We start from the raw sequence: 57,671 nt of genomic DNA, 5'->3' as shown, positions 1-57,671 counted from the left end.
GCGTACTTGACGTCCTTCGAGGTGATCGGCGTGCCGTCCTCGTACTTCAGGCCCGACCGCAGCTTGTACGTCCAGGTCTTGCCGCCGTCGCTCGGGACGCCCTTGCTCGCCGCGAGGTCCGGGACGAGGGTGTTGCCCTCCTCGCCGGGACCGGGCTTGAAGGTCATCAGCGGGCGGGCCCACAGCCGGCTGAGGTTGTACATGTACGCGTAGTACGTGTTGCCCGGGTCGAACGAGTCCGGGACGTCGGACAGCTCGTAGGTGAGCGTGCCGCCCTTCTTGTCGGACGCGTTGACGACGCCCTTGGTCGCGGCGTTGGCCCCGGCCGACTTGGTGCCGTTCTCGTTCTTGTTGTCATCGGCCTTGCTGCAACCCGAAAGAAACAGGCTGGCGGAGCCGATGGCCGCGATCGCGGCCAGCGCTGACCTTCGCATGATGGGCGCTTTCCCCTCCATAGATTGGAAACTTGTCGGGCTCTCTGCGGCAGGCGTCAGCGGCTGCGCGGGTCGAGAGCGTCGCGGAGACCGTCACCCAGCAGGTTGAACGCCAGGACGGTGACGAAGATGGCGAGACCAGGGACGATCATGAACATCGGGTCGACCTGGTAGAAGTTGACCGCCTCGCGGAGCATGCCGCCCCAGGACGCCTGCGGGGGCTGGATGCCGACGCCGAGGAAGCTCAGGGACGCCTCGAAGAGGATGTTGGTCGGGATGAGCAGCGTCGAGTAGACGATGATCGGGCCGACCAGGTTGGGCATCAGCTCCCGGAACAGGATGTACGGAGCCTTGGCGCCCATGCCCCGGGAGGCGTCCACGAACTCGCGCTCGCGCAGGGCGAGGGTCTGGCCCCGGACGATCCGGCCCAGGTAGGGCCAGTTGAAGAAGCCGATGACGAAGATCAGCACGCTCAGGTGGAGCGGCAGTCCGTCCAGGCCGAACGCGCCGCCCTGGAGGGTGGCGGAGATGGAGATGGCGAACAGCAGGAGGGGGAAGGCGAGGAACGTGTCCATCAGCCGGCTGATGATCGAGTCCACCCGTCCGCCGTAGTAGCCCGCGATGACGCCCATGACGGCGCCGATCACGTTGGACAGGATCGTGGCGCCGAAGGCGACCACCAGCGACACCCAGGAGCCCTCCAGGATGCGGGTGGCGATGTCCCGGCCGAACTTCGGGTCCACACCGAGCGGGTGATCCGCGCTCATGCCGCCGAGGCTGCCCTTCGGCAGCGAGGTGTCCGGGCTGATCAGGTCCTGGTTGAAGGCGTTGGGGTCGAGCCCGAACACGGACTGGATGGGGCGCGAGAGGATCGCGACGAGGATCAGCAGGACGACGATGATGCCGCCCGCGACGGCGACCTTGTCCTTCTTGAACCGGGTCCAGGCGATCTGGCCCAGGGAACGACCCTCGATCTGCCCCTTTCCGGCACCCTCCAGCACAGCCTCCGGCTGTGCCTCGGCTGCCGCCCCGGTGGTCTCGATCGGTGCGGTCACGGTGAGCGACCCCTCTCGCCGGTGGTGACCGGCCTGCGCCTGCCGCGGATTGCGGCTTTGTCGACTTGCCATCGAGCATGAGGTCTCGACCTCACGTCTGAGTCGGGAGTCTTCAGCGTCGTCGCGATCACCCGCCAGAGCTGGCGGCGAAAGTATGCGCAACCGTGATGCAGTCCGGGGGATTCCGTTATCCGATCAGCGGGTAACGAGCATCGGACGCGGTCCAGTTGGGGCAGAACGGCGAATCTACGCGGTTCGGGACGATCGGGCGATGTCTACGCGCGCAGAAGTGTTTCGGGCCTGTAAATTCTGCGGCCCGGGCCGAAAAGGCCCGTCACTCCGCCCGGTTGTCAGTAACCGCCGTGCACCGGTGGGTAGCCGTATCCGCCGGCCGGGGCCTGCGGCGGGACGGGGGCCTGGAGCTGCGGCTGGGGCTGCGGCTGCGGCGCGGGGACGTGGGCCTCGCGGTCGTAGAAGGGGCGCGCGTTGGCCCGCATCCACATCACCACCGGGTCGTAGTCGTCGGTCATCGCGACCGTCGACACCGGCAGCCCGTCCGGGACCGCGCCGATGGACTGCTGCATCATCGCGCGCACCGAGTCGACCGCGGCCGGCGAGGTGTCGTACACATCCAGGCCGATGGCGAGATACGGCGCCCCGAGCGCCGGCTGCACCCAGGCGCGGCGCAGCGAGCGCAGCGCGGGGGTGCGGTGCGCGTTCTGCGCGAGCAGGGCGTAGAACTGGGGGATCTCGATGCCGGGCTCCGACAGCCGCAGGGGTCCCGCGGGCTGGCGGTCCAGGCCGGTGGCGATGCGGCGCAGATCCAGCCAGGGGATGCCCACGCCGCCGCCCTGGGCGTGCGGGTTGAGCCAGAGGCCGTAGTGGTCGGGGTAGAGGGTGCGGGCCACGTCCAGGCCGTCGACCACTTCGTACGAGCGGTTCCAGCCGCTGGCCGACAGCTCCTGGGCGGAGGTGACACAGGGGGCGTAGTGGAAGCCGTCCACCTCCATGTCCCCGTACTGGGCGTCCGGGGAGCCGGCCTGGCCGTGCCACAGGAGCATCCAGATCTGGCCGGAGGAGGGGGTGGCGAGGGCGCGGAGCAGGGCCTCGTAGGCGTCGTAGCGTCCGGGCGTGACCTGGCGCAGCGTGTGCTCGACGCTTCCGCTGTGGCTCGCGCTCACCTGTCGTGCCCTTCTCTTTTCAGTGCCCCTGCGTTGGGAGACAGCTTATGCGCCCAGTGGCTCGGGGCCTCATGTCCGTGTGCGGGCGCGGGTGCGTTGTGGCTTGTCGCGCAGTTCCCCGCGCCCCTGGGCGGGTTCAGTGGCCGTGCTGGTAGAAGGGGCGGACGTTCGTCTTCAGCCATGTGGACACCGGGTCCGCCGTCACGTCCATGAGGACCAGGCTGACCGGCCACCGGACCGGGAACTTGCCCAGGGCACGGCCCAGGGCGTCCAGGGGGCGGGTGCGGAGGTCGCCCTCCCACTGGGAGAGTTCCACGCCCACGAACATCACCGGGTCGGCCGTCTCGATGGCGGCCAGACAGCGGCGGGCGGTGAGGACCACGCCGGTCTCGGCGAACTCGGCGGAGGCGGCGGAGAGGAAGTCGACCGGGTCGTCCTGCCAGTCGGGCTCGAAGAGGCGGACGCGGGCGCCGGCGTTGGGGCCGTCGAGCGGGGTGCGGCCGGCCCGGCACAGCTCGGCCACGGCGTCGGGCGGCAGCGGGATGCCGACCACGCCGCCCGGGTTGACCGCGATGCCCGCCTGCGGGGGCAGGCCGCGGGCGAACTCCACGGCGGGCGCGATGGTGTACGACATGTGGGCACCGGCCACCTGGCGCAGCTGTTCCTCGGAGCTGAACACCGGGACGTACGTCTGGCCGTCGATGTCCGTCGTCGGCAGGTCCAGCGGGCCGCTGTGCGGGCCCCCGCCGTTCGGCAGCGGTATCCACAGGAAGCTGCGGCCGAGGACCTCGATGATCCGGCCGCCCGCCGAGGGGACGCCGAGGGAGGCCGAGAGCACCTCCTCCAGCTCGTTGCCGGGCCACCCGCCGTGCGGGTGGGGGTGCGCCTGTGCCGGGAAGTCCGCGGGAAGGTCCGCCGGGAAGTCCATCTGCCTACCGCCTGCTGGGGATCACTGCTGTGCGCGAAAAGGCTAGCGGGTGGCTGTGACAGCCCCTCACCGAGTGAAGCCCGTACCCCTCACCGGGTGAAGCCGACGCGGCCGAGGACGTCAGCCGCGTCCCGGTCCAGCAGCACGGCCGCGCCGACGCCGGCGGGCAGCTCGCCCTTCTCCACCGCGCGCAGCAGGCGGGCGGTGGTACGGCGGTGACGGCGGAAGGCGTAGCGGGAGACGCCCCGGCCGCGCTCGCGCTGGCCGTCCCGGGCCGTCTCGGGGCTGACGTCGAGGAGGAGCAGGTGCAGGGTGGCGCCCCGGCGCCGGGCCTCGCGGGCCAGCCAGGCGCGCACCCAGGGCTGGGTGCCGCAGTCGTGCACGACGACTCCCTCGCCGGTGCGCAGGGCGCGGCGCAGTCCGGCGTAGTGGGCGAGGCGGACCAGGGGGCGGTACAGGGCGTAGGGGAGGAAGCCGGGGACGCGGGCCTGCCAGCGGTCGCGGGTGTCCTGGGAGTCGATGCGCCGGCCGGTGACCGCGCGGTGCATCAGGGTGGACTTGCCGCTGCCGGGCAGACCGGTGATCACCACCAGGTCGCGGGGGCCGAAGAGCAGGGCGTGCGGGCTGCGGCCGGCACGGTCGCGCAGGTCCCGCACGACCGGTGCGGGGCGGTCCGCGGACCGCTCGCGGGACAGGGCGGGGGGCTGCTCGGGCACCGCGATGCCGGCGTTGGTGGCGTAGGCCGAGGTCCTGTTCACCGTGATCGTCCTCCCCAGTGGGCTCGGTCATCCCCATGCCCGTTGTATGTAAAGAGAAGGTAATGCGCAACGGTCGGCGGTTCGTGTACGTACTGCCACAGGTTGGTTACAAGGAGCGTGCTCTGGCTGGCCGGGGTGCGGCGTGCAATGATGAGCCCGCCAACTGCATACCGGCCGTTTGAATCCGCGCGGGAGAGTCCCTGGCAGCACTGATGCCGGGGCGCCGAAGGAGCAAGTCCCTCCCTTGAATCTCTCAGGCCCCGTTACCGCGCGGGCGAGGCACATCTGAAAAGCGGGCCGCTGCGACAGTGGCCCCACCCAAGGTGCAAGCCGTGATCGTCCCCGTGGCGGTCGTGGCGAACCTCTCAGGTTCCGATGACAGATGGGGAGGAACGTTCCTCGCCCCATCCCTGTGCCCTGGGAGACGACCGTCCGATGAGCAGTACCGAACTCCGTCACACCGCGCTCGACGCGCTGCATCGCTCGCTCGGTGCGACGATGACCGACTTCGCCGGCTGGGACATGCCCCTGCGCTACGGCTCCGAGCGCGACGAGCACCTTGCCGTGCGCACCAAGGCCGGTCTCTTCGACCTCTCCCACATGGGCGAGATCACCGTCACCGGCGCCGAGGCCGCCGCTCTCCTGAACTTCGCCCTGGTCGGCAACATCGCCTCCGTCGGTGTGGGCCGCGCCCGCTACACCATGATCTGCCAGGCCGACGGCGGCATCCTGGACGACCTGATCGTCTACCGGCTGGCCGAGACCGAGTACATGGTCGTGGCCAACGCCTCCAACGCCCAGGTCGTCCTGGACGCGCTCACCGAGCGCGCCGCGGGCTTCGACGCCGAGGTCCGTGACGACCGAGACGCGTACGCGCTGATCGCCGTGCAGGGCCCGGAGTCCCCCGGCATCCTGAAGTCGCTCACCGACGCCGACCTGGACGGTCTGAAGTACTACGCCGGTCTGCCCGGCACGGTCGCCGGCGTCCCGGCGCTGATCGCCCGCACCGGCTACACCGGCGAGGACGGCTTCGAACTGTTCGTGAAGCCGGAGCACGCCGTCGAACTGTGGCAGGCCCTGACCAAGGCCGGCGAGGGTGTCGGCCTGGTGCCCTGCGGGCTGTCCTGCCGGGACACGCTGCGCCTGGAGGCGGGCATGCCGCTGTACGGGCACGAGCTGACCACCTCCCTCACGCCGTTCGACGCCGGGCTCGGCCGAGTGGTGAAGTTCGAGAAGGAGGGCGACTTCGTCGGCCGGGAGGCGCTCGCGCAGGCCGCCGCCAGGGCGCAGGAGAACCCGCCGCGGGTGCTCGTCGGCCTGGTCGCCGAGGGCCGCCGGGTGCCGCGTGCCGGGTACGCCGTCGTCGCCGGCGGCGAGGTGATCGGCGAGGTCACCTCCGGCGCCCCCTCCCCCACCCTGGGCAAGCCGATCGCCATGGCTTACGTCGACGCCGCGCACGCGGCGCCGGGCACCGAGGGCGTCGGCGTGGACATCCGGGGCACCCACGAGCCGTACCAGGTCGTGGCGCTGCCGTTCTACAAGCGTCAGAAGTAGAGACTGAGCGCGGTCGCCCGTCCCCGGGACCCCGGTCCCGTGGCCGGCACGTGACCCTGCGCACATTCGCCCGCTCACCAGCGGTTTCCGCAGTCCCCCCGTCATCAGCACTCCCGCGTGTACAGGAGAATTCAGGCCATGAGCAACCCCCAGCAGCTGCGCTACAGCAAGGAGCACGAGTGGCTGTCGGCCGCCGAGGACGGCGTCGCGACGGTCGGCATCACGGAGCACGCGGCCAACGCGCTCGGTGACGTCGTCTTCGTCCAGCTCCCCGAGGTCGGCTCCACGGTGTCCGCGGGCGAGACCTGCGGCGAGCTGGAGTCGACGAAGTCGGTCTCCGACCTGTACTCGCCGGTCACCGGTGAGGTCACCGAGGTGAACGAGGACGTCGTCAGCGACCCGTCGCTGGTGAACTCCGCTCCCTTCGAGGGCGGCTGGCTGTTCAAGGTACGCGTCGCGGAGGAGCCGGCCGATCTGCTCTCCGCCGACGAGTACACCGCCTTTTCCGCCGGCTGAGGAGTCGTAGCCGTATGACTGTTCTGAACACGCCCCTGCACGAGCTGGACCCGGAGATCGCCGCCGCGGTCGACGCCGAGCTGAACCGTCAGCAGTCGACCCTGGAGATGATCGCCTCCGAGAACTTCGCGCCGCTCGCGGTGATGGAGGCGCAGGGCTCGGTCCTCACCAACAAGTACGCCGAGGGTTACCCGGGCCGCCGCTACTACGGCGGCTGCGAGCACGTCGACGTCGCCGAGCAGATCGCCATCGACCGGGTCAAGGAGCTGTTCGGCGCCGAGTACGCCAACGTGCAGCCCCACTCCGGCGCCTCCGCGAACCAGGCGGCCCTGTTCGCGCTGGCCCAGCCCGGGGACACCATCCTCGGCCTGGACCTGGCGCACGGCGGCCACCTGACCCACGGGATGCGGCTGAACTTCTCCGGCAAGCAGTTCGACGTGGTCGCCTACCACGTGGACGCCGAGACCGGCCTGGTCGACATGGCCGAGGTCGAGAAGCTCGCCAAGGAGCACCGCCCGAAGGTGATCATCGCGGGCTGGTCGGCGTACCCGCGGCAGCTGGACTTCGCCGAGTTCCGCCGGATCGCCGACGAGGCCGGGGCGTACCTGTGGGTCGACATGGCGCACTTCGCGGGCCTGGTCGCCGCCGGTCTCCACGCGAACCCGGTGGAGTACGCGGACGTCGTCACCTCGACCACCCACAAGACGCTGGGCGGCCCGCGCGGCGGCATCATCCTCGCCAAGAAGGACTTCGCGAAGAAGCTGAACTCCTCCGTCTTCCCGGGCTTCCAGGGCGGTCCCCTGGAGCACGTGATCGCGGCGAAGGCGGTCTCCTTCAAGGTCGCCGCCTCGGAGGACTTCAAGGAGCGCCAGCGTCGTACGGTGGAGGGTGCGCGCATCCTCGCCGAGCGGCTGACGGCTCCGGACGCGCGCGAGGCCGGCGTGAACGTGCTGTCCGGCGGCACCGACGTGCACCTGATCCTCGTGGACCTGCGTGCGTCGGAGCTGGACGGGCAGCAGGCCGAGGACCGCCTCCACGAGGTCGGCATCACGGTCAACCGCAACGCCGTCCCGAACGACCCGCGGCCGCCGATGGTCACCTCGGGTCTGCGCATCGGTACGCCGGCCCTGGCGACCCGCGGCTTCACGGCCGAGGACTTCGCCGAGGTCGCGGACGTGATCGCGGAGGCGCTGAAGCCGTCCTACGACGCGGAGGCCCTGAAGGCGCGCGTGAAGGCGCTCGCCGACAAGCACCCGCTGTACGCGGGTCTGAACAAGTAAGTCCCCGGTGGGGCACCCGCACGAGGGTGCCCCGCCACCCCCTGTTGTCTTGAGGAGTGACCGTGGCCATCTCGGTCTTCGACCTGTTCTCGATCGGCATCGGCCCGTCCAGCTCCCACACGGTCGGCCCGATGCGGGCGGCGCGGATGTTCGCCCGCCGCCTGCGCAACGAAAGCCTGCTGGAGCAGGCCGCCTCCGTCCGCACGGAGCTGTACGGCTCCCTGGGCGCGACCGGGCACGGCCACGGCACCCCCAAGGCCGTCCTGCTCGGCCTGGCCGGCGACTCCCCGCGCACGGTGGACGTGGAGACGGCGGACGCGCGCGTGGAGGCGATCAGGGCCGAGGGCCGGATCAAGCTCCTCGGCGAGCACGAGATCGCCTTCGACTTCGACCAGGATCTCGTGCTGCACCGCCGCAAGGCCCTGCCGTACCACGCCAACGGCATGACGCTGTGGGCGTACGACGCCGACGGCAAGGAACTGCTCTCCAAGACGTACTACTCGGTCGGCGGCGGCTTCGTCGTGGACGAGGACGCGGTGGGCGCGGACCGGATCAAGTTGGACGACACGGTCCTGAAGTACCCGTTCCGCACAGGCGACGAGCTGCTGCGCCTGACGAAGGAGACGGGCCTGTCGATCTCCTCCCTGATGCTGGAGAACGAGCGGGCCTGGCGCTCCGAGGAGGAGATCCGCGCGGGCCTGCTGGAGATCTGGCGGGTGATGCGCGAGTGCGTGCAGCGGGGCATGTCCCGTGAGGGCATCCTGCCCGGCGGTCTGAAGGTCCGCCGCCGCGCGGCCGTCTCGGCCCGCCAGCTGCGCGCCGAGGGCGACCCGCTGGCGCACGCCATGGAGTGGATCACGCTCTACGCGATGGCGGTGAACGAGGAGAACGCGGCCGGCGGCCGTGTGGTGACGGCCCCCACCAACGGCGCGGCCGGCATCATCCCGGCGGTCCTGCACTACTACATCAACTTCGTGCCGGGCGCCGACGAGGACGGCGTGGTCCGCTTCCTGCTGGCCGCGGGCGCCATCGGCATGCTCTTCAAGGAGAACGCGTCCATCTCCGGGGCCGAGGTCGGCTGCCAGGGCGAGGTGGGCTCCGCCTGTTCCATGGCGGCGGGCGCGCTCGCCGAGGTGCTCGGCGGCTCCCCCGAACAGGTGGAGAACGCGGCCGAGATCGGCATGGAGCACAACCTCGGCCTGACCTGCGACCCGGTCGGCGGCCTGGTCCAGATCCCGTGCATCGAGCGCAACGGCATGGCCGCGGTGAAGGCGGTCACCGCGGCGAAGATGGCGATGCGCGGCGACGGCTCCCACAAGGTGTCCCTGGACAAGGTCATCAAGACGATGAAGGACACCGGCGCGGACATGAGCGTGAAGTACAAGGAGACGGCTCGGGGCGGGCTCGCGGTGAACATCATCGAGTGCTAGTCCGCCGGACCGGCGGGACGGCGAAGGGGAGGCGGATCGCGGGGGATCCGCCTCCCTTCGCCGTCCCTGGGCGGATCAGCCGGCCGAGACCGCCTGCTTCCACAGCGTGTAGGCGACACCGTCGGCGCTCCGGTTCAGGCCGGTGGCGTTGATGTTGGCGGTGGTGTCGCAGGAGGAGTGGTAGCAGCGGTCGTACGCGGCGCCCGCCGTACCGCCCCACTTGGCCGCCTGCGCCGAGGTCTTGCGGGCGCTCGCGCCCATGGCGTAGCCGGAGGTCGGGATGGAGTACGCCTCGAAGGAGTAGTCGTCGGAGCGGCCCGCGCCCTCGGTGTTCTCCTCGGGCCTGAGGTTCAGCGAGTCCCAGTACGCCTTCATCGGCGCGGCGGCGGTGGAGTTGATGTGGTTGATGAAGTAACCGCCGTTGGGCGAGGCGACCATGTCGAAGTTGTAGTACGCCTTGATCGCCGAGCGCTGGGCGGAGGTGAGGGAACGGACGTAGAAGTCCGAGCCGTTGAGGCCCGCCTCCTCGTCCGTCCACCAGCCGAAGCGGACGCGGGCCGCCATCGAGGGACGGCTCTCGGCGAGTTTCAGCGCGACCTCCAGGAGGGTCGCGCTACCGGAGCCGTTGTCGTTGATGCCGGGGCCGGCGGAGACGCCGTCGAGGTGTGAGCCGAACATGTACACCTTCGACGCGTCGCCGTAGGGCCACTCGGCGATCAGGTTGGGTCCGGCACCGCGGGTGCAGCCGGAGGTGCAGGCCTGCTCGGTGACGGTGTAGCCGGCCGCCTGGAGCTTGCCCTTCACATAGGCGACCGAGTCGCGGTAGCCCTGGCCGGTCGATCTGCGGTTGCCGCCGTTGCGGCCGGCTATGGCGTTGAACTCGGTGAGGTGCGCCTGGACCCTGGTGACGTCGATGTCGGGCGCGGCCGCGGTCAGGGTGGGGGCCGAGGGGCGTGGGGAGGCCGCTTCGGCGTTGAGGGGCAGCGCGGCGAGGCCGGCGGCGGCCGTGACGAGCGCGAGGCCTGTCAGGGGGAGTCTTCTCGGTCGTAACACCGTGTCTCCTTGTGGGGTGGAGGAAACGTGAGGTGAGCGTCGGGCCGGGGTGGGCCGAGCCGCGTCACCATGATGAGCATGCGCATGCCAAGCGCTCGCCAAGCATAATTCCGGGAAGGATGTTCCGCCTGGGGCTACCACACGGTAACCGCACGGCCCTACGCTGCCGCCAATTCCGTTCCGACCAAGGGAAGTTGGCGCATGCGTGGATTGAGACGGCTGGCGGCGCTCGTGGGCGCCGCCGCTCTGTTGGCGGTGGCACCGGGCAACGCCCACGCGGTGTCGCCGAAGTTCTCCGAGACGACGGCCATCGGGACGCACAACGCGTACGAGAAGACCAAGTACACATACTTCGCCCAGGCGCTGGACTCCGGGGCCTCACTGCTGGAGCTGGACGTCTACGTCGACAGCCTCAGCCACCGCTGGCGGGTCAGCCACAGCAACCCGCTGGGCAACGACAACAACTGCGAGGCGGCGAAGACCCCGGGCGAGCTGTACAGCAAGAGCCGCAACCAGGACCTCGGCAGCTGCCTGGACAACATGGCCGCCTGGAACCAGCTCCACCCCGACCACCCGCCGATCCTCGTCAAGGTCGAGCTGAAGGTCGGCTTCAACGACAAGGCGGGCCTGGGGCCGGACGAGTTCGACACACTGGTCGCGCAGAAGCTGGGCGGCAGCGTCTTCAAGCCGGCCGACCTGCTCGGCGGGACGTACAGCACGCTGGACGCGGCGGCGAAGGCGAACGCGTGGCCCGGCCGGGACTCCCTGAAGGGCAAGTTCCTCTTCGACCTGATCCCGGGCACGGTGGAACAGTCCAACCCGTTCGACAGCTACTGGACGGACGAGGAGTACGGCGACCATCTGCGGGACCTGTACGCGGCCGGCCGCATCTCCTCCGCCCAGGCCTTCCCGGCCGTGCTCGGCGCCGCGAACGGCGACCCGCGCACCAGCCGCTACGACGCCTCGATCCGCCCCTGGTTCGTGTTCTTCGACGGTGACGCGGCCAGTTACGTGAGCAACGGCTACGACACCTCGTTCTACTCCGCGAACCACTACATCCTGATCGCCACCGACGCCCACAACGTCTCCCCGGCGATCTCCTCCACCAACCCGACGGACGCCGAAGTCGCCGCGCGGCTGGCGCTGTTGGCCGAGAGGCACGCGAGTCTGATCACTTCGGACTGGTCGGCGAAGTCCGCGTCGGTGCTGAGTTCGGTGACCAGCCGGAGCTGAGGTTCCGGACCGGGGCTCACGGGGGACAACCTTCACATGCTGCATGGCATCGACGTGAGCGCCTTCCAGTCCTCCTCCTACGGGACGGACGGCCTCTCCTTCGTCTTCATCAAGGCGACGGAGGGCCGTTCGTACGTCAACCCGAAACTCGCGGCCCAGACCAAGCGCGCCCGCGACGCGGGCCTGGTCGTCGGCTTCTACCACTTCCTGTGGCCGGGCAACCTCACCGCCCAGGCCGAGTACTTCCTCAGCCATGCCCCCGACCGCCGCGGCGACCTCCTCGCCGTCGACTGGGAAAGCACGGGCGAGGGTACCCACGCGAGCAACGCGGAGAAGGACCGCTTCATCCGCAAGCTCAAGGAGCTACGACCGCACAACCGGGTCGTGCTCTACTGCAACCGCCACTTCTGGTTGAACATCGACACCACCTCCTACGCCGGGGACGGGCTGTGGATCGCCGACTACGTCACCGCGGGCAAGCCGCGCATCAAGGCGAAGTGGCGGTTCCACCAGTACACCAGCGAGCCCCACGACAAGGACGTGGCGCGTTTCACCGACAAGGACGACCTGCGCGACTGGGCCACGCCGTAGGGCCCGGACGGGAGCCTCAGGCCCGGAAGTCCGCAGGGCGCTCCGGGGTGGCTTCCGCCAGGGCCTTCCGCACGGCGGGCGTGCCGGCGCGGAGGCCGTAGACCGGGGTGCCGGGCTGCTGGCGCCAGGAGTCGGCGACGGTGCCGGCGTCGACCGTGTCGAAGCCCAGTTCGTCGATCAGGGCGCGGACGGTGCGCTTGGCGGTCTCGTCGTCGCCGGCGACGGGGAGGGCCATGCGGTCGGGGTCGCCCGCGGGGCGGGGGCGGTCCAGGATGTCCTGGGCGTAGGTGCCGTTGAAGGCCTTGATCACGGGGTGGCCGAGGTGCTGCTCGGTCCAGCGGCTCTCGGTGAGGCCCTCGTCCTCGATGGCGGCGATCCGGCCGTCGCGCTGCGGGTAGTAGTTGCCGGTGTCGATCACCGCGACGCCCTCGGCCGCGCCGTCCAGCAGGCCGGAGGGAAGGTCGGGGACGGCCTTCAGGGGGACGGTGACGATCACGACCTCGGCGTCCTTGGCCGCGTCCTCGGCCCGGACCGGGGTGGCGCCGGTCTCCTCGGCCAGTTCCCGGAGCGTCTCGGGGCCGCGGGAGTTGGCGACGGAGACGTCATGACCGAGGGCGGTGAGCCGCCGGGTCAGGTTGCCGCCGATGTTGCCCGCGCCGATGATGCCGATCTTCATGGCTGACCTTCCCACAATTCATGCGTGTGCATGCTTCTGTCCTCCGGGTCAACCTCGCTCCCGCCCGGGGTATTCCGCGGCGGCGGCATGACGAAGGGGGTGCCCGGGCCGTTCGGGCGGGCACCCCCTGTCGTCATCGGGTCACTTGCTCAGGTAGGCCCAGAACTCGTCGAACGACAGCACCTTGTCGCCGTCGAGGTCGCGGGACTTGATGATGGCCTCCGCGACCGCCTCGGTGACGTTCCAGTCACCTTCCTGCGCCAGGGCGGACTTGAACTCCGCTGCGGTGATGAATCCGTCACCGTCCGCGTCGATCCGCTGGAACTGCTTGCGTGCTTCCTCGATGTCCGCCACCGATCCGCCCCTTTTGTTCGTGTTTCTCATGCCGTGCTGGCGTACTGACGCTGGTCAGATTAACGGCCCGCACCAAACCGGAGTGCGGCGACCACCCAGGGACCTCTGGGAGGCTGGGCCTTCCAGAGGGCGGAGACTCAAGGAGCGGGCTTGGAGACCTTGCGGGACATTCTCGACGCGGCGGCGGCCGGGGTCTTCCCGCCGCCGGACGGCGGTACGACGGTCGTACCGCAGCCCTCGCCGAGGGACGTCGGGGTGATGTCGTTCACCGCGCACACCGTGATCTTCACCGACGAGGACCCGGCGTGGATCCGCGCGACCCTGGCCGGCCTGGAGTGCGATCCCCTGGCGGCCACGCTGAACCCGTGGTTCCTGACCGCTCTCCTGGAGCGGACCGGACGCCGTACGGAGACCGTCGACGCGGTCCTGGTGGGCTCGCCGCTGCCGGGCGAGCCCCCGCTCGCGCTGACGGAGATACGGGACGCCGGGCACCCCCGAGCGCGTTACGCCCGGCGCCGGCGCGACGACGTCCGGGTCTGGACGGCGGACGGCGGGGTGCTGGTCATGGGACGCGGGGTCGCCGGGCGGCTGGAGGTGTCGGTCGAGGTGGACGGCGACGCCCGGCACCGGGGGCTCGGGCGGCTGCTGGTGACCGCCGCCCGGCAGCTCGCCACCGAGCCGCTGTGGGCGCAGGTCGCCCCAGGGAACGCCCGCAGCCTGCGGGCGTTCCAGGCGGCCGGGTACCGTCCGGTGGGAGCGGAGCTGCTGCTTCAGCGGAAGATGCCGGTGTGCCCCAGTGAGTAGCGGCCGGGCTGGGGGTAGACGGCGAGGCCGTGGGGGCCGCTGCCGACCTTGATGCGGGCCAGTTCGGCGCCGGTGCGGGTGTCGATGGCGTACACCTCGGCGTTGTAGCGGCCGGACAGCCACAGGACCTTGCCGTCGGCGGAGACACCGCCCATGTCGGGGCTGCCGCCGCCGGGCAGGCGCCACTTCCTGGTGAGCCGGTCCTGGGTGAAGTCGAAGACGGAGACGGTCCCCTCGCCACGGTTGGAGATGTACATCTCGCGGGAGTCGCGGCTGACGTAGAGGCCGTGGGCGCCCTTGCCGGTGGCCAGGAACCGGGGCCGGGTGAACTTGTCGCCGTCCAGGATCCACACACCGTGGGCCATCATGTCGGCGATGTAAAACAGTTTGCCGTCCGGGGAGATCTTGACGTCCTGCGGCATCGCGCCGCGCAGCGGCAGCTTCTCCTGGGCGACGACCTTCATCCTGGCCGTGTCGACCTTCAGGATCTCGCCGCTGAACTCGCAGGAGACGATGAAGTAACGGCCGTCGACGGAGAAGTCGGCGTGGTTGACGCCGTAGCAGCTGACCGGGACGGCCTTGACGACCTTCATGGTGTGCGCGTCCCGGAAGACCAGCTGGCGGTCCATGGAGGCCATGACGACGGCGTACTTGCCGTCGGGCGTGAAGTACAGGTTGTACGGGTCGTGCACGTCGACCGGCTCGCCGGCCTTGCCGGTCCGCGGGTCGATCGGGGTGAGGCTGTTGCCGAGGTCGTTGTTGACCCAGAGGGTCTTCAGGTCCCAGGACGGCACGACGTGCTGGGGCTGGCGGCCGACCTTGATGGTCTCGACGACCCGGTAGGTGGCGGGGTCGATGACGGTGACGGTGTCGGAGTTGGTGTTGGGGACGTACACCCGGGCGGGGAAGTCCTTGACCACGGGCGAGAGCCGGTTCGGCCGGTCGGCGGCGTACAGGTCGGCCGGGTTCTCGACCGGTGGCATCCCGGGCAACACGTTCACCTGCGGCTTCTTCACCTGCGGCCGGATCGGCGCCTTGCTGGCGAGGGCCTCGCTCTCGTGGTGCCCGCTGCCGCCGCACGCGGAGAGCAGGGTCAGGGCGGTGACGGCGGCACCGGCGGCCAGCAGGCGGGCGGCTTTCGTGGTTCGCATCAGCTCAGCAGCTCCGTGGTGGTGACCGCGCGCAGTCCGCGGCGGCCGAGTTCGGTCAGGACGTCGGGGAGGGCGGCGACCGTGTCGGGGTACCCGAAGTGCAGGCTCACCACCGATCCGTTGCGCACGCCGGCGAGGACCTCGCGGGTGACGGCGGCGGCGCCGGGGCGGGTGTAGTCGAGCGAGTCGACGTCGTACGACAGCACGTGCGGGTAGCCGGCGGCGCGGGCCAGCCGGGCGACGAGGGGGGAGGCGGACGGGGCGCGGGAGGGCCGGAACCAGGTGCCGATGGAGCCGGTGAGCCGCTTCAGCCGTTCGGCGCAGTCGGTGATCTCCCGGCGGGCCTCCGCCTCGGCCAGGGTGTTGATGCCGATGTGCCGCTGGGTGTGGTTGCCGAGGTCGTGGCCGCCGTCGAGGATGCGGCGGGCGAGGCCCGGGTGTTCGTCCAGCCAGGTGCCGACGGCGAGCACGGTGAGCCGGGCGCCGTACCGCTCGGCCGTCGTGAGCAGCGCGCGGGCGAGGGCGGGGTCGCCCTGGCCGTGGAAGGTGAGGGCCACCTGGGGGCGGGTGCGCGGGCCGTGGGTGATCTGGGCGGGGTGGCCGGGGTAGGCCCGGGGGGCGGGGGCCGCCGTAGGGGAGGCGGAGCGGGAGGGGGAGGCCGGGGCGGGGGGCGGAGCGGCTGCCTGGCCGGTGCCGCACCCGGTGGCGAGGGCACCGCCGGCCACGATTCCGGCGCCGGCGCGCAGCATGTCACGGCGGTGGGTGGAGGTCACACGCACCATTTAAGGGCGATGTGGTGAGAAAACCGGCGATTAGCCCGATATGCCATGGCGTCGGGTCGTGCGGCAGCACCCCGGACACGGTTACCGGTCCGCGACCCTCATCTCGAACCACGTCGTCTTGCCCCGCGGCAGCAGGTCGACGCCCCAGCGGTCGGAGAGCTTGTCCACCAGGAACAGTCCGCGTCCGCTGACGTCGAGTTCCTGGACCGGCATCAGACAGGGGAGCCCGCGCGAGGGGTCGCGGACCTCGACCCGGATCCAGCCGGGGCGGCGGCGCATCCGCAGGCCGAAGACCCGGGCGCCGGTGTGCCGTACGGCGTTGCCGACGAGTTCCGAGACGAGTAAGACGGCGTCCTCGGCCAGTTTGGGGGTGAGCCGCCAGGTGCGCAGGACGACGACCTGGGCGAGCCGGCGGGCGGTGGCCGCGGACTCGGGGCGGGACGGCAGCGGCACCTCCGCCTCCGTGGGGTTCCCGAACAGTTCGAGCGCCTTGAGCGCCTGTTCGTCCTCGACCGCGGGCGACCAGCGTGCCGCGGCTGCACGGCTGTGTCCCCGCGGCTGTTCGATGCCCTCCAGCCCCGCCATGCCCCCATGATGGCCGTCCGGAGCCGTCTTGGGGGCCGTTCCGGGGGAATACGCCCCCCGCACGCCCCCCTTCCGCACCTGTCGAGCGGCATATGCCGTCGGCATGTCGATGTCCGGTACGTCCCTGCTGACCTGCGGCGACGGCTCGCTTTCCGGCAATCGACGGACTCCCTCGACGCAGCAGGCTTAAGGCTGCCTTAAGGCTCCCATAAACCGCCCCATCGAGGGACCCGAATGAGACGACGCGTCAACGGCAAGGGACCCCGCCGGAGTAGGCGGAGTGATCACACGGTTGACGGTCAGACGAACTTGGCCTTGCCCGGCCCCTCCTCCACGAAGCTGCGCATGCCCCGCTCGCGGTCCTCGGTGGCGAACAGGCCCGCGAACCAGTTGCGTTCGACGGCGAGCCCGGTGTCGATGTCGGCCTCCAGACCGGTGTCGACGGACTCCTTCGCCGCGCGCAGCGCGATCGCCGGGCCCTGGGCGAGCCTGGCGGCCCAGGCGTGCGCCTGCGCGTACACCTCGGCGGCCGGGACGACCCGGTCCACCAGGCCGATGGCGAGGGCCTCGTCGGCCTTGACCTGACGGCCCGTGAAGATGAGGTCCTTGGCCTTGGAGGGGCCGATCAGCCGGGGCAGCCGCTGGGTGCCGCCGGCGCCCGGGATGAGGCCGAGCAGGATCTCGGGCTGGCCGAGCTTGGCGTTGTCGGCGGCGATGCGGTAGTCGGCGCACAGGGCCAGCTCGCAGCCGCCGCCGAGCGCGTAGCCGGTGATGGCGGCGACGACGGGCTTGGGGATGCGGGCCACGGCGGTGAAGGAGTCCTGCAGGGCGCGGGAGCGGCGGACCATCGCGGCGTGGTCCATGTTCTGCATCTCCTTGATGTCCGCGCCCGCCGCGAACACCCGCTCGCCTCCGTAGATGACCACGGCGCGCACGTCGTCGCGGTCCGTGGCCTCCTCGGCCAGCTCCTTCAGCCGGTCCTGGGTGGCGATGTCCAGCGCGTTCATCGGCGGCCGGTCCAGCCGCAGGGTGCCGACGCCTTCGGCGACTTCGAGAGAGACGGTCATGGAGGTCAGGTTAACGGCCACTAACGACAGTGGGCCCGGTGCCGTTCCTCACAGCACCGGGCCCGTACGTCAGCGGAGGCTCACTTCTTCCACTCGGACCAGGACATGTTCCAGCCGTTGAGGCCGTTGTCCGGGGCCACCGTGGCGTCGTGGGAGTTCTTGACGACCACCACGTCACCGATCATCGAGTGGTTGAAGAACCAGGCGGCCGGGACGGAGCTGTCGTAGCCGCCGCGCACGTCGCGCAGGCCCACGCAGCCGTGGCTGGCGTTGTAGTTGCCGAAGGCGCCGCCGCCCCAGTAGTTGCCGTGGATGAAGGTGCCGGAGGTGGTGAGGCGGATGGCGTGCGGGACGTCCTTGATGTCGTACTCGCCGCCGTAGCCGACGGTCTCGCCGTTCATGCGGGTGACGGTGAGCTTCTCGCTCATGACCATCTGACCGTTCCAGGTCTCGTAGCCCGGCTTGCCGGTGGTGACCGGGAGCGTCTTGACGACCTTGCCGTCCTGCGTGACCTTCATCGTGCGCTTCTCGGCGTCCACGACGGAGACCTGGTTGCGGCCGATGGTGAACTTCACGGTCTTGCGCTGCTTGCCGTAGACGCCGTCGCGGCCCTCGACGCCGTCCAGGTCGAGGTCGACGGTGACCTTGGTGCCGGCCTTCCAGTATTTCTCGGGACGGAAGTCCAGGCGGTCGTTGCCGAACCAGTGGCCCTCGACGTCGACGGCCGGCTCGGTCTTGATGCGTATGGCCTTCTCGACCGCGTCCGGGCTGGTGATGCCCCGGGTGAAGCGTATGGAGAACGGCATGCCGACGCCGACCGTGGAGCCGTCCTCGGGGGTGAAGGTACCGACGAAGGTGTTCTTCGGGGTGAGCGTGGTGAAGGTGGCGTCCTCGGCGGCCTCACGCCCCTCGGAGTCCTTGGCGACCGCGTGCACCGTGTACTTGGTGGCCGCGGCCAGATGGGTCGCCGGCGTCCAGGAGGAGCCGCCGCCGGTGATGGCGCCCTCGACCTTCGTGCCCTTGGCGTCCTTGACGGTGACCTCGGTCAGCTTGCCCTGGGCCACGCTGACCTTGAGCGCGCCGCTGGTGTCGACGCCGGTGGCCCCGGACTTGGGCGCGATGCTGACGGCGGCCGTGGACTGCCCGCCCTTCCCACCGCCGCCCTTGCCCTTGCCGTCCCCGGAACCGGACCCGGAGTCATCGCCTCCGCCGCACGCGGTGATCGTCAGCACCAGGGCGCCGGCTATGACCGCCAGTCCCCTACGGCCCCGCCGCCCCCGAGCCGACGCCCCCGCTACAGGCCGCATGTTCAAGTTGTTCTCCCCTCGCCGGGCCCCTGCTCAGGCCCGTTCCCCACCACTTCGGTGCGCGCATATTAACTGCCAGGTTTTGAGCAAGGTGTCAGGCATAGGTCACCGTTCCGTCGCAACTTCCGCCCGACACCTTCGCCGCGCCCCCCGCCTCTCACCTGGTTACTTCACCGCGCTGCCCGCTTTCCACTCCTTCCAGCCCATGTTCCACCCGCCGAGGCCGTTGTCCGGAGCGACCGTCTTGTCCTTGCTGTTCACCACTTCGATGACGTCCCCGACGAGGCTGCGGTCGAAGAACCAGCCGGCCGGGGTGTCCGAGCCGCCGCCCTTGACGTCCCTCAACCCCACGCAGCCGTGGCTGATGTTGACCTGGCCGGGGGCGTCCGGGGCCCAGTAGTTGCCGTGCAGGAAGGTCCCGGAGTCGGTGAGCTTCATGGCGTGCGGAACGTCGGGGATGTCGTACTCGGCGCCGAGGCCGACCGTCTGGCTGTTCATGCGGGTGACCTCCAGCATGTCCATCACCACCATCTTCCCGTTGTACGTCGGGTGCTTGGGGGCGCCCGCGGTGATGGGGACGGTGGCCAGGAGCTGTCCGTCGCGCCGCACCTCCATGGTGTGCTCGGCCGCGTCGACCAGGGAGACCTGGCTGCGGCCGACGGTGAAGGAGAACGTCTTGTCCTGCAGGCCGTAGATGCCGCGGGCGCCCTCGACGTCCCGCAGGTCCAGGTCGACGGTGACCTCGGTGCCGGGCTTCCAGTAGCGCTCCGGGCGGAAGTCCAGACGGCCCTTGCCGAACCAGTGCGGGCGGATCTCGACCGGGGGCCGCGCGCTGACGCGGACGGCGCGTTCCACGGCGGCGCGGTCGGTGATCTCCTGGCTGAAGGAGAGCGAGACGATCATGCCGGTACCGACGGTGGCCCGGTTCTCCGGGCTGACGTAGGCGATGAACCGCTGGTCGGGGACGTAGGTGGTGAAGGTGGTGTGCCGGGCCGAGCGGCGGCCGTGGGAGTCCAGCGCGACCACGTCGACCGTGTACTTCGCGGCCAGCGCCAGCCGGTCCTCGTCCGGCCGCCAGGTCAGCCCGTCCTCGCTGATCCGCCCGGGGACCGGAGAGTCCTGCGCGTCCTGCGACTTCACCACGGTGACCTTCTCCAGCCGCCCGCCGGGCACCCGCACCAGCAGCCGGTCGCCGGGGCGTACGGCCTTGCTGCCGTCGTCGGGGGTCACCCGGATGACGTCCTCGGGGGCCGGGGGCTCGCCCAGTGCCCCGCCCATGCCCAGCGGGCCCGGGCCGTCCGCGGAGCAGCCCGCGAGCAGCCCCGCCCATGTCAGTACGGCGGCCAGCGCGGCCCCCGCGCGCCGTGCGCGTCCAGTTGCGTGCCTCACGCGAGACTCAACGACGGCGCCCGCTCCGGGGAAACGTGAGTGCGAGCCACGCGGTGGGCAGAACAGAGGGAAGGACGACAGGTTGGGGGGCCTCCCTCGGAGGGGCACCCCCAGCCCGACACGAGCCGTCGGGGCGCAGCCGTACCGGGCGGCCGGGGCGCCCGCGCGCGTGCGCTCCCGGTTTCCCGGTGGGGCCGACCGCTGGCGCGCCACTGAGAAGAGGGGCCGACAGTGACGAGCGCAGCCGAGCAGCGGGCGCCGGCCGGGGAGCCGGCCGCCGGGAGCGGGCAACCGGCGGCGGTGAACGGCGCCCGGCGGGCCGTACCTCCCGTCCCGGCCGTGTGGCCGGGCGCGCCGACCCCGCTGGGGGCCCGGTTCCGGGTCGGTCCGGACGGGGTCGCCGGCACCAACTTCGCGCTGTGGGCGGCCGGCGCGGAGGCGGTCCGGGTGTGCCTCTTCGACGCGCAGGGCCGGGAGACGCGGATCCCGCTGACCGAACTGACGCACGAGATCTGGCACGGCTTCGTGCCGGGCGTGATGCCCGGGCAGCGGTACGGCTACCGGGTGGACGGCCGCTGGGACCCGTGGACCGGCGCCCGCTGGAACCCGGCGAAGCTGCTGCTGGACCCGTACGCGCGCGCGGTGGACGGGGAGTTCCGGCTGCCGCCGGAGGTGTACGGGCACGTGCGGGACTGGCCGGACCAGTCGGTCGCCGACACCGTGCGCGACGAGCGGGACTCGGCGCCGTACGTCCCGAAGGGCGTCGTCGTCCACGATGACGACGACTGGTCCGACGACCGCCGGCCCAAGACGCCCTGGGCCGACTCGGTCATCTACGAGCTGCACGTGCGGGGCTTCACCCGGCTCCACCCCGGCATCCCCGAGGAGCTCCGCGGCACGTACGCGGGCCTCGCGCACCCGGCCGCGATCGAGCACCTGGTGAAGCTGGGCGTCACGGCCGTGGAGCTGCTGCCCGTGCACCAGTTCGCGCACGAGGACCACCTGCTGCGCCGGGGCCTGAGGAACTACTGGGGCTACAACTCCATCGGCTACTTCGCCCCGCACGCGGCCTACGCGGCCTCCGGTACGACCGGGCAGCAGGTCGGCGAGTTCAAGCGGATGGTGCGCGCGCTGCACGCGGCCGGCATCGAGGTCATCCTGGACGTGGTCTACAACCACACCGCGGAGGCGGGCGAGCTGGGGCCGACGCTGTCCCTGAAGGGCATCGACAACCGCGGCTACTACCGGCTCCAGGGCGACGCCCGCCGGTACGCCGACTACACCGGCTGCGGCAACACCCTGCACGTCGTCCAGCCGCAGGTGCTGCGCCTGATCACCGACTCGCTGCGCTACTGGGTGACCGAGATGGGCGTGGACGGCTTCCGCTTCGACCTCGCGGCGGCGCTGGCCCGCTCCATGCACGACGTCGACATGCTCTCCCCGTTCCTGGCGGTCATCGCCCAGGACCCGGTGCTGCGCCGGGTGAAACTGATCGCCGAGCCGTGGGACATCGGCTCCGGCGGCTACCAGGTGGGCGCCTTCCCGCCGCTGTGGACCGAGTGGAACGACCGCTACCGCAACGCGGTGCGGGACTTCTGGCGGCACGCCCTGCCCGACGTGCGCGAGATGGGCTACCGCCTCTCCGGCTCCAGCGACCTCTACGCCTGGGGCGGCCGGCGCCCCTACGCCTCCGTCAACTTCGTCACCGCGCACGACGGTTTCACCCTGCGCGACCTGGTGTCGTACGAGACCAAGCACAACGAGGCCAACGGCGAGAACAACCGGGACGGCACCAACGACAACCGCTCCTGGAACTGCGGGGCGGAGGGCGAGACCGACGACGAGGGCGTACGGGCGCTGCGCCGCAGGCAGCTGCGGAACCTGCTGACGACCCTGCTGCTGTCCACCGGGGTGCCCATGCTGGTCGCGGGCGACGAACTGGGCCGCACCCAGCGCGGCAACAACAACGCCTACTGCCAGGACAACGAGATCAGCTGGCTGGACTGGTCGCTGCTGGAAGAGCCCGGGTGGCGTGCGCTGTCCGAGCTGACCTCGCGTCTGATCGCGCTGCGCCACCGGCATCCGGTGCTGCGCCGGCGGGCCTTCTTCTCCGGGCGCGCGCAGACCGCGGACGGGCTGCGGGACCTGGCCTGGTTCACCGCGCGGGGTGCGGAGATGACCGAGGGCGACTGGTACGCGCCCGCCGCCACGCTTGGCATGTATCTGTCGGGACGGGACATCCCGGGCCGCGACGAGCGGGGCGCGCCGGTGGTGGACGACAGCTTCCTCGCCGTGCTGCACGCCGGCGACCGGCCGACCGGCTTCGTACTGCCCGGACCGCCGTGGGCGGAGCGGTACGAGGTGGTCGTGGACACCTCGGTGGAGGAGCAGGCCGAGCCGCCCGGTACGGTCCACCGGGCGGGAGCGGAGATCACGGTTCCGGCGCGGGCGGTGCTGCTGCTGCGGGTGGCCTGAGCCTGTGTGACACCTGTGCGTGACGCGGATCACGCTCCCCGAGTGCAGCGCCGGCGGGGGTCAAGTGCCTTTCTCCTGGTGAAGACAGCCGGCGAGAACGGGGACCGTAGGGATGGAGCAGACCAGGGCCGGTGAGTACGACGCGTTCGTGGCGGCCCGCTGGTCGGTGTTGTTCCATCTCGCCCGTCTGCTCACCGGAGGGGACCGGCACCGCGCCGAGGACCTGTTGCAGGAGTCCTTGGTCAAGCTGTGGTTCGTCTGGCCGAAGGTCGCCGACGAGGCGCCGGAGGCCTACGTGCGCAAGGTGCTGGCGCGGGCCGCGGCGCGTTCGGCCCGGCGGCGCTGGTGGGGCGAGCGGCCCGTGGAGCAGCTGCCGGAGGTGGCAGCGGCCGGTGACATGTCGGCGACCGTGGCCGAGCGGTCCCGGCTGGAGGCGGCGCTCGCCCAGCTGACGCCGCAGCAGCGGGCCGCCGTCGTCCTGCGCTACTACCAGGACCTGCCCGACCGGCAGGTCGCGGAGACCCTGGGCTGCCCGGTGGGCACGGCCCGGTCCCATGCCGCGCGCGGGGTGGCCCGGCTGCGCCGGCTCCTGGCCGACGTCATCGAGCCGGTGGGGTGAGGGAAGAGTCATGGATCACTTCGAGCGGCAGCTGACGCAGCTCATGCACCAGGACCGGCAGCCGGCGTCCTTCGAGGCACGGCACCGGGAGGCGCTGCGCGCGGGGGTGCGGGCCCGGCGCCGGGTGCGCACCGCGCGCCGGACGGCCGGCACCGTGCTGGCGGTGGCCGGGCTCGGCCTGGGCCTGTTCCTGTGGCCGCACGGCCACACCGCCGACCGGCCCAGCGCACCGCGGCCCCGGCCCATGACCAGCCCGGGGCCGACCCCGAGCAGTACGCCGCCCCGGTCGCCGACCCTGTCGCCGAGCGCGCCGCCGACTTCGCCGTCCTCGCCACCGACGGACTTCCCGACGCCGGGCGACACGTCGGCCACCTCCGACCCGCCCGCGACCACCGAGAGTCCGGCGACCACCACGCACGCGCCGCCATCGGCCACGGCCACCTCCCCGGTCGAGGGCGGCAGGACCGTGCCGCCGGTCACGGTGACGATGACCGCGTCCGGCGAGGCGTCGGACGAGCCCTCGTCGCCGGTCAGCCCGAGCGGCTAGCCGCCGCCCTTCCCGACTCCCATCCACGCCTGCCCTCGGCACGCCCGACACCTCAGAACAAACGGGGACCTACGTGACATACATCCGACCGAGCCGATCGAGCAGGCCACCGGCCGTGGCGCCGGCACCCGGGCGCACCCCCGTGCGGACGCCTCACGAGGACCCCGTCCTGGACGTGGCCGTACCGGTGTTCAACGAGGAGAAGGACCTGGAGCCCAACGTCCGGCGGCTGCACACGCATCTGCGGGACACCTTCCCCTACCCGTTCCGGATCACCATCGCCGACAACGCGAGCACCGACCGCACCCCGGCCATCGCCGGCCGGCTGGCCGCCGAACTCCCCGAGGTGACCTCGCTGCGGCTGCCCGAGAAGGGCCGCGGCCGGGCCCTGCGGGCCGCCTGGTCCGGTTCCCGGGCGCCCGTGCTGGCGTACCTCGACGTGGACCTGTCCACCGGGCTCACCGCGCTGCTGCCGCTGGTCGCCCCGCTGATCTCGGGCCACTCCGACCTGGCCATCGGCACCCGGCTGGCGCCCGGCGCGCGGGTGGTGCGCGGGACCAAGCGGGAGGTCATATCCCGCTGTTACAACGTGCTGCTGCGCTGCACGCTCGCCGTCGGGTTCTCCGACGCCCAGTGCGGGTTCAAGGCGGTCCGGCGGGAGACCGCCGAGCGGCTGCTGCCGCTGGTGCGGGACGGGGAGTGGTTCTTCGACACCGAGCTGCTGGTGCTGGCCGAGCGGGCGGGGCTGAGGATCCACGAGGTGCCGGTGGACTGGGTCGACGACCCGGACAGCAGCGTCGACATCCTCGCCACCGCGCTGGCGGACCTGCGCGGGATCGCCCGGATGCGGCGCACCCTGGCCCGCCGCCGGCCGAGGCCGGTGCTCCGATGACCGCGACCCTGCCCCACATACGTCCCGCGGCCCCCGAGTCCGCGTCCGGCTCCCGGCTGCGGGCCGCCGCCCGCCGGCACGGACCGGTGCTCGCCATGTTCGGCACGCTGAAGCTGGCCGGCTTCTGCTCCTTCCTGTACCTGCTCTCCTCCGCCGGGGACTACCGCACCAAGCACCCCCGGTTCGGCGGCGGAGCGCACGCCTGGGACGTACTGGCCACCTGGGACGGCTGGTGGTACCAGCAGATCGCCCTGCACGGCTACGACCCGAAACTCGTCCCCGTCCCGGGCGCCACCGGCCTGATCACGCTGGAGGGCAACTCGGCGGCGTTCTTCCCGCTGTACCCGGCGCTGATACGGCTGACCTCGACGGTCACCGGCCTCGGCTCGTACGGCGCCGGGCTGCTGGTCTCGATCGTCGCCTCCTTCGCCGCCGCCCTCGGCGTCTACGCCGTCGCCGAACGCTTCGGCGGCCGGCGGGCCGGGCTCGCGGCGGCCGGACTCTGGGCGGTGTGGCCGGGCTCGGGCGTGGAGTGGGCGGTCTACTCCGACTCCCTCTACGTCGCCCTGGCCGCCTGGGCCTGCCACGCCGTCCTCACCCGGCGCTGGCTCACCGCCGGCGTGCTCACCTTCGCGGCCGGCCTCAACCGGCCCACGGCCGCCGCGCTGATCGCCGCGCTCGGCGTGGCCGCGCTGCTCTCCCTGCGCCGCGGCGAGGACGGCGCGCTGCGCCCGCTGCTCGCCATGGCCCTGGCCCCCCTGGGGCTGCTCGGCTATCTGCTCTGGGTCGGCAACCACATGGGCCAGCTGAACGGCTACTTCAAGCTCCAGTCGGGTGCCTGGGCCCACCAGTTCGACTACGGCAAGCAGACCTGGGACGTGCTGACGTCCGTCCCCGTGGGAAAGTTCGACTACCTCTTCGCGTACCCCTTCGCGGACGTCATCTCGGTCGCCGTCATCCTGCTCGCCTGCGCACTGCTGCCGCTGCTGCTGCGGCTGCGCCCGCCGGCGGTGCTGGTCCTGTACACCGTCCTCACCCTGGTCCTGGTCCTCGGCAGCCAGCAGATCGTCGCCAACATCTCCCGCTACCTGCTGCCCTGCTTCCCCCTGTTCCTCCCCCTCGCGGTCGCCATGCGCCGCCTGAGCCTGCCGGTGCTGTGCACGCTGCTGGGCATCGCGGCACTGGCCTCCGGGTCGTACGCGGGGTACGCGCTGTTCGAGCTGGGGGTGCCGTGATCCCGCCTCACGGACGCCAGTACCAGCCGTCGGCCCGAGCGAGCAGTTGTTCCTCCACCAGGTAACGGCGAAGCGCGGCCACATCCGGGTGGATCTCGCGCAACAGGTCGTTGACCTCGCTCTCCGGGTAGCGCCGCTGTTGTTCGAAGAGCGGGACCAGGTTTTCCAGGAACACCCTCCGCTTGCCGCGTCTGGCGGGGATCGTCGTCTGCGCCGGCGGCTGCGCACGGCGGGGCGACGCTTCCCGCCAGACATCGTCGGCCGGGGCCCAGCCGCTTTCCGTGTGCGTGACGAGTCCGGCCTTCTCGAGTGCGGCGAGCGCTTTCGCGGTGCGCTCGGCGGACATGCCCAGACGCTCGCCGACACCCTGGGCGGTGTCGGGTCGCAGGACCACAGCGCTGTAGACCGTGCGGCGCGTCGCGTCGGCCAGCGCCGCGAGGACGCGGTCCCCGCGGTCTTCCCCGCCGCTCCTCGGCCGGGTGTGCGGCGCGCCGAGCCGGGGCGGCTCGGTGGAGCCCGTCTCGCCCAGTGCCTTCAGCTCCTCGGCGAACGAGGCGCCCCTGTCGCGCTCCCAGGGCGCGTGCTTCCGGAGCAGCAGCAGACCCGTCTGGCGGTGCTTGTGCGGCTCGTTCAGGGCGAGGAGGTCCATACCGCTGTCCGGCGCGGCAGCCTGGCGGCGAAGCTCCTGCAGCAGCGGTGTCGGCACGATCCGGGCCGCCACCCGGGTGTCCCCCAGCCGGTCGGACGTCTCGACGGTGGTGGCCAGGTACGGCTCGTGCAGGACGACCGTGCCGCCGGGTGCCACACGGGGCCAGAGGGAGGTGAGGAACGCCGCGTCGTCGCCTTGCGTGCCGGCGTCCAGCCAGACCAGGTCCAGCGGACCCCAGCCGTCGAGTTCCTCGTCCGTCAGGGCGAAGAAGTCGCGCTCGATGAAGGTCAGCATGTCGTCGAGGCCGAGATCCCGGGCCGCCTCCCGCACCCGGTCCGCGGAGGTGCCCGGTACGGAGATGTCGTCCACGACGAGCAGCTTCGGCGTGTAGTCCGCGACGGCGGAACGGGGATGAAGAACTGAAGCCCGTTCGGGTGCCACGGTCTCGCCGTCGATGATGCGCCGGTCCTGAGCCGCCTCGGCGCGGGCGTCGCGCAGTCCGAGGAGGAGGTGCAGCGTCGACGAGCCGGCACCCACCTCGACCACCGTGCGCGGGCGCACCATCCTGGTGAGCGCCTGCAGGGCGGGACCGGCGTTCTCCGTTCCCATTCCCGGACGGGTCAGACCGGTCAGCGCTTCGGACGTCGGGTCAGTCATGGGTCATCCTCTCTTCGGCCCGCTCACGGTCTGCCGTCACTCGGCAGCGACGGCCCGGAGCAGGCCGGCGGACAGCATCCGGTCCGCCGCGTCGATCAGTGGCGCGGGCAGTGAGCCGGCGGGGATCCCGTCCCCGGATCCGGCGCACTGCCACAGCCGGAGCGCCGCCGCGCCCACCTTGAGGAAGTTGCCGGTGGGGATACTGGCGAGGAAGTGAACCCCCTGGTCTCGCTCCACAGCCTCCGTCCAGGCCTCCTGGACCAGCAGCCGGCCGTCCGCTCCCGGCCGTGCGGCGACGGGGGAGGGATCGGCATGCAGCAGCCCCAGGCGCAGCAGCCCCACCAGGAAGTGGTCCACCAGGAGGTGGTCCGCCGCTTCCCCGGAAGTCCCCCACCGGTCGCGCACCGCGGTCACGGACGTTCCACGCACCAGGAGTTCGCCCACCGGCCGGGGAACCTCCGCGAACGCGGGGAGGTCCGGGCTGAAGAGTGCGGTCACCGGTCCGCCGTCGCGCACGAAGGGCAACGGCGTCTGCTCGACCCGCACGTTCCCGGGCAGGCGGAGCCCGGTGCCGGGGGACAGCCGGCGCGGCCAGACGAGGCGGTCGGTCTCCCGGGGAGCGGGCGGTGGCGTGAGACTGAGCACGGTGTCCTGGGCCTGTTCCTGGTGCGACCAGGCCAGCTCCCAGGCGAGCGGCAGGGAGGCCCCGGTCTGGGCACAGAACCGGGGGAGGACGGGATCGAGGAGGATCCGCTGACGGGTCACGACGCTTCTGCCTCCGAAGCCTGTCGAGGGGGTACGGACACGTTGGCTTCGGCCGGGGCCGGGGCGGCCAGCGCCCGTGTCCGTAGCCAGCCGGCCGAGCCCACGACGAAGGCGACGGCACCTCCGGCGAGGATGCCCCAGCGGGCCCCGTCGGCAGGGGCGAGCCCGGCCAGAGCGAAGCCCACCGCCACCGCGCTCTGCAGCGTCGCGCCGTAGGCGGCACCGACGCGGCCGCGCACTTCCTGCGGGCAGTCGGCCATGACATGGGTCCGCAGCGCCACGTTCTGCACCGCGTTGGCCATGCCGCCGCACAGCGAGGCCGCCAGCATCACGGGGAGGACGAGATACGCGGCGGTCACCAGATAGCTGAGCCCGATGGTCGCGGCGGCGCCGACCGCGACGACGGCGGTGGGCAGGTTGCCGAGCCGGCCGCGCAGCACGAACGGCCCCACCACCAGGCCCACGCTCCAGGTCGCCAGCACGATTCCGTAGGAAGCGGTGCCGCCGGGGATCTCATGGGCGAAGAACGGCATCAGCACATTGACGACGGAGGTCGAGGCGACGGTGACGACGATGGTGGCGAGCGCGGTCCGCCGCTGGGCTCCCGTCCAGAGCAGGGACAGACCGGCCCGCAGACCGCCCTTGGCCGCTTCGGCGGGCGGAGGGGAGGTGTCGGCCGCCGGCGCGGGCCGCGCGGGGGTGGCGGACAGCCAATGGGTGATCACCGGCACCGCCAGCAGGGCGAAGGCGAAGGTACCGGCGTCGACCGCCAGCGCCAGCCCGGTCCCGCCGTGAGCGGTGAGCAGACCCACCAGCAGCGGGCCGACGATGTAACCCGCGTTCCTGGTCGACTCCATGACACCGTTGATCCGCAACTGCGCCCCGGAAGCCGGGAACAGCCGTGGGACGAGAGCCATCACGCACGTCTGGGCGACGGCGCCCAGGGCCCCCAGGAACAGCATGGTGGCGATGAGGAGCACCGGTCCGTCCGCGAAGGCGGCGGCGGCCGTCGCGATGAGGCACTCCAGTGCCAGCGTCACACCCAGGACGGCGTCGAGCCGGAAACGGTCGACGATCCGCCCGATCGGACCGCCCAGGGCGATCCCGGGCACCAGACCGGCGAGCATCTGGGCCGACACCACCGAGGTGAGCCCGGTACGGTCGGCGCCGCGCAGGGCGAGCGCCACCAGGGCCACCTCGTCACCGACTGTGCTGATCAGCAAGGCGACGACGGCCAGCAGAGCTGGTCCCTTGCTCAGTCGCACCGACATCACAGGACCGGCTCGGCGGTACGCACGGTACCGGACTCGGCGCCCTCGACCCGGGTCGCCCGCCAGGCCGACAGCCGGAGCAGGACGGCGTGCAGAAGGGGTACGGCGGCGCTGTCCGTCTCCCGTTCCCACTGTCCGAGATCGAGTGTGTCCCCGGAGGCCAGCGCGGTGAGGGCGGCTTCGAGCCGCGGATGGTCGGCGACCTTCACCGTGTGCCCCTGCACGGCGACGGCCCGGCGCCCGTCGGCGAGCGGCCGCTGGCGCAGCACCACGTCGTCGCCGAGCCGGACACGGGCGTCCCGCGGCGCCGGCACGGGAGACTCGGACGGGCGGCCCACACCCAGACCACCCGAGGTCAGCGCACGCATGCTGTGTTCCCAGACGGCGTCCTCGATCTCGCCGCGCGACAGGCCGGCCAGTGCGTCGAGGGTCGCGGCGGTCGGGGCGGGGATGCCGTCCGGGACATGCGCGTCGGCGCCGGGCCCGCCCGCTGTGGGTGCTCGGCCCAGCAGGCCGCCCACGGCTTCGAGGACGACGGCGGCCGGATCACTCCTGGTGAAGAATGCGATGTTCACGTTGACCGCGACCGCGTCGGGGGACTCGCCGACGTGCAGCTGCCTGGAGGGAAAGTACGTCAGCGCTCCGGGCTCGCCGACCAGGACGTCGGCAAGCTCGCGGGCCGAGGCGTAGTCGGCGGTGTGCTGGGGAACCTGCTCGGCATGCTCCGGGGCCCAGGTGAGAAGGGTCTTGCGGCCACGCAGAGTGAAACCGAAATTCCCCGCATGGTCGACGTGCACGCCGACGTTGGTCGAGGTGTACCGGCCGATGAAGGTGTCGATGTCCACCCGGCCGGCGACCCGCGTCCCGGTGAAGCGGAAGACGTCGTCGGACATCCGCTTGGCCCGGTCCCACAGCGGCGCCGAGACCGCGTGCAGGCCGGAGACGGCCACGCTCCACTCGTGCTCACGCATGTGCCGGTCGACGCGGGCCAGGTAGTCGTCCAGCGAGCCGTCCTCGGGCAGCGGGAGGAAGACCCGCGTGTCGATCGGCTGTGTCCGGCCGTCCACCGTCACCACGACCTTCGGGAGCCCGGACCCCTCGGGCCGGTTCTCCGGGTCGGCTGCCAGGACCAGCGCCCGCATCAACTCCTCGTCGTCTATACCCAGCTGGACGGGCGAGGACGGCAGGGACAGCGGCTCCTGCTCCCAATGGCGCGAGGCGAACTCCTTCCAGAACCGGTCCGTTTCGGACCCTGCCACGGGGAGGGGGTGGGACACGACTGAAACTCCTGCATTCGGGCCGCGGCATGCGGCGTTGGTCGGTTTGCGGTGACGCCGGCCGGTCGTCATCCGGAGCGTTGAGCGGCCCCCGCCGGCACAGCCGTACCGAGCAGCTGCGGGTGGAGGAAGGCCGCGGCGATGACCCCGTGCCCGGCCAGTTCATCCAGCAGCGGCACCAGCCGCTCCTCGGGCAGCCGGGTCCGGGCCGACAGTTCGGCCGCGGTCGCGCCGTCGGTCGTGAGCAGCCAGACGAGTCGGCCGGCGGCGGATACCCTGACCCGCTTGTCGGTCTCCGGAGAGGCCAGCAGGCAGCTTCCGTCGGACCGGCTGTCCAGCACCTCGTGCGGCTGGGCTGCGTACCACAGCGGCGCACTCCCCTCACGGGTGCCGGCCGCCTCGACGGTCAGCGCCCGATGGGCCGCGAGCCGGACCAGCGTGGCTGCCGCGGCTCTGGCCGACGGGACGTTCTCCAGCAGGCCGGCCACGGTGTGCGCCGGTCCGTCGAGCAGCCGCTCCCACTCCCGCGGCACGGTCAGCAGGGCGTCGCGCGACGGCACGTGCAGGAGGATTCCGCGCTCGGCGGCCGACACCCGGACACGCACCTCGTCCGCGAGCCGAACGCGCGTTTCGGGGCGCAGCTCCGGGCGGGGAGCGGCTGGTGCGGCCACCTTCCGGGCCGGCAGTTCCGCCTCGGCCATCGCCCACAGGAACGACCACTCCTCGGCGTCCCCGATCCAGGTGCCCCGGTGGAACGCGGCACCCGCGGGGTTTCCCGGGCCACCGGAGGTGAGCCGGACCGCGTCCTCCTGCGTGAGGCCGTCGGTGACCGTGTAGTCGAGGTCGAAGGCCAGGTCCTCCCCCTCCGCGGGGGGAATCAGCTCGACGCCGAACAGGTCGGGGCGTTCCCCCACGGGGGAGAGCACGTCCAGGATGAACGGTCCGTTGGCGGCCGTGGAGTACGGGACGTCGTACTCTTCCACGGAGCGGCGCAGCGCCTCGGCGGCGAACTCCTGGGTCCGCACCGCCTCTTCTTCCGTCTCCCCCGGGAAGCCGGTCATGCAGAACAGGTGGACCGGCACCTTGTTCCCCAGCAGGGCGTCGAGGGAGGGCTCGATGTCGGCCACCTTGGTGCCCTTGCGCATCAGATCCAGCACGCGCTGGTTGTAGGACTCCAGGCCGAGGTCGAGACGGCGGCATCCCGAACGCCGCAGCGTGGCCGCCAGTTCGTCGTCGAGTCCCTTGCTGAACCGGGTCTCCCCATACCAGAACAGCTCGTGCCCGCCTTCGACCAGCTCTCTGGACACCCCGCGCAGCGAGGTGAGAGTCATGATCTCGTCCACGAACATGAAGGTGTCGGTGCCGTGCCGGGCCGCCAGGGTGGCCATGTCGTGCACGACCTGGTCCGGGCGCCGGATGCGGAACTTGTTGCTGGCGAACGGGATGGAGCAGAAGGCGCAGTCCCACGCGCAGCTGCGCGAGGCCTGGAGCGGGAGGACGGGACCGGGGGCGAAGTAGCGGTCGAGCGGCAGGCCGTCGAAGTCCGGCGTCGGCAGGTCGGAGACGTCGACCATGGCGGCCGGCGTGCGCAGCAGCCCGCCCCGGCCGTCGCTTTCCAGCAGTCCGGGAACAGGACGGTCGTCAGCCCCGATGATCCGGTCGCAGAGGGCGGGCAGCGCGTCTTCTCCCTCGTAGGACACGAAGGAGTCCACGTACTGGAAGAACGGGTGTTCCTCCTTCCAGCGGCTCACCATGCGCGTGGTCAGGTTGCCGCCCATCACCACATGGACGTCCGGGCGGGCACGCTTGACGTTTCGGGCCACGGTGAGGGCCGCGATCAGCTGGGTGTCGGCGGACACGGAGATGCCGACCACAGCCAGGTCGGAATCCTCCAGCTCGGGGATGGGCCGGTGCTCAAGAGCCCAGCCGTACACATTGCGGTCCGGCGATCCGGCCGCTTCCAGGACGGAATCGGAGCGCCGGTGGGAAAAGCATGAGAAGTTTCCCCGCAAGTCGAAATTCAGGCCCGGAAAGGAAGCGGAAACACAGGCGAGTCCGTTGCGCACGACCGTCGCGGCATCGGTGAAGGCAACCGGATCCGTCAGAATGGACCGAGATTTCAGTGCCGTGCGGGCGCGGTCGATACGGGCGATGGTGTCGCCGAATACGGCGAGGGTCTCCTCATGGGCGTGCCGTTCTGCGGCGGGCATCTCGCCCAGCCGCCGTTCGGCCTTCGGCAGCAGGGCCGTCAGCCCCTCACCGGAGAGCAGCCAGTCCGTCTGCTCGATGCTCAGATCGAGGGACGACACCTGCCATCCGTGCCGGCGCATCACCGCGGCCAGCAGGGGAACCGCGAGGTGGGGCGCGTAGACGTTCCAGATGGGCGGGTTGACGAGAAGTATTCGGGGTTTCCGCATAAGGGTTCTCGTGGGGTTCCGTTGCTGGACAGGGAGCCGAGTACGGCCGTCAGAGCGCGGACGGATCGCGCTTCAGCGAGCCACGCTGATCAGCTCGTGGCCGGTCAGCTGTTGGCGGGCTCCTGAAGAAGGGCGTACTTGCTGTTGACACGGTTCGGAACGACGGCCTCGACGGAGAGGGCCTCGTCGACCTCGGTGAGGGCGAGCAGGGCGTCGACGTCGAAGTCGTTGGCGGTCTCGGCGTTGAGGTTCATAGATTTCTCCTCTTCGAGTAAAAGGTGCTCCGTGGAACGTGTGTTGCTTCACGGCCTTCGCTCGACTCCCCAACCGTCCAGCGCGAGAAAGAATGTAACTTCAAGATCACAGCTCTGCAAGAGGGGTTTTCATCTGTCTTTTCCCCGCAGGCGGACGACACTGTCCGATGTTGCCCGAATGGCGCCTTACAAATTGAAGCGACCGGATTCGATGCCGTCGGTACCTTGCGTCACGGGAAAGCCCCCGGCCTACGCCAGGCTGTCCCGCCACGCCCTGTGGAGGTCCGCGAAGCGGCCGGTGCCCGCGATGAGCTGGTCCGGGCGGCCGTCCTCGACGATGCGGCCGTGTTCCATCACCAGCACCCGGTCCGCGATCTCGACGGTGGACAGCCGGTGGGCGATGACCACGGCGGTACGGCCCCGCAGTACCGTCGCCATGGCCCGCTGCACCGCCCGCTCCCCCGGGACGTCCAGCGAGCTGGTCGCCTCGTCCAGGATCAGTACCGCCGGGTCGGCCAGCAAGGCCCGTGCGAAGGCGACCAGTTGGCGTTGTCCGGCGGAGATGCGGCCGCCGCGCTTGCGGACGTCGGTGTCGTAGCCGTCGGGCAGTGCGCTGATGAACTCGTGCGCGCCGATCGCCTTCGCGGCCTGCTCGATCTCCTCGCGGGTGGCGTCGGGCCGGCCGATCGCGATGTTGTCGGCGACCGTGCCGGAGAACAGGAAGGCCTCCTGCGTCACCATGACCACCCCGCGCCGCAGTTCGGGCACCGGCAGCTCGCGCAGGTCCACGCCGTCCAGCAGCACCCGCCCGGAGGAGGGGTCGTAGAAGCGGGCGAGCAGCTTGGCCAGGGTCGACTTGCCGGCGCCGGTGGAGCCCACGACGGCGACCGTCTGCCCGGCCGGGAGGGTGAGGTCGAAGCGGGGCAGCACCTCGCCGCCGGTGCGGTAGGCGAAACGGACGCCGTCGAAGACCACCTCGCGGCCCGGGAACTCGCCTTTCAGCGGGGGGAGTTCGCGCGGGTGGTCGGGCTCGGGAACGGACGGTGTCTGGGCCAGCAGGCCGGCGATCTTCTCCAGGGAGGCGGCGGCCGACTGGTAGGAGTTCAGGAACATGCCGAGCCGGTCGATCGGGTCGTACAGCCGGCGCAGATACAGCACCGCGGCCGCCAGCACACCCAGCTCCAGCGAGCCGGACGCCACCCGGTAGGCGCCCCAGAGCACGATCGCCGCGACCGCCGTGTTGGCCACCAGCCGGGAGCCGACCACATAGCGGGCCATCTCCAGCAGCGAGTCCCCGTTCGTGCGCTCGTGGCGCGCGTTCAGCACCGCGAACTCGGCGTCGTTCGCGGCCTCCCGGCGGAAGGCGCGCACCGGCCGGATGCCGTTCATCGTCTCCACGAACTTCACGATCACCGCCGCGATCGCCGTGGACCGCGCCCGGTACACCCGTCCCGCGCGCCGCCGGTAGAGCCGGACCAGCAGGTACAGCGGCACGAAGGAGGCCACCGCGACCGCGCCGAGGCCGAGGTCCAGCCAGAGCAGCAGCGCCGAGATGTAGACGAAGGACAGGATGACGGTCACCAGCTCCTGGAGCCCCTCGTCGAGGAGTTCGCGCAGCGACTCGACGTCCGTGGTGGAGCGGGAGATCAGCCGGCCGGAGGTGTACCGCTCGTGGAAGTCGATGCTCAGCGCCTGCGCGTGCCGGAAGATCCGGCCCCTGAGGTCCAGCAGCACGTCCTGGCTGACCCGCGCGGAGGTCTCGATGAACGCGAACTGCAGCGCGCCCGAGGCGAGCGCGCACAGCAGATAGCCCGCGGCGACCGCGAACAGCGGGCCGTGCCGGTCGTCCCGGAACGCCGGTACGGCGCTGTCGATGGCGTACGCCACCAGCAGCGGGCCCGCCTGCACCGCCGCCTGCTGGAGCAGGAGGAGGAACGTGGTGAGCGCGACCCGGGCCCTCATGGGCGCGAGCAGCGAACGCAGCAGGGCGGCCGTGGCGCCGGGCGGGCTGGGCAGCACGTCCCGGTCGAAGTGGTCGCCCGCGTCGCCGGTGCCCTCCGGGCGGGCCGGTTCGCCGTCGGCGACGGCGGGGGTGGAGGTCGTGCTGGTCAACGGGAGTCCTCCTGTTCCCCGGACATCAGGTGGGCGTACTCGGCGTTGTGGCGCAGCAGTTCCTGGTGGGTGCCGACGGCGGCGATCCGGCCGCCCGAGAGCAGGGCCACCCGGTCGGCGAGCAGCACGGTGGAGGGGCGGTGGGCCACGATCAGCGCGGTGGTGTCGGCGAGCACCTGGCGCAGGGCGGCCTCCACGGCGGCCTCCGTGTGCACGTCCAGGGCGGACAACGGGTCGTCCAGCACCAGGAACTCCGGTCTGCCGACCACCGCGCGGGCCAGCGCGAGCCGCTGGCGCTGGCCGCCGGAGAGGCTGAGGCCCTGCTCGCCCACCCGGGTGTCGGTGCCCTGCGGGAGCGCGTGCGCGAAGTCGGCCTGCGCGATGGCGAGGGCCCGGTCCAGCTCCGGCTCTCCGGCGCCGTCCGGTGCGCCCATGAGCACGTTCTCGCCGACGCTCGCGGAGAAGAGGGTGGGTTCCTCGAAGGCCACGGCGACCTTGGTGCGCAGCTCTTCCCGGGACATCGTGGTGATGTCGACGCCGTCGAGGGTGATCCGCCCGGAGGTGACCTCGTGCAGCCTCGGCACGAGCGCGGTGAGCGTGGTCTTCCCGCTGCCGGTGGCTCCGACGAGGGCCATGGACTCGCCGGGGCGGATGTGGAGGTCGATGCCGGTGAGGAGGGGCGGGGAGCCGGGGGGTGCGTCGGGGTAGCGGAACGAGACGTTCTCGAACCGGAGTCCGCGCGTGTGGGGCCCGCGCGGCCGAGCGTCCCGGCCCCCTCCCCGGTCCTCCGGCACCTCGTCCATCACCTCGAAGTAGCGCTCGGTCGCGGTGGCCGCCTCCTGGCTCATCGCCAGCAGGAACCCGATGGAGTCGACGGGCCAGCGCAGGGCGAGAGCCGTGCTCAGGAAGGCGACCAGCGTGCCCGCGGACAGGTCCCCGTCGGCCACCCGCACCGCGCCCAGCACCAGCGCCGCGCCGATCGCCACCTCGGGGAGGGTGACGATGATCCCCCAGATGGTGGCCAGCAGCCGCGCCTTGCGCAGCTCCGTGCCGCGGAGCCGGCCGGACAGCTCGCGGAACGCGCGGGCCTGGCTGCGGTGGCGGCCGAAGCCCTTGATGACGCGGATGCCGAGCACGCTCTCCTCGACCACCGTGGTGAGGTCGCCGACCTGGTCCTGGGCGCGCCGCGCCACCTGCGCGTACCGCCGTTCGAAGACCACGCAGGTCCACATCACGGGGACGGCGGGCCCGAGGATGACCAGTCCCAGCACCCAGTCCTGGAGCAGCATGACGACCAGGCCGGCGACGATGGTGACCCCGTTGACGAGCAGGAACGTCAGCGGGAAGGCGAGGAACATGCGGAGCAGCATCAGGTCGGTCGTGCCCCGGGAGAGCAGCTGGCCGGATGCCCAGCGGTCGTGGAAGGCGACCGGCAGCCGTTGCAGACGCCGGTAGAGGTCCGCCCGCATCTCCGCCTCGACGTGCGACAGCGGCCGGGCCACGAGCCAGCGCCGTAGGCCGAACAGGACCGCCTCGGCGAGGCCGAGCAGCAGCAGGTACAGCGCGCCGAGCCACACGCCCGCCGGGTCGCGGTCGGCTACCGGGCCGTCGACCATCCACTTCAGGACGAGCGGGATCACCAGTCCCGTGCAGGAGGCGACGACCGCGACGAACGCGGCGGTGAACAGCCGCGCGCGTACCGGGCGGACGTACGGCCACAGCCGGAGCAGGGTGCGTACGGCGGTACGGTCGGTGGTTGCACGTGTCGTGGGCATCACTCGCGAGCGTACGGACCGCCGCTGACAACGCCCACCGAGTTTTGGCCGGAGGTCCGCGCGGACAGGCTCGTTGAAGGGACCGGGGGGATGGATGATCGACGCGTACGAGGATCCGGGCACGCCCGACACCCGGGGCGGCTGGCGGTATCTGTGGTGGCTGGTGCGGTGTCAGCCGGGGCGCTCGGTGGCCGGGGCGCTGCTGGGCAGCGTCTGGACGGTGCTGCTGGCCGCACAGCCGTATCTGATGGCGCGGGCCGTGGACGAGGGGCTGCTGCCGGGGCGGCTGGGCGTGCTCGCCGGGTGGACCGTGCTGATGTTCGTGGTCGGCGCGCTGAACGCGTGGCTGGGCATTCTGCGGCACCGGACCATGACCCGGGTCCGGATGGACGCCAACTTCCGTACGGTCAAGGTGGTCCTGGGGCACGTGGTACGGCTGGGCGCCGCGCTGCCGCGCCGGGCCGGGGCCGGGGAGGTCGTCACCATCGGGGTCGGTGACGCACAGACGCTGGCGGTGGCGCTGACCGTGGTCGGGCCGGGCGTCGGCGCGCTCGTGGTCTACGGCGTGGTGGCCGTCCTGCTGCTGACCGTCTCCGCGCCGCTCGCCGCGGTGGTGCTGCTCGGGCTGCCGGTGGTCGCGCTGCTGACGGGGCCGCTGACGCTGCGGCTGCAGGGCGCGGAGAGCGAGTACCGGGAGCGGCAGGGGGTGCTCGCCGCACGCGTCGGCGACCTCGCGGGCGGGCTGCGCGTCCTCAACGGGCTGGGCGGCAAAGGGCTGTTCGCGGACGCGTTCCGGAACGACTCGCAGCGGCTGCGGGCGCAGGGCTACCGGGTGGGCGCGGTGGCCAGCTGGGTGCAGGCGCTCGGGGTGGGCCTGCCGACCCTGTTCCTGGCCGTGGTGACCTGGCTCGCGGCCCGGCTCACCGCCCAAGGAGCCCTCACCGTGGGCGAGTTGGTGTCGGTCTACGGCTATGTGGCGGTGCTCGTCGGGCCGGTCGCGTTCTTCGTGCAGATGGCCTACGACCTCAACCGCGGTGTGGTGGCCGCGCGCCGGGTCGTACGCCTGCTGCGGCTGGAACCGGAACCGGACACCGGCACACTCCCGGCGCCCGCCGGACCGGCCGAGCTGTACGACCCCGCGTCCGGGGTGCGGGTGGTGCCGGGCCGGCTGACCGCGCTGGCCGCCGCCCGGCCCGCCGAGGCCGCCGCCGTGGTCGACCGGCTCGGCCGGTACGGGCCCACCGACGCCACCTGGGGCGGGGTACGGCTCGACGCGGTCCCGCTGGCGGACGTACGGCGGCGCGTCCTCGTCGCCGACAACGAGGCGGACCTGTTCGCCGGGCCGCTCCGGGAGGTGGTGGCCGGCGCCCGCCCGGCCGGCGAGGCGGCGCTGCGCCGGGCGCTGCGCGCGGCGGCGGCCGAGGACGTCGTCCGCGGTCTGCCGGACGGGCTGGACTCGGCGGTGGCCGGGCAGGGCCGCAGCCTCTCCGGCGGCCAGCGGCAGCGGGTGCGCCTGGCCCGGGCCCTGCTGGCCGACCCGGAGGTGCTGCTCGCCGTGGAACCGACCTCGGCCCTGGACGCCCACACGGAGGCGACGGTCGCCGACCGGCTCCGGGCGGAGCGGGAGGGCCGTACGACGCTGGTGACGACGACGTCCCCGCTGGTCCTGGACCGCGCGGACACGGTCGTGTTCCTGACCGGCGGCAAGGTGGCGGCGGCCGGGCCGCACCGGCGGCTGCTGGCACAGGAGCCCGGATACCGGGCGCTGGTCGCGCGGGACGGCGGGGGCTCCGGCACCCCGGCGCCCGCGCCTCCCGAGGGAGCCGCGCGATGACGTCGACGCAGACGCTGCTGCCCGTCGCCGGGCGGGCGGCCGTACGGCGGGCCGCGGCACGGCTCGTGGCGGCCGACCGGCGGGCGTTCGCCGGCACGCTGCTGCTCAACGCGCTGGCCGCGGCGGTGGGTCTGGCCGGGCCCTGGCTGGTGGGCCGGATCGTGGACGAGGTGCGGGCCGGGCACGGGGTGGGCGCGGTGGACCGGCTCGCGGTGTGGATCGTGCTGTGCGCGCCGGCGCAGGTGCTGCTGGCCCGCTGGGCGCGGTACGTCGGGCACCGCTTCGGGGAGCGGACGCTGGCCCGGGTGCGGGAGGAGTACGTCGAGCGGGTGCTGGCGCTGCCCGCGTCCGTGGTGGAGCGGGCCGGCACCGGGGACCTGACCGCGCGGGGCACCGCGGACGTCGCGACCGTCGGCACCACGCTGCGGGACGTCGGTCCGGAGCTGCTGGTCAACACCGTGCAGGCGGTCTTCGTGCTGGGCGCGGTGTTCGCGCTCGACCCGGTGCTGGGCGCGTTCGGGCTGCTCGGGCTCACCCCGGTCTGGCTGGCGCTGCGCTGGTACCTGCGGCGGGCCCGGGACGGCTACCTCGCCGAGGGGGCGGCGACCTCGCAGGTCGCGGAGATCGTCGCGGCGACGGCGGCCGGGGCGCGGACCGTGGAGGCGTTCCGGCTGCGGCAGCGGCGGATCGCGGCGAGCCGGGACGCGCTGGAGGCCTCCCGCCGCACCCGGCTGTACACCCTGCGGCTGCGGTCGGTGTTCTTCCCGGCGGTCGATGTGACGTACGCCGTCCCGGTGGCGGGGGTGCTGCTGCTGGGCGGGTGGCTGCACGCGCGGGGCGCGGTCGGGGTGGGCGCGGTGGTGGCGGCGGCACTGTACCTGCGGCAGTTCACCGAGCCGCTCGACCAGATCCTGATGCGGGTGGAGCAACTGCAGAGCAGTGGCGCCTCGTTCGCGCGGGTGGAGGGGCTGGCGGGGGCTCCGCGCGGTGCGGGCGGGGGCGCGTCCGCGGTGCCGGCGGACGACCGGATCGAGGTGCGCGGGGTGCGGTACGCGTACGAGCGCGGCGGCGAGGTGCTGTGCGGGGTGGACCTGACGGTACGACCCGGGGAGCGGCTGGCGGTGGTGGGGCCGTCCGGCGCCGGCAAGACGACGCTCAGCCGGCTGCTCGCGGGCATCGACCGGCCCGGTTCCGGCACGGTCACGGTGGGCGGGGTGCCGGTGGCCGAGCTGGCGCCGGAGCTGCTGCGCCGGCAGGTGGTGCTGGTGACGCAGGAGCACCATGTCTTCCTGGGCACCGTCCGCGAGAACCTGCTCATCGCCGAACCCGCCGCCACGGACGCCCGGTTGTGGGCGGCGCTCGCGGCCGTCGGCGCCGACGACTGGGTCCGCGGCCTGCCGGACGGTCTCGGCACCCGGCTCGGTGAGGGCGGTGTTCCGACGGACGGCTCGCAGGCGCAGCAGCTCGCCCTGGCCCGGGTGGTGCTGGCCGACCCGCACACGCTGATCCTCGACGAGGCGACGGCCCTGCTGGATCCCGCCACGGCCCGGCACACCGAGCGTGCCCTCGCCGCGGTGCTGGCGGGCCGTACCGTCATCGCCGTCGCCCACCGCCTGCACACGGCCCACGACGCGGACCGGGTGGCGGTCATGGAGAACGGCCGGCTGACCGAACTGGGCACGCACGAGGAGCTGGTGGCGGCCGGCGGGGCGTACGCGGCGCTGTGGCGGACCTGGCACGGGGACACCGCCGGCGAGGGCCGGTAGGTCACCGCGCCGGGCCGTCGCCGGCCTCGGGGGCCACGAACGGCCGGCCGCCGGCGAGAAGGCCGGCGGCCGGTCGTAGGGGTGCGCGGCGGCTAGGGAGCCACGGGGTCTCCGTCCCCGAGCTGCAGCCACCACACGTCGTCGTCGCGGGTGAGCCGCACCTCCTGTCGCCGCCCGTCGCCGAAGCGCAGTTCGACGGTGGCCAGGTACGGCACGACGGGGTCCCGCACCAGCGCGTCGACCGGTTCGCCGGCGTGTGCGCCGTACCGGCCGATCAGCTCCCGGGCGGCCCGTTCCCGGCCGGTGTACCAGGGGGCGCCGAGGCGGGCCAGGTCGGTGGCGTCCCCGGCCCTGAGGCGCTGCACGTACACCTTGAGCAGCGGATCGACGTCACCGGCGAGTTCCCCGGCCTCGGGGTACTCGGACTTCGCGGCGTGGACGGTGACCTTCACCGCCGGCGTCTTCCGCAGGGCGTAGGGCGCGGGGTCCCTCAGCAGCCACCAGGTGCCGACGGCCGCCGCCAGGACGACGGCCAGCGCCGCCGCCCCCGCCCAGAGGCGCTTCCCGGCCGGGCCGGCCATCAGTACCACCCCGGAATGACGTGGAAGATGTCCGCCCAGGTGCCCCGCTGGCTGTTGATGTAGACGTCGAGGCGCTGGTTCAGACGGTTGTTGTTGTGCGCGGTCACGTACGCCTTGCCGCCCGACATCTTCGTGACGACGCCCGCGTGGTCCCAGCCGCCCCTGCCGCCCCAGTTGAACAGCACGATGTCACCGACCTTGGCGTACTGCTGCTTGGTCTCGGTGTTGATCGCGCCGTCACTGTGGCGGAGCAGGAAGGTGTGCATCTTGTCGGCGACGGTCCAGGTGTGGGAGTACGTGTAGTAGTGCACGCCGTGCGGGGCCAGGTGCCCGACCCGCCACCAGTTGTCCGCGCTCGTCTTGTCCTTGTTCACGCCCTTCTGGCGCATACCGCCCCCGTGGTACAGGGCCTTGGAGACGAAGTTGGTGCAGTCCTGGCTGAACTCGGCCCGGGAGTTCCAGTGGTCCCTCGCCCACTTCGCCGTGCCGCTGGCGTTGAGGGTGGCGTACGGCGTGATCTGCGCCGCGTAGGCCGAGTACGCGCTCGGGGTGGCGCTGGCCGTCCGGGTGGCCTGCGTGGTGCCGCTGTCGCTCTCCACGGTGCCGTAGGTGACGGCTCCGAGAGCACGCTCGTCCTTCGCCAGCTGCTGTTCGTAGTACCCGGCGTTCATCCTGCCGCGCAGCACGGGCGTGTCCCCGCCGGAGAAGGTGTACAGGATCGTGGCCTCGGTGGTCTCCGGGTCCGAGGGCGCGTCGGCCAGGGTCTTCTGCTGGCCCACCGTCGCGCGGACGGTCACCGTCCCGTCGGCGGAGGGCAGCAGCAGCGCGTCGGAGAGGTCCGTGGTGATCGACGTGTACGTCAGCCCGCTCGCCTTCAGCGCGTCGCGGCTGTCGATCAGCCAGGACTCCTCCGCCTTGAGCAGCGAGCTGTACATGCCGGCGTTGGGGCGCCCGTCCACCGCCGCCGCGGCGCTGCCCTTCGTCCCGGTCGTCAGGGCGGCGGAGGCGTCCAGGTAATCACGGACCGCCTGCGTGTAGACCGCGCTGTCGAGCGGGGCGCGCAGCGGCTCGGCCTCGGCGCTGGTGACGGCGTCACTCGTGCCGTACGCACTGGAGGCGCTGACCCGGAAGGTGTACGAGGCCCCGTTGGTGAGGCCGGTGAAGACGGAGTCGGTGCCTTGGGTGGTGTGCTTGGCGACCTCGGCGCCGGAGGAGTCGAGGGCGGTCACCTCGTAGGTGAGGACGGTGTCGTTGTAGCCGCTGTCCTCGCTGGCCCCCCAGGTGACCAGGGCGCCGGAGTCCGCGGCCCGGGCGCGGACCGCCACGGGCGGCGAGGGCGGGGTGGCCGCCTCGTACTCGGCCGTGAGCGTGGCCGAGGTGAAGCTGATGCCGGCCGTGCTCGAGGCGTCCTCGGCCCTGCGCAGCACCAGGCCGTGGTTGGCGTTCGCCCCGTCGGTCCAGCCGGTGACCAGGCCGGTGACGTCGATCGTCCAGGGCGCGGTGGCCGTCAGGTTGGCCTCCGGGGCCGTGACGGCGTCCAGCTGGCTTCCCGTACCGGTGGTGTCCCAGGCCGCGTTGAGGGCGTGCACGTCCAGGTCGGGTGTCGTCGCGGCCGACTGGAGGGTGAGCTGGGCCTTGGTCACGCGGGCGCCGGCGGGGATCTTCGACACGTCGGCCTTGAGGTAGGCACGCCAGTTCTTGCCCGAGACGCTGCCGACCTTCAGGGCGGTGCCGGTTTCCCCGACGCACGTGTCGGAGCCGGTGCAGACGGTGGCCTTGGTGAGCGGCAGGCTCACCGAGGAGGCGGCGGTCACCTGGTCCGGTTCCGCGCCGGACCCGGCGGCGATCGGGGTCCGCTCGGTCCACGCGGAGCACTTGCCCGCGTAGCACGCCCTCATCGACCAGTCGAACGGGCCGCCGGAGGTGAGCCGGTCGGCGGGAATCCGGAAGCCGGCCCGCTCTCCGTTGGGGACGAGCTGGGTGCCCAGGGTCTGGGTGCCGGTGGCGTTGCCGAGGCGGAACTGGGCCTCGATCATGCCCCCGTTCGGCGAGGTGACGACGCCCGTGACGAGCGGCGAGGCGGTGTCCGTGGCGCCGGCCTGGAGCTGCGTGGGCAGGTCGGCGGGCTGCACGGCGGTCGCGTCGACGCGGAAGGTCTTCCAGTCGGACCAGGCGGAGGTGTCGATCCCGTCGCTGGTGCGGGCGTGCATCCGCAGATGGCTGCCGTCGGGCATCGCCGACGCGGTGGGGATCTGCGTGGTGGCGACGGTGCCCGGCGCGAACGGGGCGGTCTTCCCCGTCCAGGTGTACGTCGTGTCGGCGAACGCGGGGTCCGGCTGGACCTGGAACTCCGTCACCAGGCCGGATTCGGCGTCGGCGTCACCCACCTTGGCCTGGAGGGTGGGGGTCAGGGACCCGGCGGTCGTCAGCGTGGTGTCCGTCTTGAGCGGGCTGACGCCGAGGGAGGCCGGGACCGTCGGGGCGGAGTTGTAGGTGACGATCAGCGACGGCTCGGTGGCCGCGTCGTGCGATCCGTCGACGTAGTTGGCGGAGCGGTACCGGCGCCAGGTGAGGGGGTCGGTCTCGTCCACGGCCGCGAGGCGCACGCCGTAGTTGGGCTGGCCATCCGCCCACGCCTGGGCGATGCCGTCGATGTCCCACGACACCTGTCCGGCGGGGCAGGCGGAGCTGTAGCCCTTCGCCGCCGTCGAGACGGGGGCCGAGGCGGTGGTCGTGCCCGGCTGGCTTCCCCACGTGATGGCGGAGGGGTCCCAGTCGCTCGTGACGCGCCGGACCTGGATGCCGGAGTTGTTCGTCGAGCAGGTGGACGACCAGTGCGAGTACATCCGCAGGTCGGCGTCGACGATGTGCTTGCCGGCGAACCGGGCGGCGTCGAACTTGAGGTAGGAGCGGGCGCGTTCGGTCCCGTTGTACGTGCCCGCCTTCAGCTCGGTCGAGCCGCGCTGGGACGTCGGATAGTCGTCGTCCTGGATCCAGGTGTCCGTGAGCGGCCCGAGCAGGGTGTTGGTCGGGTCCACGGTGACCGGGTACTTGACGGCGGGGTCCGTGAGGAACGACGTGTCCGGCTTGAGCACCAGGGTCTGGCCGTCGGCACCGCCCTCGACGGAGACGTCCACGTCGGTGACCTTGGCCGGTTCGCCCGACGCCGGGCCCTCAGAGGCTCCCCACATGACGGGGACGGGGGCGGTGGCGACGTCCTTGCCGCTGTCGCTCTCCCACAGCAGCCGCTCGTCGGCGGTCTCACGGAGCTTCAGGCCCTCGGCGGACACGGGGATCCGCAGTTCCACGTCGTCCTTCGGGGGCTCCTTCAGCACGAGCTGGTGCGAGAAGCCCTCCGGCAGCGCGGTGACCACGAGGTCCTGGCCGGGCCGTACGTCGCTGTAGACGGCGGTGTTGCCCTGGATCTCCGGTTCGGGGAGGGTCCCGTCCCAGCTGATGCCGAGGGTCTTGTCCCCCTCGTCGACCTCGGCGAGCGGGCCCTCACCGCCGTCGGAGATGCGGATGTCGGCCGCGGCCTGCCGGGGCTCGATGCCGCCGTCGCGGCGGACGAGGGTGGTGTCCAGGTCGTGCCAGGCGCCGTCGTCGTCCTTGACCCGGACCGGTCCGGTGGCCGCTTCCACGGTCACGGACCCGTCGGGGTTGACGTACGTCGTGGAGCTCTCGGTGCGCAGGGCCGTGACCTCGACGCGTTCCCCCGACGCGGCGGCGCGCAGGCGGGCTTCGCCCGTGGCCGCATCGTCGTCGGAAGCGGTCGCCGCCGTCGCCACCGGGGAGACGGTCGCGGCGGTGTCGTGATGCGCGGGCAGGGCGAGACCGGCCGTCACGACACCCGCCATGGCGTACGCGGCGTAGACCAGGAAGCGGTTGCTCCCGGGTCTGTGGCGTCTTCTCATGTACAAGATCCTTGCTTCACAAGCACTTGGCAAAATTCAAAGGATCTTCACACACAGATTTGGTCATGTCCATGGCCTAAAACCACCCAGCATGCCCGGTGCGCCCGCTCAACCCTGCTGCCGCGCCCGCGAGGAGTCCGCATACCGAACAGGAACATCCGGTCAACGAACCGTTTTTGGCCAAGTTTGTGACGCGGTCCTGACAGATGGCGAGATCTCCTGCCACTCTTCCCTGGCCGACTCACAGCAACCCCACAGTTACTGCGCGTCTGTACGAGCCGGCTCCGCACCCGCACGTGGCTTTCGCAACGCCCTGTTCTGCCCGGACGTCCCAACCCACCGTCCGGTCTCCCCTGGCCGCGCGACCCGCGGTCACGCAGAAGGAGTCAGTGTTGAGAAGCAATTCCTCTCGCGGACGCACCTCCCACACCCCGCACCGCCCCACCGCGCACCGGCGCACCGCCGTCGTCGCCCTCACCGGTGTCGCCGCCCTGATCGCCGTCGCCGTCCAGTCCGGAACGGCCGGCGCCGCACCGGCGAAGCCGCAGGCGGGCAAGGTCGATCCGGCCCACGCGGCGGTCAGGCTCACCCCCTCGCAGCGCGCCGAGCTGATCCGCGACGCGGACGCCGGCAAGGCCGCCGCGGCCCGGCAGATAGGCCTGGGCGCGAAGGAGAAGCTCGTCGTCAAGGACGTCGTCAAGGACGGCGACGGCACCCTGCACACCCGCTACGAGCGCACGTACGCGGGCCTGCCGGTGCTCGGCGGTGACCTGGTCGTGACCACCGCGAAGTCGGGCAAGACGATGGACGTGGTCCGGGCCACGGGCGCCACACTGAAGGTCGCCGGTCTCACCCCGGCCGTGTCGAAGGCCGCCGCCGAGAAGCAGGCCGTACAGCGGGCGAAGGCCCTCGGCGGGACCCAGCCGGCCGCGGACAGCGTCCGCAAGGTGATCTGGGCGGCCACCGGCAAGCCCGTGCTGGCGTACGAGACGGTGGTCGGCGGGCTCCAGGACGACGGCACCCCGAACCAGCTGCACGTCGTCACCGACGCGGCCACCGGCAAGAAGCTCTACGAGTACCAGGGCGTCAAGAACGGCATCGGCAACACCCAGTACAGCGGGCAGGTCACGCTGACCACGACCCAGTCGGGCTCGAACTACACGCTCACCGACGGGGCGCGCGGCGGCCACAAGACGTACAACCTGAACAAGGGCACCTCCGGCACCGGCACCCTGTTCTCGCAGACCAGCGACACCTGGGGCAACGGGACCACGTCGAACGCGGCCACCGCGGGCGCCGACGCCCACTACGGCGCCGCACTCACCTGGGACTTCTACAAGTCCGCCTTCGGCCGCAGCGGCATCAAGAACAACGGCGTCGGCGCCTACTCGCGCGTCCACTACGGCAACGCGTACATCAACGCGTTCTGGGACGACAGCTGCTTCTGCATGACGTACGGCGACGGCTCCGGCAACGCCAAGCCGCTGACCTCGATCGACGTCGCCGGCCACGAGATGAGCCACGGCGTCACCTCGGCCACCGCGAACCTCAACTACAGCGGTGAGTCCGGCGGTCTGAACGAGGCGACCAGCGACATCATGGCCGCCGGCGTGGAGTTCTACGCCAACAACGCCAAGGACCCCGGTGACTACCTGGTCGGCGAGAAGATCGACATCAACGGCGACGGCACCCCGCTGCGCTACATGGACAAGCCCAGCAAGGACGGCGCGTCCAAGGACAACTGGTACTCCGGCATCGGCGGCGTCGACGTGCACTACTCGTCCGGCCCCGCGAACCACTTCTTCTACCTGCTGAGCGAGGGCAGCGGCGCCAAGGTGGTCAACGGCGTCAGCTACAACTCGCCGACGGCGGACGGCCTTCCGGTCACCGGCATCGGCCGGGACAAGGCGCTGCAGATCTGGTACCGGGCGCTGACCACCAAGTGGACGTCCACCACCAACTACGCGGGCGCCCGCACCGGCACCCTCGCGGCGGCCGGCGAGCTGTACGGCACCTCCAGCGCCGAGTACAAGGCGGTGCAGGACGCCTGGGCGGGCGTGGCGGTCGGCTCGCGCTCCGGCGGCGGGGGCGGCGGCGGTACGTCGTACGAGAGCACCACGCCGGTGTCGGTGCCGGACAACGGCGCCGCCGTCACGTCGAGCATCACCGTCTCCGGCCGGACCGGGAACGCGCCGAGCAACCTCCAGGTGAGCGTCGACATCACCCACACCTGGCGGGGTGACCTGGTGATCGACCTCGTCGGCCCGTCGGGCACCGCCTACCGGCTGAAGAACTTCAGCTCCTCGGACTCGGCGGACGACGTGAACGAGACCTACACGGTCAACGCCTCCGCAGAAACGGCCAATGGCACGTGGAAGTTGCGGGTACAGGATCAAGCCACCTACGACACCGGAACCATCAACGGCTGGAAGCTGACCTTCCCGTAAACCGCATGCCGCGGGCCCGGGATCACGGCGCTGTCCGAGGGTGGAGCACCCTCGGGCGGCGCCCGTTTACATCGCTGAAACGTTCACCAGTCAGTCGACTTTCAGCCAACATCACTTCAGGGTCCTGACATGTACGCGCCCTTGATGTCACTCTCTCTCCACCCGCCGCAGAACTTCACCACCCCACACAGCCGGCCAGTAGCCCCACGCTGACCGGACTCCCCACCAGAAGGAGCTTCTGTGAGCCCCCTCTACGCGCGTCACAAGCGCACCACTCTGGCCATCGCCACCGCCGTCGCCGCCGGAGCCCTGCTCGCCACTGGTCTGACCACCAGTGCCACCGCCCAGCCCACGACCGAGCCCCTCGCCGCGGCCCCGACCCAGCTGTCCGCCGCGGCCCGCACCACCCTGATCCAGCACGCCCAGGCCGACGCGGCCGGCACCGCGCAGGCGATAGGCCTCGGCGCCAAGGAGAAGCTCGTCGTCAAGGACGTCGTCAAGGACGCCGACGGCACCCTGCACACCCGCTACGAGCGCACCTACGCCGGCCTGCCGGTGCTCGGCGGCGACCTGATCGTCCACACCGCCAAGTCCGGCAAGACGCAGGGCGTCACCAAGGCCACCAAGTCGGCCATCAAGGTGTCCTCGCTCAAGCCGCAGATCACCGCGGCCAAGGCCGAGAAGCAGGCGGTGTCCGCCGCCAAGACGCTGGGCTCCTCCAAGACCGCCGCGGACGGCGCCCGCAAGGTCATCTGGGCCGGCTCCGGCAAGCCCGTCCTCGCCTACGAGACCATCGTCGGCGGCTTCCAGGACGACGGCACCCCGAACCAGCTGCACGTCATCACCGACGCCGCCACCGGCAAGAAGCTCTACGAGTACCAGGGCATCGAGACCGGCACCGGCAAGAGCCTGTACTCCGGCACCGTCAGCCTGAACACGTACAAGTCGGGCACGACGTACCAGCTGTACGACACCACGCGCGGCGGCCACAAGACGTACAACAAGGCGCACGGCACCAGCTCCACCGCCGGCACCCTGTTCACGGACGCCGACGACGTCTGGGGCACCGGCACGGCCTCCAGCTCCACCGCCGACCAGACCGCGGCCGTCGACGCCGCCTACGGCGCCCAGACCACCTGGGACTTCTACAAGTCCACCTTCGGCCGCAGCGGCATCAAGAACGACGGCAAGGCCGCCTACTCCCGCGTGCACTACGGCAACCAGTACGTCAACGCGTTCTGGGACGACAGCTGCTTCTGCATGACCTACGGCGACGGCGAGGGCAACGTCAACCCCCTCACCTCGCTCGACGTCGCCGGCCACGAGATGAGCCACGGTGTCACCTCCAACACCGCGGGCCTCAACTACTCCGGCGAGTCCGGCGGCCTGAACGAGGCCACCTCGGACATCTTCGGCACGGGCGTGGAGTTCTACGCGGCCAACTCCTCCGACCCCGGTGACTACCTCATCGGCGAGGAGATCGACATCAACGGCGACGGCACCCCGCTGCGCTACATGGACAAGCCCAGCAAGGACGGCGGCTCGGCGGACTACTGGTCCTCCACCGTCGGCAACAAGGACGTCCACTACTCGTCCGGCGTCGCGAACCACTTCTTCTACCTCCTCTCGGAGGGCAGCGGTTCGAAGACGATCAACGGGGTGACGTACAACTCCCCGACCCACAACGGCTCCACGGTCACCGGCATCGGCCGCGCCAAGGCGCTGCAGATCTGGTACAAGGCGCTGACCACGTACATGACGTCGACGACCAACTACAAGGCCGCCCGCACGGCGACCCTGAACGCGGCGTCCGCCCTGTACGGCTCCACCAGCACCGAGTACAAGGCGGTGGCCGCGGCCTGGACGGCGGTCAACGTCAGCTAGTCGCTGTCGCTCGGCTGAGGGCGGCACCCGGGAGGAGGCTCCTCCCGGGTGCCGCCCTACCCTTGTGACCCATGTCCTCGGCGCCCTTCACCTACGAGCCGGTCGGCGCGACCCGCGACAACCTGTCGCTCTGCCCGCCCGGCTTCCACCCCCTCCTCGTCCGCACCCGCCTCGGCGAGGGCCACGAGGTCTTCCACCGGGCCGCCGAAGCGGTCATGACCTGGGAGATGCACCGCGAACTGGGCGTCGGCATCGACGCCACCGCCGACCGCGCGGCCCCCGGCGTCGACGTCACCGTCACCCTGGCCGGCCTCATCAAGGCCCCCTGCCGCGTCGTCTGGACCACCGAAGAACCCCGCCGCGCCGGCTGGGCCTACGGCACCCTCGAAGGCCACCCCGAATGCGGCGAGGAAGCCTTCGTCATCGACCGCACCGGCGACGGCACGGTCTGGCTGACGGTGGCGGCCTTCAGCAAGCCGGCCAAGTGGTACGCCCGAGCAGGCGGCCCGGCAACCCGGGGCCTGCAACACGCGTACGCCCGCCGGTGCGGGGCGGTGTTGCGGAGGCTGTGCGCGGGGGTGGCGGAGGCCTGACGCCGGATCGCGGTCGTCCTGCTGACCGCACCCCCGCCCCCACGTTGCGATCCGGAACGTGACGATGTGATGATCCAGCCCGTGAGTGAGCATGGGGGCGACGCCGCATCGGCGGCACGACGGCCAAGGTCACCGCTGTACGACTACGTGGACCCGGCCCTTGACGACCAGCAGGACACGATCGCGCCGGAGGCGCCCGAGGGCGGAGGTTTGCCCGAGCGCGCAGCAACCGTCGCCGACGCCCCGGATGAGACCGAGCGCAGACGGCGTGAATTCGCCGTGCTGTTGGGTGAGTTCCGGCGCACGCCGGTGCTGGTGCCGGTGGACGAGGACGACGCTCCCCTGACGGCCGACCTCGGTGGCGTCCGCTGGATCTACGCCTTCTCGGACGAGTCTGCCCTGGCGCGTTTCGCGCTCGCGCGCGGTGAGGGCGGCCGGGAGTGGGCGTACCAGCGGTGGCTCGGGGCGCGCCTGCTGGACGCGATGGTGCCGGCGGTCGGGGTGCCGTGCGGGGTGGCGCTGGACTGCGCTGACGGCGAGGACGGGATGGTCTTTCCTCCGGTGCGCGGGGTTGTGCCGGACGCGGTGGCGGTGGACGTCGACGGCGGGACGGGGGTCGAGTGGTGACGGCCGACGGCAAGGACCTGGCGACGGAGGGGCTCGGCCTGATCGCCAAGGGGCTGACGGACGCGCTGGGCGAGCTGAAGGAACTGGGCATGGTCGGCGAGGCCGGCGCCGGGCGTGGTTTCTCCGACATCGCGCTGTCCGGTCTGGAGCTGGGCCATGAGGGCCTGACGGGCGAGTTCACGTCGTTCTGCGAGCGCTGGGAATGGGGCGTGCGCTCGCTGATCAACGAGGGCAACGGGTTCGCGCAGAAGACGGGTCTGGCGGCGGGCACGTACTACGAGAACGACAAGTACGTCGAGGGCACCTTCAAGATCGTGGAGAACGCGGCCATCGGCAATCCGTACGCCTCCGAGGAGGAGGTGGAGAAGATGGGCTGGGGCGAGATCGCCAAGTCCGGCGCGTACGGCGGCGATGTCGACTACAGCAAGGAGTCCTTCGAGCAGGCCTGGGAGAACAGCAAGCAGGGCTGGAAGGACGCCGGGCGCGATGTGATGACCTCGCACACCATCGGGCCGGTGCCGGGGATGAACCCGGAGAACCTGCACAGCGCGCTGGGGATGTCGGACAAGGAGTACGACCGGATGCTGGACGACACCTTCGGCCCCTCCCCCGAGGACCGTGCCGAGGCCGCCGCCCAGCAGCAGGGCACCGCGCAGCAGGGCGGTGAGCGCTGATGGGCATCGGGGATGTGACCAACTCCCTCCTGAGCGGTGCCGAGGACCTCTACGACAAGGGCAAGAAGAAGCTCGGCGAGGGCGTCGACTGGGCCACGGACAAGGTCGGCGACAAGCTCGACGATGTCGGCCTGCACAAGTGGGCCGACGTGGTCGAGGACTGGGGCGACGGCGTCGCCTCCGACCTCGGCGCGACCCCGGGCGAGCAGCAGCTCGGCGAGACCGAGGAGGCCAACGAACTCGTCCACGGCAATCCGGCGAAGATCCGGGAGAGTGCCAAGCACCTGCGGGACTTCCACGGCGCGTTCGACAAGGTCAGCCAGGGCCTGAAGAAGGTCGACTCCTCCGGCTGGAAGGGCGAGGGCGGCGACGCCTTCCGCAAGAAGTTCGGCGTCCACCCGACCAAGTGGGCCCAGGCGGCCGAGGCCTGCAAGACGGCGGCCGGGGCTTTGGAGTCGTACGCCGACACCGTCAAGTGGGCGCAGGGCCAGGCCAAGGAGGCCGTAGAGCTTTACAAGAAGGGCGTGAAGGCGTCCAAGGACGCGTACGACGCCTACAAGGACAAGGTCGAGACGTACAAGGCCAAGGCGGACGCGGGCGAGGATCCCGGCCCGGATCCGGGGAAGTTCCACGACCCGGGCAAGGCCACCGTCCAAGCCGCCCAGCACAAGCTGGCCGAGGCCCGCAAGCAGCGCAACACCGCCGCCTCCGAGGCCCAGGACAAGGTCAGGGAAGCCCTGGCCCACGCCCCGGCCGAGCCCCCGCCCCTGGACCGGATCGGCAACGATCTCAAAGACGGCTACCTGGCGGTCAACACCGAGCTGACCCATGTCGTGGGCGGTGCCCTCAAGGGGACGGCCGGCCTGGTCAACTTCGTCCGCGGGCTGAACCCGATGGACCCCTACAACCTCACCCACCCGGCCGCGTACCTGCAGAACGTCAGCATGACGCTCTCCGGCCTGGTCTCCACCGCCGCCCATCCGGAGCGGGCCGCGAAGGCCGCCGTCGAGGGATTCAAGAAGGACCCTTCCGAGTTCTTCGGCCGCATGCTCCCCGAGCTGCTCGGCACCAAGGGCGCGGGACTGGCCCGGGGCGGACTCCGGCTCGGACTGAAGCAGGGCCTGGAGGAGGCCGCGGAGCAGGGGGCGCGCACGGGCGCCCGGAAGACGGCCCGGGACCTGGTCAACGAGGACCCGCACGGGCCCTCGCGTGAGCCGGACTCGGTCTACAGCGGCGGCACCGACCCGATCGACCTCGCCACCGGCCGGATGTTCCTGCCGCAGACGGACGTCACCCTCCCCGGCGCGCTCCCCCTGGTCCTCGCTCGTCGCGTCGAGTCGGGCTACCGGCTGGGCCGCTGGTTCGGCCCGTCCTGGTCCTCCACCCTGGACCAGCGCCTGGAGATCGACGCGGAGGGAGTCGTGTACGTCACGGAGGACGGCCTCCTCCTGTCGTACCCCCACCCGGCCCCCGGCCTGCCCACCCTGCCCAGCCACGGCCCCCGCCTCCCCCTGGACCGAGTAGACGGCGGCTACACCATCACGGACCCCCGCACCGGTCGCACCTGGCACTTCGCCGACCGCGGCCCCGACCTGGCCGTCCTGGAACAGACAGACGACCGCAACGGCAACTGGATCACCTTCGAGCACGACGAGGCGGGAGTGCCCTCGGCCGTCGTCCACAGCGGTGGCTACCGCCTGCGGATCGAGAGTGCCGACGGACGGGTCACCGGCCTGTACCTGACCGGGGCAGGCGAGGACGGATCCGATCTCCGGCTGGTCCGGTACGGGTACACGCAGGGCAATCTCACCGAGGTCCGGAACTCCTCCGGGCTGCCCCTCAGGTTCGCCTACGACGAGCGGGGACGCGTCACCTCCTGGACGGACACCAACGGGCACACGTACACGTACGCGTACGACGACAGGGACCGGTGCGTCGCGCAGGGCGGCACCGAAGGGCACATGAGCCTGCGGCTGTCCTACAGCGAAAGGGACCCGGAAACCGGGCTGCGGACCACGAAGGCGGTCAACGGGGAAGGCGCCGTACGCCGGTACTTCGTCAACGACCTGCACCAGATCGTCGCCATGGTGGACCCGGCCGGGCACACCCGGCGCTTCACCCGCGACCGGTTCCACCGCCTGCTGTCCGAGACCGACGCCGTCGGCCGTACGACGTCCCGCCGGTACGACGACAGGGGGAACCTGACGGAGATCGTCCGTCCGGACGGCCGGCGGACGACGCTCTCCTACGACGCCCGTGGGCTGCTCACCCGCATGGTGCGCCCGGACGGAAGCTCGCTCCGCCAGGAGTTCGACGCCCGCGGGAACCTGACCTCGGTGGCCGATTCAGCCGGCGGTCGGACGTTCTTCACGTACGACGAGCGCGGCCATGTGTCCACGATGCGCGACCAGTACGGCCGGGTGACCACCATCCGCTGCGACGCGGCCGGTCTGCCCGCCGAGGTGCGTGACCACGCGGGCAACGTCATGCGGTACCGGCGAGACGCCTTCGGCCGCGTCACCGCCATCACGGATCCCCTCGGGGCGACCGGCGAGCTGGAATGGTCCGTCGAGGGTCATGTCACGCGTCGACGGAATCCGGACGGGACCGAGGAATCGTGGACGTACGACGGTGAGGGGAACTGCCTCACGCACACGAACACGGTCGGCGGAGTCACCCGCTTCGAGTACGCCCCGTTCGACCTGCTGACCGCGCGCGTCGAGCCCGACGGTTCTCGTTACGAGTTCGCGTACGACAACGAACTCCGCCTGACCCGGGTGACCAACCCCCAGGGGCAGACGTGGAGTTACGAGTACGACGCCGTGGGACGGCTGAGCGCGGAAACCGACTTCGGCGGGCGGGTCATCCGGTACGCGTACAACGCGGCCGGCGAGTTGGTCTCCCGCACGAACGCCCTCGGCCAGGTCGTCTCCTTCGAGCACAACGAACTGGGGCAGATCGTCCGCAAGAGCGTCGACGGGGAGGTGATGACGTACACCTACGACTTCACCGACGAGATCGCCCACGCCGGCAACGGCCACGCGGAACTCGCCCTCCTCCGTGACCGGCACGGACGCCTGGTCTCCGAGCGGATCAACGGCCGCGAAGTCGCCTATCACTACGACGAGTTCGGCAACCTCACCGCGCGCACGACCCCGTCGGGCGCCGTCAGCACCTGGGAATACGACGCCGACGGGAAGCCCAGCCGGCTCACGGCCGACGGTCGCGTCATCGCGCTGGAATACGACCGGACGGGCCGCGAGGTCGCCCGTCGGTTCGGCGAGTCCCTCACCGTCTCCCGGTCGTTCGACGCCATGAACCGGCTGGTCTCCCAGGCAGTGGACCACTCTCGCCGACGCATCCAGTCGAGGACCTACGAATACCGCGCGGACGGCAGCCTGACCAAGGTCGATGACCAACTGAACGGAATTCGTCACTACGAACTCGATCCGGCGGGCAGGACGACCCGGGTGAGCGGGGCCGGGTGGGCGGAGTCCTACACGTACGACCGGCTCGGCAACCAGACCGCCGCCGAGTGGCCCGCGCGGCAGTTCGGAGACGACGGGTGCGGCGACCGCGCCTACCAGGGCGCCGACCTCGTCCGCGCCGGCCGGATCCGCTACGAGCACGACGCCGCGGGACGTGTGGTGCTGCGCCAGAAGACCCGGCTCTCCCGCAAGCCGGACACCTGGCGGTACAGCTGGGACGCGGAGGACCGGCTCACCCAGGTCGTCACTCCGGACGGCACGGTGTGGCGGTACCTGTACGACCCGCTGGGCAGGCGCATCGGCAAGCAGCGCATCGCCGAGAACGGTGTCGACGTACTGGAACAGGTGGACTTCACCTGGGACGGCACCTCGCTGTGCGAGCAGACGACCAGCTGGGCGGACTCGGCTGAGTCGGTGACCCTGACGTGGCACCTCAACGGCGTCGAAGCGGTTGCGCAGAGCGAGCGCCGGACCATGGCCACGGCCTCGCAGGAGGAGATAGACGCCCGCTTCTTCGCGATCGTGTCCGATCTCTCCGGTGCTCCCTGCGAGCTGATCGACGAGTCCGGCGACATCGCCTGGCGCGCCCGGGCCACCAACTGGGGAAAGCTGTCCTGGTCGGTACGGAGCCACGCCTACACTCCGCTGCGTTTCCCCGGACAGTACTTCGACCCCGAGACGGGCCTCAACTACAACTACCTCAGGTATTACGACCCCGAAATCGGCCACTACATCAGCCTGGACCCCCTCGGCCTGGCCCCGGCGGCCAACCCGGTCGGCTATGTGGACCGTCCTTCCGTCTCCTGCGACCCTCTCGGACTTGCCCCACAGAAGTCGCCGATCCCTCCGAAGCCGTACGAGACGCCCAATCTTTCCCACTTGGCGCCGCATTTCAACCCGGAGGGAGGGATGAGCAACTGCACCTACGTGGCCGAGGCATTCGACCGGTACCTTGCCGGTGAGGGCATCAAGGCTGTCCCCGGTGATATTCCGCTCCAATCCCTCGATCGACTCGAGAGTGTGTATGGACGAAACTTCAAGGAGACCGGATTCTGGGACATGGTCGACCATATCCGAAATTCCGGCCACGGGGCTCGAGGTCTGGTGGCTGCGCTCCCTGAAGCAAGCACGGCAGGACATGTGTTCAACGTTGTGAACCACCAGGGTCGCGTGCTTTTCTCTGATGTGCAGACAGGATTCGTCGATCCTATGCTTTACAAGACATTCCAGCTGATGAGGACCAACTGATGTACACGATGGAGCAGGCGGAGCGGCTGGCGGCGGAGGCTCTGCGTCAGAAGTTCGGCGAGTGGAGCGACCAGGTCGCACTCTTCGGCAACGGAGAATTCGCAACGAAAAAGGGGGACTTTTTCTATTTCGGTTTCCAGTCCGTGAAGTATATCGAAACCCGGGACGAGAAGTACTTCAACTACGGGCCCAACTGCATTTCGGTGCACAGCGAGACCGGCGAGTGCCGATTCCTCGACATCCATGAGGTTCTGGCCTTGGAACCCTTCAAGACGGAATGATCAACATCAATAAGGAAGAACTGATGTACACAATGGAGCAGGCGGAACAGCTGGCGAACGAATTCCTCGCCCAGATGTCCGCCGACTGGGACCATGAGGTCGCCCTGTTCCCGGACGAGGAGTGCAAGGCACAGAAAGGCGAGTTCTTCTATTTCGCCTTTCAGTCCGCGAAGTACATCGAGACCAGGGACGACAAGTACTTCCTCTACGGCCCCTGCCAGTTTGCCGTACACAGCGTGACCGGCGAATGCCGACTGCTCAGCATCCAGGAATCTTACGAAATCGACCCATTCAACGCGCGCTAACTCACCCAGCTTGCGAGGGGCCGGGTTTCGGTCGTCCTGTCCCTTGACTCATCGTTCCGCGTTGCGGTCCAGAACGTGCCGATGTGATGATCCGGCGGTGGACGAACACGGGGGCGACGCCGGTTCGGCGGCGCAAATGCCAAGGTCACGGCTGTACGACTACGTGGACGTGGCCCGTACCGGCCAACGGGACACGACCGTTCCGGAGGCGTCCGAGGACACCGCTTCGCATGAGCGTCCGGTCGATGGTGCTGACGCCATGGAGGGGACCGAGCACAGGCGCCGTGAGTTCGCCGTGCTGTTGGGCGAGTTCCGGCGTACGGCTGTGCTGGTGCCGGTGGACGGGGACGGCGCTCCCCTGGCGGGCGATTTCGGCGGAGTCCGCTGGATCTACGCCTTCTCCGACGAGCACGCTCTGGGCCGTTTCGCGCTGGCGCGGGGCGAGGGGGGCCGGGAGTGGGCGTACCAGCGGTGGTTGGGGGCGCGTCTGCTGGATGCGGCGGTTCCGGCGGTGGGGGTGCCGTGTGGGGTGGCGTTGGACTGCGCTGACGGGGAGGACGGGATGGTCTTTCCTCCGGTGCGGGGGATCGTGCCGGATGCGGTGGCGGTGGACGTGAGCGGTGGAACGGGGGATGAGCAGTGACCGGGGGCGGCGGTAAGGATCTGGCGACGCAGGGACTGGGCCTGATCGCGAAGGGTCTGACGGATGCGCTGGGTGAGTTGAAGGAGCTGGGCGGGTTCGGCACGTCCGGGGCCGGGCGCGGGTTCGGCGAGATCGCGTTGTCCGGCCTGGAGCTGGGCCATGAGGGTCTGACGGGCGAGTTCTCGTCGTTCTGCGAGCGCTGGGAGTGGGGGGTGCGCTCGCTGGTCAACGAGGGCAACGGGTTCGCGGAGAAGACGGGGTTGGCGGCCGGCACCTACTACGAGACCGACAAATACGTCGAGGGCACGGTGAA

45 protein-coding genes, 3 pseudogenes and 2 riboswitches (1 of these 50 running past the window's edge) are annotated in these 57,671 nt (G+C 71.2%); of the genes and pseudogenes, 24 read left to right on the top strand and 24 right to left on the bottom strand.

Going from position 1 to position 57,671, the window contains the following annotated elements; genetic code table 11:
- The 5 genes from ACZ4U1_RS25635 to ACZ4U1_RS25615 form a co-directional block, all read right to left on the bottom strand.
- On the bottom strand, nt 1-434 hold the 5' portion of the coding sequence (locus ACZ4U1_RS25635; protein ID WP_467906306.1) for an ABC transporter substrate-binding protein. 1,318 nt of this gene lie to the left of the window's left edge; only the first 434 of its 1,752 coding nucleotides appear in the window; it begins with the start codon at nt 432-434; its stop codon lies off the left edge, out of view.
- 56 nt (nt 435-490) lie between these two features.
- Nucleotides 491-1,489, bottom strand: a complete 999-nt coding sequence (locus ACZ4U1_RS25630) for an ABC transporter permease (protein WP_467906305.1) — start codon at nt 1,487-1,489, stop codon at nt 491-493.
- Nucleotides 1,490-1,839: 350 nt separating this feature from the next.
- Nucleotides 1,840-2,670: an enhanced serine sensitivity protein SseB C-terminal domain-containing protein gene (locus ACZ4U1_RS25625; RefSeq protein ID WP_467906303.1), complete on the bottom strand. Its 831-nt coding sequence runs from the start codon at nt 2,668-2,670 to the stop codon at nt 1,840-1,842.
- Nucleotides 2,671-2,806: 136 nt separating this feature from the next.
- Complete coding sequence (locus tag ACZ4U1_RS25620; RefSeq protein WP_467906302.1) at nt 2,807-3,598, bottom strand: enhanced serine sensitivity protein SseB; 792 nt, start codon at nt 3,596-3,598, stop codon at nt 2,807-2,809.
- Nucleotides 3,599-3,687: 89 nt separating this feature from the next.
- The gene (locus tag ACZ4U1_RS25615) at nt 3,688-4,356 is read right to left on the bottom strand and encodes an AAA family ATPase (RefSeq protein ID WP_467906301.1); all 669 of its coding nucleotides are present in this window, start codon (nt 4,354-4,356) and stop codon (nt 3,688-3,690) included.
- 179 nt (nt 4,357-4,535) lie between these two features.
- Nucleotides 4,536-4,635: riboswitch (glycine riboswitch) on the top strand.
- A riboswitch (glycine riboswitch) is annotated at nt 4,636-4,748 on the top strand.
- Nucleotides 4,749-4,791: 43 nt separating this feature from the next.
- Here ACZ4U1_RS25615 and gcvT point away from each other — a divergent pair.
- From gcvT to ACZ4U1_RS25595, 4 genes are all read left to right on the top strand, one after another.
- A complete protein-coding gene (gene gcvT / locus ACZ4U1_RS25610; protein WP_467906299.1) occupies nt 4,792-5,910 on the top strand; it encodes a glycine cleavage system aminomethyltransferase GcvT in 1,119 nt (372 codons plus the stop codon).
- Nucleotides 5,911-6,048: 138 nt separating this feature from the next.
- Complete coding sequence (gene gcvH, locus ACZ4U1_RS25605; protein WP_467906297.1) at nt 6,049-6,426, top strand: glycine cleavage system protein GcvH; 378 nt, start codon at nt 6,049-6,051, stop codon at nt 6,424-6,426.
- Nucleotides 6,427-6,440: 14 nt separating this feature from the next.
- Entirely contained in the window at nt 6,441-7,706 is a 1,266-nt protein-coding gene (glyA, locus tag ACZ4U1_RS25600) for a serine hydroxymethyltransferase (RefSeq protein ID WP_467906296.1), read from the top strand.
- 62 nt (nt 7,707-7,768) lie between these two features.
- Complete coding sequence (locus ACZ4U1_RS25595; RefSeq protein WP_467906294.1) at nt 7,769-9,136, top strand: L-serine ammonia-lyase; 1,368 nt, start codon at nt 7,769-7,771, stop codon at nt 9,134-9,136.
- A 78-nt stretch (nt 9,137-9,214) separates the two neighbouring features.
- Here ACZ4U1_RS25595 and ACZ4U1_RS25590 read toward each other — a convergent pair.
- Nucleotides 9,215-10,120, bottom strand: a pseudogene (locus ACZ4U1_RS25590) (M28 family metallopeptidase); the annotation flags it as partial.
- A 270-nt stretch (nt 10,121-10,390) separates the two neighbouring features.
- On the opposite strand from ACZ4U1_RS25590, the gene ACZ4U1_RS25585 reads away from it, so the two are divergent.
- A complete protein-coding gene (locus tag ACZ4U1_RS25585; protein WP_467906292.1) occupies nt 10,391-11,422 on the top strand; it encodes a phosphatidylinositol-specific phospholipase C domain-containing protein in 1,032 nt (343 codons plus the stop codon).
- Nucleotides 11,423-11,458: 36 nt separating this feature from the next.
- Entirely contained in the window at nt 11,459-12,013 is a 555-nt protein-coding gene (locus ACZ4U1_RS25580) for a glycoside hydrolase family 25 protein (RefSeq protein ID WP_467906290.1), read from the top strand.
- A 16-nt stretch (nt 12,014-12,029) separates the two neighbouring features.
- On the opposite strand, the gene ACZ4U1_RS25575 is transcribed toward ACZ4U1_RS25580, so the two are convergent.
- Complete coding sequence (locus ACZ4U1_RS25575; RefSeq protein ID WP_467906289.1) at nt 12,030-12,689, bottom strand: NADPH-dependent F420 reductase; 660 nt, start codon at nt 12,687-12,689, stop codon at nt 12,030-12,032.
- Between the two features lie 141 nt (nt 12,690-12,830).
- Complete coding sequence (locus ACZ4U1_RS25570; protein WP_467906669.1) at nt 12,831-13,043, bottom strand: EF-hand domain-containing protein; 213 nt, start codon at nt 13,041-13,043, stop codon at nt 12,831-12,833.
- A 150-nt stretch (nt 13,044-13,193) separates the two neighbouring features.
- Between ACZ4U1_RS25570 and ACZ4U1_RS25565 the strand changes: the two genes are divergently transcribed.
- Nucleotides 13,194-13,847 carry a GNAT family N-acetyltransferase gene (locus ACZ4U1_RS25565; RefSeq protein WP_467906287.1) on the top strand — a complete coding sequence of 218 codons (654 nt, stop codon included), beginning with the start codon at nt 13,194-13,196 and terminating at the stop codon, nt 13,845-13,847.
- Here the strand turns inward: ACZ4U1_RS25565 and ACZ4U1_RS25560 are convergent.
- From ACZ4U1_RS25560 to ACZ4U1_RS25535, 6 genes are all read right to left on the bottom strand, one after another.
- On the bottom strand, nt 13,814-14,998 hold the full coding sequence (locus ACZ4U1_RS25560; protein ID WP_467906285.1) for a YncE family protein: 1,185 nt from the start codon (nt 14,996-14,998) through the stop codon (nt 13,814-13,816). The two genes, ACZ4U1_RS25565 and ACZ4U1_RS25560, sit on opposite strands and share 34 nt — an antisense overlap.
- Entirely contained in the window at nt 14,998-15,780 is a 783-nt protein-coding gene (locus tag ACZ4U1_RS25555) for a polysaccharide deacetylase family protein (protein ID WP_467906283.1), read from the bottom strand. Before ACZ4U1_RS25555 ends, ACZ4U1_RS25560 begins: the two co-directional genes overlap by 1 nt.
- An 81-nt stretch (nt 15,781-15,861) precedes the next feature.
- Nucleotides 15,862-16,365, bottom strand: a complete 504-nt coding sequence (locus ACZ4U1_RS25550; protein WP_189306010.1) for an ATP-binding protein — start codon at nt 16,363-16,365, stop codon at nt 15,862-15,864.
- A gap of 299 nt (nt 16,366-16,664) precedes the next feature.
- Entirely contained in the window at nt 16,665-17,432 is a 768-nt protein-coding gene (locus ACZ4U1_RS25545; RefSeq protein WP_467906281.1) for an enoyl-CoA hydratase/isomerase family protein, read from the bottom strand.
- A gap of 80 nt (nt 17,433-17,512) precedes the next feature.
- Complete coding sequence (locus tag ACZ4U1_RS25540) at nt 17,513-18,739, bottom strand: L,D-transpeptidase (RefSeq protein WP_467906280.1); 1,227 nt, start codon at nt 18,737-18,739, stop codon at nt 17,513-17,515.
- A 165-nt stretch (nt 18,740-18,904) separates the two neighbouring features.
- Nucleotides 18,905-20,128, bottom strand: a complete 1,224-nt coding sequence (locus tag ACZ4U1_RS25535; protein WP_467906278.1) for a L,D-transpeptidase — start codon at nt 20,126-20,128, stop codon at nt 18,905-18,907.
- 231 nt (nt 20,129-20,359) lie between these two features.
- On the opposite strand from ACZ4U1_RS25535, the gene glgX reads away from it, so the two are divergent.
- The 5 genes and pseudogenes from glgX (at nt 20,360) to ACZ4U1_RS25510 (ending at nt 25,896) form a co-directional block, all read left to right on the top strand.
- Entirely contained in the window at nt 20,360-22,603 is a 2,244-nt protein-coding gene (glgX, locus tag ACZ4U1_RS25530) for a glycogen debranching protein GlgX (RefSeq protein WP_467906277.1), read from the top strand.
- Between the two features lie 112 nt (nt 22,604-22,715).
- On the top strand, nt 22,716-23,222 hold the full coding sequence (locus ACZ4U1_RS25525; protein ID WP_189306018.1) for a SigE family RNA polymerase sigma factor: 507 nt from the start codon (nt 22,716-22,718) through the stop codon (nt 23,220-23,222).
- A 10-nt stretch (nt 23,223-23,232) separates the two neighbouring features.
- A complete protein-coding gene (locus tag ACZ4U1_RS25520; protein ID WP_467906275.1) occupies nt 23,233-23,769 on the top strand; it encodes a hypothetical protein in 537 nt (178 codons plus the stop codon).
- Nucleotides 23,770-23,884: 115 nt separating this feature from the next.
- Nucleotides 23,885-24,634 (top strand): annotated as a pseudogene (locus ACZ4U1_RS25515) (dolichyl-phosphate beta-glucosyltransferase); the annotation flags it as partial.
- A gap of 23 nt (nt 24,635-24,657) precedes the next feature.
- Entirely contained in the window at nt 24,658-25,896 is a 1,239-nt protein-coding gene (locus ACZ4U1_RS25510; RefSeq protein ID WP_467906274.1) for a hypothetical protein, read from the top strand.
- Between the two features lie 7 nt (nt 25,897-25,903).
- Here the strand turns inward: ACZ4U1_RS25510 and ACZ4U1_RS25505 are convergent, their stop codons facing one another.
- The 8 genes from ACZ4U1_RS25505 to ACZ4U1_RS25470 form a co-directional block, all read right to left on the bottom strand.
- Entirely contained in the window at nt 25,904-27,202 is a 1,299-nt protein-coding gene (locus tag ACZ4U1_RS25505; RefSeq protein ID WP_467906272.1) for a DUF2087 domain-containing protein, read from the bottom strand.
- Nucleotides 27,203-27,238: 36 nt separating this feature from the next.
- A complete protein-coding gene (locus ACZ4U1_RS25500) occupies nt 27,239-27,967 on the bottom strand; it encodes a hypothetical protein (protein ID WP_467906270.1) in 729 nt (242 codons plus the stop codon).
- Complete coding sequence (locus tag ACZ4U1_RS25495) at nt 27,964-29,232, bottom strand: MFS transporter (protein WP_467906269.1); 1,269 nt, start codon at nt 29,230-29,232, stop codon at nt 27,964-27,966. The genes ACZ4U1_RS25500 and ACZ4U1_RS25495 overlap by 4 nt, the downstream gene beginning before the upstream one ends.
- 5 nt (nt 29,233-29,237) lie before the next feature.
- Nucleotides 29,238-30,497 carry a hypothetical protein gene (locus tag ACZ4U1_RS25490; protein WP_467906267.1) on the bottom strand — a complete coding sequence of 420 codons (1,260 nt, stop codon included), beginning with the start codon at nt 30,495-30,497 and terminating at the stop codon, nt 29,238-29,240.
- An 86-nt stretch (nt 30,498-30,583) separates the two neighbouring features.
- Complete coding sequence (locus ACZ4U1_RS25485) at nt 30,584-32,932, bottom strand: radical SAM protein (protein WP_467906266.1); 2,349 nt, start codon at nt 32,930-32,932, stop codon at nt 30,584-30,586.
- A gap of 104 nt (nt 32,933-33,036) precedes the next feature.
- Nucleotides 33,037-33,186: a hypothetical protein gene (locus ACZ4U1_RS25480; RefSeq protein ID WP_467906264.1), complete on the bottom strand. Its 150-nt coding sequence runs from the start codon at nt 33,184-33,186 to the stop codon at nt 33,037-33,039.
- A gap of 249 nt (nt 33,187-33,435) precedes the next feature.
- A complete protein-coding gene (locus ACZ4U1_RS25475; RefSeq protein WP_467906263.1) occupies nt 33,436-35,298 on the bottom strand; it encodes an ABC transporter ATP-binding protein in 1,863 nt (620 codons plus the stop codon).
- Nucleotides 35,295-37,073: an ABC transporter ATP-binding protein gene (locus ACZ4U1_RS25470; RefSeq protein WP_467906261.1), complete on the bottom strand. Its 1,779-nt coding sequence runs from the start codon at nt 37,071-37,073 to the stop codon at nt 35,295-35,297. The genes ACZ4U1_RS25475 and ACZ4U1_RS25470 overlap by 4 nt, the downstream gene beginning before the upstream one ends.
- A gap of 94 nt (nt 37,074-37,167) precedes the next feature.
- Between ACZ4U1_RS25470 and ACZ4U1_RS25465 the strand changes: the two genes are divergently transcribed.
- Together ACZ4U1_RS25465 and ACZ4U1_RS25460 are read left to right on the top strand one after the other, a co-directional pair.
- On the top strand, nt 37,168-38,907 hold the full coding sequence (locus ACZ4U1_RS25465; RefSeq protein WP_467906259.1) for an ABC transporter ATP-binding protein: 1,740 nt from the start codon (nt 37,168-37,170) through the stop codon (nt 38,905-38,907).
- On the top strand, nt 38,904-40,673 hold the full coding sequence (locus ACZ4U1_RS25460) for an ABC transporter ATP-binding protein (protein ID WP_467906257.1): 1,770 nt from the start codon (nt 38,904-38,906) through the stop codon (nt 40,671-40,673). The genes ACZ4U1_RS25465 and ACZ4U1_RS25460 overlap by 4 nt, the downstream gene beginning before the upstream one ends.
- Before the next feature lie 92 nt (nt 40,674-40,765).
- On the opposite strand, the gene ACZ4U1_RS25455 is transcribed toward ACZ4U1_RS25460, so the two are convergent.
- Both ACZ4U1_RS25455 and ACZ4U1_RS25450 read right to left on the bottom strand, forming a co-directional pair.
- Nucleotides 40,766-41,254 (bottom strand): hypothetical protein, encoded by a 489-nt coding sequence (locus ACZ4U1_RS25455; RefSeq protein WP_467906256.1) that lies wholly within the window; start codon nt 41,252-41,254, stop codon nt 40,766-40,768.
- Nucleotides 41,254-45,168, bottom strand: a complete 3,915-nt coding sequence (locus ACZ4U1_RS25450) for a DNRLRE domain-containing protein (RefSeq protein ID WP_467906255.1) — start codon at nt 45,166-45,168, stop codon at nt 41,254-41,256. Before ACZ4U1_RS25450 ends, ACZ4U1_RS25455 begins: the two co-directional genes overlap by 1 nt.
- Nucleotides 45,169-45,560: 392 nt before the next feature.
- On the opposite strand from ACZ4U1_RS25450, the gene ACZ4U1_RS25445 reads away from it, so the two are divergent.
- The 10 genes and pseudogenes from ACZ4U1_RS25445 to ACZ4U1_RS25400 form a co-directional block, all read left to right on the top strand.
- Nucleotides 45,561-47,615, top strand: coding sequence for a M4 family metallopeptidase (locus ACZ4U1_RS25445; protein ID WP_467906253.1), 2,055 nt, complete (start codon nt 45,561-45,563; stop codon nt 47,613-47,615).
- A gap of 240 nt (nt 47,616-47,855) precedes the next feature.
- On the top strand, nt 47,856-49,499 hold the full coding sequence (locus ACZ4U1_RS25440) for a M4 family metallopeptidase (protein WP_467906251.1): 1,644 nt from the start codon (nt 47,856-47,858) through the stop codon (nt 49,497-49,499).
- A gap of 71 nt (nt 49,500-49,570) precedes the next feature.
- Complete coding sequence (locus tag ACZ4U1_RS25435; RefSeq protein ID WP_467906249.1) at nt 49,571-50,092, top strand: DUF1990 domain-containing protein; 522 nt, start codon at nt 49,571-49,573, stop codon at nt 50,090-50,092.
- 69 nt (nt 50,093-50,161) lie between these two features.
- A complete protein-coding gene (locus ACZ4U1_RS25430; protein ID WP_467906248.1) occupies nt 50,162-50,719 on the top strand; it encodes a hypothetical protein in 558 nt (185 codons plus the stop codon).
- The gene (locus ACZ4U1_RS25425; RefSeq protein WP_467906246.1) at nt 50,713-51,393 is read left to right on the top strand and encodes a hypothetical protein; all 681 of its coding nucleotides are present in this window, start codon (nt 50,713-50,715) and stop codon (nt 51,391-51,393) included. Before ACZ4U1_RS25430 ends, ACZ4U1_RS25425 begins: the two co-directional genes overlap by 7 nt.
- On the top strand, nt 51,393-56,129 hold the full coding sequence (locus ACZ4U1_RS25420; protein WP_467906244.1) for a putative T7SS-secreted protein: 4,737 nt from the start codon (nt 51,393-51,395) through the stop codon (nt 56,127-56,129). The genes ACZ4U1_RS25425 and ACZ4U1_RS25420 overlap by 1 nt, the downstream gene beginning before the upstream one ends.
- A complete protein-coding gene (locus ACZ4U1_RS25415; protein WP_467906242.1) occupies nt 56,129-56,410 on the top strand; it encodes a hypothetical protein in 282 nt (93 codons plus the stop codon). Before ACZ4U1_RS25420 ends, ACZ4U1_RS25415 begins: the two co-directional genes overlap by 1 nt.
- Nucleotides 56,407-56,715, top strand: a complete 309-nt coding sequence (locus ACZ4U1_RS25410) for a hypothetical protein (protein WP_467906240.1) — start codon at nt 56,407-56,409, stop codon at nt 56,713-56,715. Before ACZ4U1_RS25415 ends, ACZ4U1_RS25410 begins: the two co-directional genes overlap by 4 nt.
- Nucleotides 56,716-56,812: 97 nt before the next feature.
- Nucleotides 56,813-57,358 (top strand): hypothetical protein, encoded by a 546-nt coding sequence (locus ACZ4U1_RS25405; RefSeq protein ID WP_467906238.1) that lies wholly within the window; start codon nt 56,813-56,815, stop codon nt 57,356-57,358.
- A pseudogene (locus tag ACZ4U1_RS25400) lies at nt 57,355-57,671 on the top strand (hypothetical protein); the annotation flags it as partial. The gene ACZ4U1_RS25405 and the pseudogene ACZ4U1_RS25400, both read left to right, overlap by 4 nt.

Source organism: Streptomyces sp. NPDC028928 (assembly GCF_055564915.1).
This window is presented reverse-complemented; position numbering and strand designations above follow the sequence as displayed.

Bases quoted from the DNA above. Each gene is read 5' to 3' on its own strand.
- ACZ4U1_RS25620 (WP_467906302.1), bottom strand. From the start codon at position 3,598: ATGGACTTCCCGGCGGACCTTCCCGCGGACTTCCCGGCACAGGCGCAC.
- gcvT (WP_467906299.1), top strand. From the start codon at position 4,792: ATGAGCAGTACCGAACTCCGTCACACCGCGCTCGACGCGCTGCATCGC.
- gcvH (WP_467906297.1), top strand. From the start codon at position 6,049: ATGAGCAACCCCCAGCAGCTGCGCTACAGCAAGGAGCACGAGTGGCTG.
- glyA (WP_467906296.1), top strand. From the start codon at position 6,441: ATGACTGTTCTGAACACGCCCCTGCACGAGCTGGACCCGGAGATCGCC.
- ACZ4U1_RS25585 (WP_467906292.1), top strand. From the start codon at position 10,391: ATGCGTGGATTGAGACGGCTGGCGGCGCTCGTGGGCGCCGCCGCTCTG.
- ACZ4U1_RS25580 (WP_467906290.1), top strand. From the start codon at position 11,459: ATGCTGCATGGCATCGACGTGAGCGCCTTCCAGTCCTCCTCCTACGGG.
- ACZ4U1_RS25575 (WP_467906289.1), bottom strand. From the start codon at position 12,689: ATGAAGATCGGCATCATCGGCGCGGGCAACATCGGCGGCAACCTGACC.
- ACZ4U1_RS25560 (WP_467906285.1), bottom strand. From the start codon at position 14,998: ATGCGAACCACGAAAGCCGCCCGCCTGCTGGCCGCCGGTGCCGCCGTC.
- ACZ4U1_RS25555 (WP_467906283.1), bottom strand. From the start codon at position 15,780: ATGGTGCGTGTGACCTCCACCCACCGCCGTGACATGCTGCGCGCCGGC.
- ACZ4U1_RS25550 (WP_189306010.1), bottom strand. From the start codon at position 16,365: ATGGCGGGGCTGGAGGGCATCGAACAGCCGCGGGGACACAGCCGTGCA.
- ACZ4U1_RS25545 (WP_467906281.1), bottom strand. From the start codon at position 17,432: ATGACCGTCTCTCTCGAAGTCGCCGAAGGCGTCGGCACCCTGCGGCTG.
- ACZ4U1_RS25540 (WP_467906280.1), bottom strand. From the start codon at position 18,739: ATGCGGCCTGTAGCGGGGGCGTCGGCTCGGGGGCGGCGGGGCCGTAGG.
- ACZ4U1_RS25525 (WP_189306018.1), top strand. From the start codon at position 22,716: ATGGAGCAGACCAGGGCCGGTGAGTACGACGCGTTCGTGGCGGCCCGC.
- ACZ4U1_RS25520 (WP_467906275.1), top strand. From the start codon at position 23,233: ATGGATCACTTCGAGCGGCAGCTGACGCAGCTCATGCACCAGGACCGG.
- ACZ4U1_RS25510 (WP_467906274.1), top strand. From the start codon at position 24,658: ATGACCGCGACCCTGCCCCACATACGTCCCGCGGCCCCCGAGTCCGCG.
- ACZ4U1_RS25505 (WP_467906272.1), bottom strand. From the start codon at position 27,202: ATGACTGACCCGACGTCCGAAGCGCTGACCGGTCTGACCCGTCCGGGA.
- ACZ4U1_RS25485 (WP_467906266.1), bottom strand. From the start codon at position 32,932: ATGCGGAAACCCCGAATACTTCTCGTCAACCCGCCCATCTGGAACGTC.
- ACZ4U1_RS25480 (WP_467906264.1), bottom strand. From the start codon at position 33,186: ATGAACCTCAACGCCGAGACCGCCAACGACTTCGACGTCGACGCCCTG.
- ACZ4U1_RS25470 (WP_467906261.1), bottom strand. From the start codon at position 37,073: ATGCCCACGACACGTGCAACCACCGACCGTACCGCCGTACGCACCCTG.
- ACZ4U1_RS25465 (WP_467906259.1), top strand. From the start codon at position 37,168: ATGATCGACGCGTACGAGGATCCGGGCACGCCCGACACCCGGGGCGGC.
- ACZ4U1_RS25460 (WP_467906257.1), top strand. From the start codon at position 38,904: ATGACGTCGACGCAGACGCTGCTGCCCGTCGCCGGGCGGGCGGCCGTA.
- ACZ4U1_RS25455 (WP_467906256.1), bottom strand. From the start codon at position 41,254: ATGGCCGGCCCGGCCGGGAAGCGCCTCTGGGCGGGGGCGGCGGCGCTG.
- ACZ4U1_RS25450 (WP_467906255.1), bottom strand. From the start codon at position 45,168: ATGAGAAGACGCCACAGACCCGGGAGCAACCGCTTCCTGGTCTACGCC.
- ACZ4U1_RS25435 (WP_467906249.1), top strand. From the start codon at position 49,571: ATGTCCTCGGCGCCCTTCACCTACGAGCCGGTCGGCGCGACCCGCGAC.
- ACZ4U1_RS25430 (WP_467906248.1), top strand. From the start codon at position 50,162: ATGATCCAGCCCGTGAGTGAGCATGGGGGCGACGCCGCATCGGCGGCA.
- ACZ4U1_RS25420 (WP_467906244.1), top strand. From the start codon at position 51,393: ATGGGCATCGGGGATGTGACCAACTCCCTCCTGAGCGGTGCCGAGGAC.
- ACZ4U1_RS25415 (WP_467906242.1), top strand. From the start codon at position 56,129: ATGTACACGATGGAGCAGGCGGAGCGGCTGGCGGCGGAGGCTCTGCGT.
- ACZ4U1_RS25410 (WP_467906240.1), top strand. From the start codon at position 56,407: ATGATCAACATCAATAAGGAAGAACTGATGTACACAATGGAGCAGGCG.